The sequence below is a fragment of the Streptomyces sp. 130 genome (assembly GCF_007096885.1).
In the GTDB taxonomy this organism is placed as follows: Bacteria; Actinomycetota; Actinomycetes; order Streptomycetales; family Streptomycetaceae; genus Streptomyces.
In genome coordinates, this window is sequence record NZ_VJNO01000022.1 from 1 (window position 1) to 56,782 (window position 56,782).

Consider the following 56,782-nt stretch of genomic DNA (forward strand, 5'->3'; position numbering starts at 1 on the left):
GGGGCGCCGGCCCCCCCCCATGGGGGGTGGCCGCCCCGGTCGCGGCAACCCCCCCGGGGGGGGGGGCGCCCCCCGCCCGCGCCCCCCCCCCCCCCTCGGGGTACGTGCGGGTGCCGGCGCGGGGCGCCGTCAGCCGTTCTTGATGCGGTTCGTGAGCTCGGTGACCTGGTTGTAGATGGACCGCCGCTCCGCCATCAGCGCCCGGATCTTGCGGTCCGCGTGCATCACCGTCGTATGGTCCCGGCCGCCGAACTGCGCGCCGATCTTCGGCAGGGACAGATCGGTCAGCTCGCGGCACAGGTACATGGCGATCTGCCGGGCCGTCACCAGTACCCGGCTGCGCGACGATCCGCAGAGGTCTTCCACCGTCAGGCCGAAGTAGTCCGCGGTCGCCGCCATGATCGCGGTCGCGGTGATCTCGGGGGCCGTGTCCTCGCCGCCCGGGATCAGGTCCTTCAGCACGATCTCGGTGAGCCCCAGGTCCACGGGCTGCCGGTTGAGGCTCGCGAAGGCCGTCACCCGGATGAGAGCGCCCTCCAGCTCACGGATGTTGCGCGAGATGCGGGAGGCGATGAACTCCAGCACCTCCGGCGGGGCGTTGAGCTGCTCCTGCACCGCCTTCTTGCGCAGGATCGCGATCCGGGTCTCCAGCTCGGGAGGCTGTACGTCGGTGGTCAGGCCCCACTCGAAACGATTCCGCAACCGGTCCTCCAGAGTGACCAGTTGCTTGGGCGGCCGGTCGGAGGAGAGCACGATCTGCTTGTTGGCGTTGTGCAGCGTATTGAAGGTGTGGAAGAACTCCTCCTGCGTCGACTCCTTGCTCGCGAGGAACTGGATGTCGTCCACGAGCAGGATGTCGACGTCGCGGTACCGCTTGCGGAAGGTGTCGCCCTTCCCGTCGCGGATCGAGTTGATGAACTCGTTGGTGAACTCCTCGGAGCTCACGTACCGCACCCGGGTGCCCGGGTAGAGGCTCCGCGCGTAGTGCCCGATGGCGTGCAGCAGATGGGTCTTGCCGAGTCCCGACTCCCCGTAGACGAACAGGGGGTTGTACGCCTTCGCGGGCGCCTCGGCCACCGCCACGGCCGCGGCGTGCGCGAAGCGGTTCGAGGCCCCGATGACGAAGGTGTCGAAGAGGTACTTCGGGTTCAGCCGGGCGTGCGGCTCGCCGGGGCCGGGAGCCGGTGCGGGCTGGGCGCCCATGGGGCCGGGGGCTCCGCCGGGACGGCCGGTGCCGGGGCCGGGGCGGTGCTGCGGCTCCGGGAGTTCGGAGCGGGGGCGCTCGGTGCGCTGGGGCTCGTACCCCTGGCGCTCGGGCGGCTGCTGACGGTAGTCGTGCTGCGGGGAGCGGCCGCCCCCGTACGGCTCGCGCCACTGGTCGGCGGACGGCTCGCGGTCCTGGAACCCGCCGAGCCGGGGCTGCTGCCAGGACAGGTCCTCCTGGGTGCGCGGCCAGGCGCCGGGCTCCGGGCGCTGCTGCTGGTAGTCCGGGTAGGCGGGCCGCGCGGTGGGCATGCCGTCGTCCCCGGGCCGGCTCCCGTAGCCGTCGTACGCGTCGCCGTGCCGGCCGTCGTCGTGCTGCGGGCCCTGGTAGCGGTGGGGCGGCTGGGAGGACTGGTGCATGGGGGGCGCCGGCGGGCCCGACGGCTCGCCCGCCGAGTCGTCGACCGTGATCGCGATCCGGATGGGACGCCCGCACTCGCGGCTCAGCGTCTCGCTGATGAGGGGGGCGAGGCGGCCCTCGAGGACGCGCTTGCCCCATTCATTGGGGACGGCGAGCAGAGCGGTGTCGGCGACCAGGGCGAGCGGCTGGCAGCGCTCGATCCACTGCTTGTCCTTCGGCTCGATGCCCTGCTGCCCCTCCCCGAGGAGCTGCTCCAGCACTCGCGGCCACACTGCGGCAAGATCGGCAGGTACGTCAGCCACAGGGCACGCTCTCTCGCTGGTCCCACGAATGTGTGGTTCTCGGGACGGTATGGGTCGGGGTGGGTGAGGACCGGCAGGCGGGAAGAAAAAGAACCGGAGTTCAGCCACGGTAGTCAGCCCGACCCGCGACGTTCAAGTCGTTGTCCACAGCCTGTGCACAATGGGGGGTCCGACAGGGCCGGTTTGACCGGATGGCGTAGCCGCGCGTACCGTGACCAGGTCGAGTTGTCGATGGCTGCTGCCGCCTGCCTCCGATGGGCAAAGATCACGATCTGTGATTGTGAATGCGGTGCACTAGGGCGTTTACGCGAGTCTCTCGTGGGCGCACGGTGACAGCCAGGCGATGTCCCGCCAACACACGAGTCATTTCTGGAGCCCCCGAGTGAGCAAGCGCACCTTCCAGCCGAACAACCGTCGTCGCGCGAAGACCCACGGCTTCCGGCTGCGTATGCGCACCCGTGCCGGCCGCGCGATTCTCGCGTCCCGCCGCAGCAAGGGTCGCGCCAGCCTGTCCGCCTGATCGCGTACAGGTCGTCATGACGTGCTGCCTTCCGAGAATCGGCTGAGGCGGCGCGAGGACTTCGCGACCGCGGTACGACGAGGACGCCGGGCCGGCCGCCCGCTCCTCGTCGTCCATCTACGAAGCGGTGCAACCGACCCGCACGTGCCTGGGGAGAACGTTCCCCCGCCGCGTGCGGGTTTCGTTGTCAGCAAAGCCGTGGGTGGTGCGGTCGTCCGCACAGCGGTGAAGCGCAGGCTTCGCCACCTGGTCCGAGAACGGCTCGCCCTGCTGCCCCCCGGTAGCCTGGTTGTCGTACGAGCGTTGCCCGGAGCGGGCGACGCCGGCCATGAACAGCTGGCCCGAGACCTGGACGCCGCCTTGCAGCGGCTGCTGGGAGGGGGCGTGCGATGAAGTACCCGCTGCTGGCTCTCATCAAGCTGTACCAGTGGACGATCAGCCCACTTCTCGGGCCTGTCTGCCGTTACTACCCGTCGTGTTCCCACTATGGATATACGGCGATCGACCGGCACGGAGCGATCAAGGGAACCGCGCTGACAGCCTGGCGCATCCTGCGATGCAATCCGTGGTCATCCGGCGGCGTGGACTACGTACCACCACGCAAACGTCCGCGTTGGCACGAACTGCTGCGCAGCGCCATACGCGGCAGCAAGGGCGGGGACTCCGCCGCTGACGTGCCTCCCGGGGGTTCGGCCACCGACCTCCCGAGTTCGGCCGCAGAGACTTCGCCCAATGCTCAAGGAGCCTGATTAGTGGACACGATTGCCAGTCTGTTCAGCTTCATCACCTGGCCCGTCTCCTGGGTCATCGTCCAGTTCCACAAGTTGTACGGGGCGATCTTCGGCCCTGACACGGGATGGGCCTGGGGCCTGTCCATCGTGTCCCTCGTGGTGCTCATCCGTATCTGTCTGATCCCGCTGTTCGTCAAGCAGATCAAGTCGACGCGGAACATGCAGCTGCTCCAGCCGAAGATGAAGGCGATCCAGGAGCGCTACAAGAGCGACAAGCAGCGACAGTCCGAAGAGATGATGAAGCTGTACAAGGAGACGGGTACCAACCCGCTCTCCTCGTGCCTGCCCATCATCGCGCAGTCGCCGTTCTTCTTCGCGCTGTACCACGTACTCTCCGCGATCGCCTCGAACAAGAAGATCGGCGTCATCGACCAGTCGCTGCTGGACAGCGCCCGTCAGGCTCACATCTTCGGCGCCCCGCTGGCCGCCAAGTTCATGGACAGCGCTGAAAAGGTCGACGCCCTCGGCGCTTCGCTGACCGACGTCCGCATCGTCACCGCGGTCATGATCGTGCTGATGTCGGCTTCGCAGTTCTTCACCCAGCGCCAGCTGATGACGAAGAACGTCGACCTGACGGTCAAGACGCCGTACATGCAGCAGCAGAAGATGCTCATGTACATCTTCCCGGTGATCTTCGCCGTGATGGGTATCAACTTCCCCGTCGGTGTCCTCGTCTACTGGCTCACCACGAACGTCTGGACCATGGGTCAGCAGATGTACGTGATCAACCAGAACCCGACGCCGGGCAGCAAGGCCCAGGAGCAGTACCTCGGACGCCTGCTGAAGAGCGTCACAGCGCACGGCGAGGTCCGCGGCCGGACCCGGCGCAACACCGTCAAGCGGATCGTGGCCAAGGGCCCGGACCGCAATGACATCGAGCGGAAGTTCGTCGTCGGACTGGCCAAGCTGGGTCTCGCTCCTCAGGAGGACGGCACGGTGGCCAAGAGTGACACCGCCGTCGCCGAGGCGGAGGGCGGTGCCCCGCAGCGCCGTCAGCAGCCCAAGCGGCAGACGAAGGCGCAGCGCCAGACCGGTACGGCCCACCAGGGCGGAGCCAAGGAAGGCGACTCCGGCGAGTCGGCGTCCAAGACCTCCCTGCAGAAGAGCACCGCGCAGGACGACAAGTCGAAGCCGGCGGGCAAGGCCGCGTCCGGCTCCTCACGCCAAGCCAAGTCCGGACAGCGCAAGGGCCCGCAGCGGCCCAAGCACCCGTCCAAGAAGTAAGAAGGAGTCCATCCGTGACGGAAGGCACCACCTCCGCGGCCGTTGAGGGCACCGACACCCTGACTCGCCTTGAGCAGGAAGGGGAGATCGCAGCGGACTACCTTGAGGGTCTGCTCGACATCGCCGACCTCGACGGCGACATCGACATGGACGTCGAGGCGGACCGGGCTGCGGTCTCGATCATCAGCGACTCCGCGCGGGAGCTGCAGAAGCTGGTGGGGCGCGACGGTGAGGTCCTGGAGGCGCTTCAGGAGCTGACGCGGCTCGCCGTGCACCGGGAGACCGGTGACCGGAGCCGTCTGATGCTGGACATCGCCGGGTTCCGGGCCAAGAAGCGCACGGAGCTCGCCGAGCTGGGTGCCAAGGCTGCGGACGAGGTCAAGAGCACCGGTGAGCCGGTGAAGCTGGACCCGATGACGCCCTTCGAGCGCAAGGTCGTGCACGACGCGGTTGCCGCAGCGGGTCTGCGCAGCGAATCGGAGGGCGAGGAGCCGCAGCGCTTCGTCGTCGTCCTGCCGGCCTGACCGGCTCCTTACCTGTCGGCCCCGTCTGTTCGCAGACGGGGCCGATCTTTGTCAGCCTGATAGACAGCCACCCATGGCGCGGTAGTGCGGTACGGAAGGACGGTCCCCGTGACGGAGGAAGTAGCGCTTCCCCAGGCGCCCGACGAGGCCCGGGAAGTATTCGGTGAGTGCTTTCCCGAGGCTGTCCGGTACGCGGAACTGCTGGCGGACGCGGGGGTCACGCGCGGACTGATCGGGCCGCGCGAGGTTCCGCGTCTGTGGGAGAGGCACCTGCTGAACTGCGCGGTGCTCTCCGAGGTCGTTCCCGAGGGAGTCACGGTCTGCGACGTGGGTTCCGGGGCCGGGCTGCCGGGCATTCCCCTGGCGCTGGTGCGCCCGGACCTGAAGATCACCCTTCTGGAACCGCTGCTGCGTCGGACGAACTTCCTCCAGGAGGTCGTGGAACTGCTGGGGCTCGATCATGTGACGGTTGTCCGCGGCCGGGCCGAGGAGGTCCTCGGCTCCCTGCAGCCGGTGCATGTGGTGACCGCCAGGGCAGTGGCTCCGCTGGACCGGCTGGCAGGCTGGGGCGTGCCCCTGCTGCGCCCGTACGGCGAGATGCTCGCGCTCAAGGGGGACACCGCCGAGGAGGAGATCAACGGTGCTCGGGCTGCGCTCAGCAAGCTGGGCGTGACGGACACCGAGGTGCTGCACGTCGGCGAGGGCGTGGTGGACCCGACATCCACTGTGGTCCGGGTGGTGGTCGGCGAGAGTCCGGGAGGTGTGAGGTTCGCCGCAAAGCGAGCCAAGGCAGCGCGGACCAGCCGGACGCGACGTCGTCGCTGAGCCCTGCGCGGAGTGTCGTGTCCTCGTAGCTACGCTGCGGAGGCATCGTGTTTCACGTGAAACGTCGTTCTCTGCTGCATGGAATCATCGGCCGCGGTCATGAGGCAGCTGCCCCTCCCCATCGCAGGCCCGTTAGGGCTACGGAGTTGTCCACAGAAGTGGATTCATCCACAGAAGAGCGGGCCTCGCTGGTTCACGACCCCGAAACCATGACAGGCTCTGCTCATTGCGAGCCTGAAGTCGAGGAGAGTGAATCCTTGCGGTCCGACGCCAACATCGCGGGGCCGATGACCGATCCGGTCCCCGGCCCCCGAACCGAATCGGCGGGGAACGGTGTTTCACGTGAAACACCGCCGCCGATGGACGACACACCCATTGGTCGTGCGGCCCAGCTTGCGGTGGAGGCCCTTGGCCGAGCCGGCGAGGGGCTGCCGCGGCCCGAGCAGACCCGCGTCATGGTCGTCGCCAACCAGAAGGGTGGGGTGGGTAAGACCACCTCGACGGTCAACCTCGCCGCGTCACTGGCCCTCCACGGAGCACGGGTCTTGGTGGTGGACCTCGACCCGCAGGGCAATGCCTCGACGGCTCTGGGCATCGACCACCACGCTGAAGTTCCCTCGATCTATGACGTTCTGGTGGAGAGCAGGCCGCTCTCCGACGTGGTTCAGCCCGTCCCGGACGTCGAAGGTCTCTTCTGCGCCCCGGCGACCATCGATCTCGCCGGTGCGGAGATCGAGCTGGTGTCGCTGGTGGCGCGGGAGAGTCGACTCCAGCGCGCCATCCAGGCGTATGAGCAGCCGCTGGATTACATCCTGATCGACTGCCCGCCCTCGCTGGGCCTGCTGACGGTCAACGCGCTGGTGGCGGGTGCGGAGGTGCTGATCCCCATTCAGTGCGAGTACTACGCGCTGGAGGGCCTGGGCCAGCTCCTGCGGAATGTCGAGCTGGTACGGGGTCACTTGAACCCCGATCTCCATGTCTCGACCATCCTTCTCACCATGTACGACGGCCGGACCCGGCTGGCGTCGCAGGTCGCGGAGGAGGTTCGCAGCCACTTCGGCAAGGAGGTGCTGAGGACCAGCATCCCTCGGTCGGTCCGCATCTCCGAAGCACCGAGCTACGGGCAGACCGTGCTCACGTACGACCCCGGGTCCAGCGGGTCGCTGTCCTACCTCGAAGCAGCTCGCGAGATCGCGCTGCGAGGGGTTGGGGTGCACTACGAGGGACAGCACGCCCACATGGGCGGTTCGATCAGTCAGCAGAGCAATTCGGAGGGGATCCAGTGAGTGAGCGTCGTCGAGGGTTGGGGCGAGGGCTCGGTGCCCTGATCCCAGCCGCTCCGCAGGAAAAGCAGCTGTCACCCGCCGGCTCCGGTGCTTCCTCGCCCGTTCTGACCACGGAGCGGGGCGTGGCAGCCGCAAAGGTGGCCACACTAGGGGCCACTCCCGTCGTGCCTGAGCCGAGCTCGCCCGTGTCGGGGTCCGAAGCCACGGTCTCGGGCGATGTGGCCGGCGCGTACTTCGCCGAGGTGTTGCTCGACTCCATCACGCCGAACCCGCGTCAGCCGCGTGAGGTCTTTGACGAGGACGCGCTCGCCGAGCTGGTCACCTCCATCAAGGAGGTCGGTCTTCTCCAGCCGGTCGTAGTGCGCAAGATCGGGGCCGACCGCTTCGAGCTCATCATGGGCGAGCGCCGCTGGAGGGCGTGCCGTGAGGCCGGCCTGGAGCGCATCCCGGCCATCGTCCGGGCGACGGACGACGAGAAGCTTCTCCTGGACGCACTTCTGGAGAACCTTCACCGGGCTCAGCTGAACCCGCTGGAGGAGGCCGCCGCCTACGACCAGCTGCTCAAGGACTTCAAGTGCACGCATGACCAGCTGGCGGACCGGATCGGCCGTTCCCGGCCCCAGGTGTCCAACACGCTGCGTCTGCTGCGGCTGTCCCCTCCGGTGCAGCGCAGGGTCGCCGCCGGGGTGCTGTCGGCGGGCCACGCGCGCGCCCTGCTGTCGGTGGACGATTCCGAGGAGCAGGACAAGCTCGCCCATCGCATCGTGGCCGAAGGGCTCTCGGTTCGTGCGGTCGAGGAGATCGTGACCCTGATGGGCTCCAAACCCGCGAGCGCCAAGAAGGCGAAGGGCCCCCGGGCGGGTGCGCGGCTTTCCCCGGCTCTCTCCGATCTGGCGTCGCGGCTCTCCGACCGGTTCGAGACCCGGGTGAAGGTCGATCTCGGACAGAAGAAGGGCAAGATCGTCGTGGAGTTCGCCTCGATGGAGGACCTGGACCGCATCCTCGGCAGTCTCGCCCCGGGCGAGGGCAGGGTGCTGGACCGCGCTTCCTCCGAGGAGCCGGCCCAGGACGACGAGAGCTGACGCACGCCGAGCGACGAGGGCGGGCTGTTTCCGGTTCACGGATGACAGTCCGCCCTTTGCTCTGTCACGGTGTCGGCTTGATCCGGTGCTGGTTACGATGCGTTCTGGCAGGGCATTTCCGTCCATGACGCAGTGGGCGAGAGAAGTGAGGAACAGCCTTCATGGGGCGTCGGCTCGTACCGCTCACGCTGGACAATCTTCCCGACCTTCCCCGGCGCTGCCGCTCCTGTGTCTTCTGGGAGCTCGACCCGGTCAGCGGAGAGGCCGCCGTCAAGAGCGGGACATCCGACCGGGAGAAGGAGTCGTGGATCTCCGGGGTTCTCCTGGAGTGGGGCTCGTGCGGGCGGGTGGTCTACGTCGACGACGTGCCGGCCGGCTTTGTGCTCTACGCACCGCCCGCATACGTCCCGCGTGCCAACGCCTTCCCGACGAGCCCCGTCTCCCCCGATGCCGTTCAGCTGATGACCGGGCTGATCATGCCGGGGTACCGCGGGCAGGGGCTGGGACGGGTCATGGTGCAGACCGTTGCCAAGGACCTGATCCGCCGGGGCTTCAAGGCGATAGAAGCCTTCGGAGATGCCCGGTGGAAGGAGTCGGCCTGCGTGCTTCCCGCAGACCATCTCTTGGCGGTGGGCTTCAAGACGGTGCGCCCGCACCCGGTGCACCCTCGGTTGCGGCTGGAACTGCGTACGACGCTCTCCTGGAAGGAAGACGTCGAGATGGCCCTGGACCGGCTTCTGGGAGCAGTACAGAAGGAGCCTGCGCTGCGGCCGTTGTGAGGCGCGGCCGAAGTACGAAAACGGGCTCGTCCTAGGAAGGACGAGCCCGTTTCACGTGAAACAACCGAGGCAGGTTCTGCCTTACTCGGCGATGAAGTCCGCAAGGTCACGGAGGATCGCGGCCTTCGGCTTGGCGCCGACGATGGTCTTGGCGACCTCACCGCGCTGGTAGACGTTCAGCGTCGGGATGGACATGACGCCGTACTTGGCAGCGGTGGCCGGGTTCTCGTCAATGTTGAGCTTCACGACCTCGATCTCGCCGTGCTCGGCCGCGATGGCCTCCAGCGACGGGGCGATCTGGCGGCACGGGCCGCACCAGGCGGCCCAGAAGTCCACCAGCACGGGCTTGTCGCTCTTCAGGACGACCTCTTCGAAGGAGTCGTCGGTCACGTTCTGCAGGGCGCCGGCCACGGCGGCCTCCTAACTTGGCGGGGTGTGTGGGGATGTGAGTGAGGTCTGTGGTCAGACGGCGGCCGCGGGGGCGGCCTTCTCGTCGTCGGCGAGCGCGGCGAGGAAGCGCTCGGCATCGAGGGCGGCGGAGCAGCCGGTGCCGGCCGCGGTGATCGCCTGGCGGTAGGTGTGGTCGACAACGTCGCCGGCGCCGAAGACCCCGGACAGGTTGGTGCGCGTCGAGGGTGCCGCGACCTTCAGGTAGCCCTCGTCGTCGAGATCGAGCTGGCCCTTGAAGAGCTCCGTGCGCGGGTCGTGGCCGACGGCGATGAACAGGCCGGTCACGGGCAGCTCGGAGGTCTCGCCGGTCTTGGTGTTGCGCAGCGTCACGCCGGAAAGCTTCTGCTCGCCGTTGACTCCGGCGACCTCGCTGTCCCAGGCGAACTTGATCTTCGGGTCGGCGAAGGCGCGTTCCTGCATGGTCTTGGAGGCACGCAGGGTGTCACGGCGGTGGATGATGGTGACGGACTTGGCGAAGCGCGAGAGGAAGGTGGCCTCCTCCATCGCGGTGTCGCCTCCGCCGACCACGGCGATGTCCTGGTCCTTGAAGAAGAAGCCGTCGCAGGTCGCGCACCAGGAGACGCCACGGCCGGAGAGAGCGTCCTCGTTGGGGAGCCCGAGCTTGCGGTGCTGGGAGCCCGTGGTGACGATGACGGCCTTGGCGCGGTGGACGGTGCCTGCCGTGTCGGTGACGGTCTTGATGTCACCGGTGAGGTCGACGGAGACCACGTCGTCGGGCACCAGCTCGGCGCCGAAGCGCTCGGCCTGGGCGCGCATGTTGTCCATGAGCTCGGGGCCCATGATGCCGTCCTGGAAGCCCGGGAAGTTCTCCACGTCGGTGGTGTTCATGAGTGCGCCACCGGCGGTGACGGCCCCCTCGAAGACCAGCGGCTTCAGCGAGGCGCGCGCGGTGTACAGGGCGGCTGTGTAGCCGGCCGGGCCGGAGCCGATGATGATCACATTACGCACGTCGCTCACGGGTTTCTTCCTCGTCTCTGCAGACTGCCTACTGTCCACGCCTACTGGGGCCGGTTCAACGACTCTCACCCCACCCAACGGATCCTACGGGGGATGCATTCCCGACGTGCCGGGGCGGCTGGCGGCGTGATTCTCAGGGGCGCGCGTAGGCGTGCGTCATCAGCAACTTCCCCCTGGAGGGAGGCGTGGCTCCCACGCAGGCTGCGTCGACGACATACGCCTGCACGCTGGCCGGGTCCGTGGGATGGGGCAGGACGACGAGGAACGCGTCGGCGCCCTCGTAGCTTCCCCTTTCGATGGCGAGAGCCGGACTGTTCCGGCCGATGCCTTTTTCGACGCAGGCGGGCACGGTCACAGCCGGGGCCCGGAGTGGGGACTCGGGGGCCATGGAGTCCGAGGGATTCGCTTGGAGCGAGGGGCGGGCCTCGGGTGAGGACTGGGAGCCGACGGAGGGAGCCTCCTGGTCTCCCTTGGTGGGCTGCGAGCTCTCCGTTCCGGTGCTCGGGCCCAGCAGTGCGCGGACCCGGTCCTCCAGCGTGGCCGCGGAAAACTCCTGCGATCGGCTCTTCGGAGCTGTGGCAGTTGTGTCCCGGCTGAACCCGGAGGCGGAGGTGTCGCTGCTGTCCGTTCCCGAGACGTTCTGCAGCAGGAAGACGCTCATGCCGACCAGGGCAGCGGCACCCAGTGCGGAGGCGAGCAGGGTGGTTCGACGGCGCCTTCGACCGGGTTGCCGTCCGGGGCCGGTCTTCGCGCGCCCATGGCCGGCCGGACGATCCGGGGCGTGCGACCCGGACGGAGGGTCCCCACCCCCGGCTATGCGCGCGGGCTCTGTTTCACGTGAAACATCGGGGCCACGTGAAACATCGGGTTCACCTGAAACAACGGGCGCCGCATCCGGCTCCGTGCGATGCGTCCGCGCCTCAGTGGCGAGAGCGGCGTCGATGCGCTCGGCAATCTCCATGGGCATGGGCTCGGGGGCGGGCAGGTCGCCGAGCAGCCCGCGAATCTCTTCCAGCGAGGCGAGAACATCGCTGCAGAGCTCACAGGCGTCCAGATGGCCGCGGACCTCGGCCGCGCGGACTTCGGGGAGCAGGTCCTCGGTCAGGTCGGAGATTTCCGAGACTTCCGGATGCTGGGTCGTGCCGGCTGCTGATGTCATCGGTGTCCACCTCCGCCCTTCATCACTGTGGGATCGCTCGTACCCGCGTCTCGTGGCCCGGCCGCCGGTGGGACGGATGCCTTGTACGTCTGGTTCCCTCCCGTACCGGGGGTCTCGCCGGCGCGTCCGTCACTGCGGAGATGTGCCAGCAGCGGGGCCAAGCGGGCGCGGCCCCGCGCGCAGCGGCTCTTTACGGTGCCTGCGGGCACATCCAGAATGCGAGCGGTCTCCGCCACCGGATACCCCTGCATGTCCACAAGCACGAGTGCTGCCCGCTGCTCGGCGGGGAGGGTGGCCAGTGCGGCGAGGAGTTCTCGGTGGAGATCCTGGCGCTCCGCCGGGGCCTCTGCGGACTCATGCGGTTCCAGCAGCTGGTCGAGCCGTTCCGGATCGTCGACGGGCGAAGTCTTCCGGGCAGCGGCCTTGCGGACTCGGTCGAGGCAGGCATTGACCGTGATGCGGTGCAGCCAGGTGGTGACGGCGGACTGGCCTCGGAAGGTGTGTGCGGCGCGGAAGGCGGAGACCAGGGCGTCCTGCACGGCGTCGGCCGCTTCTTCGCGATCGCCCAGCGTCCGCAGGGCCACGGCCCACAGGCGGTCGCGATGGCGTCTGGCCAGCTCGCCGAAGGCGTCCGCGTCCCCTGCGACATGGCGGGCCAGGAGGTCCGCGTCGCTCGGTGGGTCGGCGGCATCGGCGCCGTAGCGCCCGTGGTCTCCCCCCTCAGCTGTCGCCATCCGTGCATTCAAACCGATCCACGCCGGGAAGTAAATGGCGAGGTCGGTTCGATTGTATGAATGATAAAAGGCGCGATTCGCTCCCGCTTCGGAGGTGCCCTGTCCGCCCTATATTGAGGGAAATGAGAAAGGGGACCTTGTGATGCAGAAGCATGTGAAGCGATACCTGGGAAAGGTGCTTCCGGCTGTTCTCACCGCACCCGTGCTGGTTGCGCTGCTTCCGGGGAGCGCGCAGGCGGCCACCTATTCGATGGACGGAAAGAATCCCATTTCCGCCGGGTGCGCCGGCGACGCCACCACCGTGAAGCGCGCCCGGATCGGCACCTCCAGCTGGACGCTCGGCGCCGTTGAGCTGCGGTACAGCGTCAAGTGCCACACCGCGTGGGCTCGGATCAGCCTCTCCGAGGACGTGTGGGGAAAGGCCCAGATCGTGCGGAACTCAGACGGTAAATCTTATAACTGCGCGAAGCTTTCCTACAGCTCGTCGCTCGGTGCTTATACCTGCTACACCGCGATGGTGTACGACAAGGACCCGCTCTCCTCGTACGCGGAAGGCTGGTCCCAGTACGACAACGTGAGTCTCCACTCGAAGACGCCTTCGTACTGACCGCCGAATCGGGTGGCGGGCAAGGAAATGGGGCTGGGCCGGATCTTCGGATTCGGCTCAGCCCCATTTCCGTTGGCCGAAGCCGTCAGCTGGTGACCTTGATGTCCGAGACCTTCCCTCGGAAGTTCCCCTCGCCGCTCGGCGGGAGCTTGGTGAGCCAGACGAGCAGGAACCGTGCTCGCACCGGCTTGGCGGGTTTCAGCGACACCTGGGTTCCGGATCCCTGGGCGACCGTGGCGAAGCCGGTGGGGCTGGCCGGCACTGTGGAGCCGTCGGCGGTCCGCAGCTCGACCGAGGTGGCGCCGCCGAGGAAGGACACGTCCACCTTGCCGACGCGCTGTGTCTTGCCGAGGTCGAGGACGACGCCGACGCCCTCCTTCAGCCTGCCGAAGTCGGCCGACGCGTACCAGTCCGTGTACCAGTACGAGCTCGGGTCGTCGTCGTAGACGTTTCCTATGCTCTGCGGCTTCTCGCTGCCGTCGGGGCCGAGCGGGTCGTAGTCCTGGGCGGTGACGATCGGGACGGGCTTGCTCTTCTCGACCGGCGGGGCGTCGTTGTTCTCCGGATTGGACTGAGTGGTGCCGGGGTCGCCGCCCGAGTTGTTGTCCCGGTCGATGAGCGTCTCGGCGAGCTGCCAGCTGCCCAGGCCCAGGGCGGCGATCAGCAGCGCGGACACGGCCCACTTCAGCGCCTTGCCGGTGCGGCTCTGCAGGGGCGCGGGGGGCACCGGCGCGACGGGCTGGGTGACGACGGCACCGGCCGCCGCCGGCCTTCCGTACGTGCCCTGCTGGTAGGTGGTCCGCTGGTACTCAGGCGGTGCGGTGAAGACGGGCTCGGGCGGGGGGATGCGGGGCATGGCCGCCACGGCTTTGGCGAGCTCGTCTGGCGTGGTGCACGGCTGCTCCTGGCGGGACGCCGTGGCGCCGTCGTTGGCGAGAGCCCGCATGGCGATCTCGGAGAGGCCCCGGTGGACTCCGGCCCGCACCTGGTCGGGCGGGAGCAGTCCCATGCCCTTGGGCAGGCCGGTGAGCCCGTACGCATCGCTCTCGTACGGCCAGCGCTGGGTCAGCGCGGCGTACAGCAGGGCCCCGATCGCCTCCGTGTCGGCGCGCTGGGGGCCGTCGGATGTGATGCCCCGCAGGGCGGCGTTCACCGCGAGGCCGCGGATGCGGTACTGGCCGGACGAGCTGCGCAGCACGGCCCCCGGGGTGAGCCTCAGGTGGGCCAGGCCCTCCCGGTGCGCGGCCGCCATGGCCTGGGAGACCTGGCTGACGAGCTGGTACGCGTCGTGGGCGTCCATCGGGCCGGCGCCCAGCAGGGCTGTGAGCTCGGTGGCGTCCGGAAGCCACTCGTGGACGACGTAGACGAGCTCGTCCTCCTCGACGGCATCGAGGACCTGCACGAAGCGCGGGTCGCCCAGCAACGCGGAGGACCGGGCGGCGGCCAGGACCGAGCGCGCCCGCGGGTGGTCGGCGGGCAGGAGGTGCACCCCCACCGCGCGCCGCAGCTTCTCGTCGACGGCACGCCAGCTGCTGAACCCGTCCAGACGGGTGACGCATTCCTCCAGCCGGTACCGTCCGGCCAGCTTGTGACCGCTGTGCAGATCCGGGGCGGCCGGGAAGGTCTTCGCTGCGGCCTTCTCGCCGTTCTCCTCCTGGGAGTCGGTGTCCGCCGCGTCCTGCGCTTCTGCCGTACCGTCGGTCGTGGCCTCGTCCGCCTTGGCGGTCAGCGGCTCGTTCCCGCTGTTGTCGGCCACGTCGACGGCAGCCGTGCTACGTTCCGCCACCGTCGTTCCTGCCTCCCCATCCGTTGCGCGATGCCAGCCGGCTCTGCTCTGCACAGTCACGCCAATTGTGCCCACACTCCGGCGCTATGCACGACACGCGGAGACCGGCGATGGTTGTGCGGGCCGGCCGGTCTCAGCGGCCGAGCCGTCCCCTGACCATGCCGACCATGCCGTTGATCTCCTCGATCCGCATTCTCCTCGCCGCGACGAAGAACACTCCCAGCAGCAGGGCACCGCCGCAGACCAGGGCGACGAGCGAGCCGAACGCGCCGTCCCCCAGCACGCGCAGGAGGCCGAAGCCCACGGCCCCGCCGAGCACGGTGGCGGGCAGTGCGGCGAGGCACAGCCTGGCGTAGGTGCGGACCACATGCGCTCCGTCGAGGTCGCCGCCCAAGCGGTTGCGCAGCCGGCGCCAGGCGATCCCGACGCCGACGGCGTAGGCCAGGCCGTACGAGGCGGCCATGCCGACCACGGCCCACTCGGCGGGCAGCACGACGTAGCAGAGGGCGGAAGCCGCCGCGTTGACCAGGGCGACGATGACGGTGTTGTAGAAGGGCGTACGGGTGTCCTCGTAAGCGTAGAACCCGCGCAGCACCACGTACTGCACGGAGTAGGGGATCAGGCCGAGGCCGAAGGCCATCAGGATGAAGCCCATGGAGCGAGCGGCCTCGGGGCCGCTGGACGAGTAGAGCAGGGTGCACATCGGCACACCCAGGGCGAGGAACGCGAAGGCGACCGGGACGATGGCCACGGCGGAGTTGCGGAGCCCCTGCGAGATGTCGTCGCGGACGGCGCCGGGGTCGTTGTCGTGGGCGGCCCGGGAGATCCGGGGCAGCAGGGCGGCCATGACCGAGACGGTGATGATCGCCTGGGGCATGCCCCAGATCAGCTGGGCGTTGGAGTAGGCGAGGAAGCCCGCGCCGTTCTGGCCGGACGCCTTGCCGGCCGAGGTCGCGAGCTGGGTGACGACCAGCACACCGGCCTGGTTGGCGAAGACGAACAGCACCGTCCACTTCGCGAGCTTTATCGTCTTGCCCAGCCCGTGGCCCCGCCAGTCGAACCGCGGACGGAAGCGGAAGCCGGCCTCGCGCAGATACGGGACCATGGCCAGCGCCTGCACGACCAGACCGAGCAGGGTGCCGATGCCGAGGAGCCGCACGCCCTCCGGCGGGATCGTGTCCACGCCCATGTGGGACTCGTGGGACGTGCCGTAGACCCAGATGAACATCCCGAAGGTGAAGATCATGACGATGTTGTTCAGGACCGGGGTCCACATCATCGCGCCGAACTTTCCGCGGGCGTTGAGGATCTGGCCCATCACGACGTGCACGCCCATGAAGAAGATCGTGGGCAGGCAGTAGCGGGCGAAGGTGACGGCGACGTTGTTGGCCGCCGGGTCGTCCGCGATCGTCGAGGACATCAGCCGGATCAGCAAGGGGGCCGCGAAGACCACCACGGCGACGATGAGGCCGAGGGCGACCATCACCAGGGTCAGCAGCCGGTTGGCGTATGCCTCGCCGCCGTCCTCGTCGTCCTTCATCGAGCGGACGAGCTGGGGGACGAAGACGGAGTTGAGGCCGCCGCCCACGGTGAGGATGTAGATCATCGTGGGCAGCGTGTAGGCGATGGTGAAGCTGTCGCCGAGCAGGGCCGCGCCCAGGGCCGCGGTGATCACCAGGCTGCGGACGAAGCCGGTGAGGCGCGAGACGAGCGTCCCGGCCGCCATGACCGCGCTGGACTTCAGCAGGCTGGAGGCGCGGCCACCGGACTTGGCCGGCGCCGGGGCGGGCTCGGGCCGGGCCGGCGCCGGAGGGGTGCCCGGGTGCGCGGGGCCCTCCTGGTCGCGGAAGAGGTGGGCGAAGGCATCGGGCTCGTCGCGGTTCGCGGCGGCCTGGGTGACGAGGTCGTCCACGCCCACGAACTGGGTCGTCGCGGCATTGTCGCCGTACGGGAGGTGGCGCGAGGGCCCGGCGGGCTCGGGCGGCGGCGTCTGGGCCCAGATACGGGGGTCGGGGGCGTACTGGGAAGCCGGGGGCTGCTGGTAGAGCGGCTGCGGCTGCTGGTAGGTGCCGGGGGGCGGCGGCGGATGCGCGGCGCGGTCGTACAGCGCCTCGTCCACCGGGTCCTGGGCAGCGAGGTCCTGAGCCCGGTACGGGTCGTAGTAGTACGCGGACTGCAGATACGGGTCCGGCGCCGGTTGCGGGTCAGGGGGTACCGGAGGGCCGCCGGAGTACCCGGCCCCGCCCGCACCCTGACCGCGGTCACCGTCGTACGGCGCGTTCATCGAAACCCCACCTCATCGTCCCCGGCCGACCGGCCACGACAGACATCGCTCAACGGTCCACCTTCTCACCCGTGCCCGACGGCTCCGCGCTTTCGGGACCGGTGTCCGGCGTCGGGTCACTCGGCTGCTCGGGTTCACTGCCGTCGTCGCCCGCCGCGCCGCCCGCGTTGGCGCGCTTGCGATGTGCATACATCCTGATGCCGGCCAGCACCAGCAGCAGGAGCCCGCCGGCGATGACCAGAAGCACCGTCGGGGTGATTTCGGAGACCTTGACGGTGAAGGCCATTTCCTCGCCGTACGGAGTCCCGTCCTCTGTGTAGAGCTGCGCGGTCATCTGGACCTGGCCGTTGATGTTGGCCGCCGCGTCGAACTTCACGGACTGGCTGTGCCCGGCCCCGATCTCGATGGGCTGCTCCGCGACGCTGCCGCCGTCGTTCAGCTTGAGCCGGGTCGCGTTGTCGGACTTCAGCCGCAGCACCAGGTGCTCGACATCCTGCAGCAGCCTGTTCTGCACGGTCACGGGAATCGTGGCGCTCCGGCCGGACAGGGTGATGTCCGACTTCGGGACGAGCTGGACCTCGCCGACGAGCCCTTGCAGGTAGGTGCGGACCGAGTCCCGGTATTGCTGGGCCCTCAGCGGCCTCCCCCGCCACGACGTCGACATGGACCGGTTGACGGCGTTGCCGAAGGGCGTCACCACCCGCTCGGGGTGGGTGAGGATGACCTGGAAGTTGTTGAGCGAGGACTGGATGGACTTGATGTCCTGGAACGCCTGCGTGGGCAGCTCCTGGCGGCGCAGCTTCTTCGGATACCGGGATGCCGGAGGTACGGCGGTGGTGGCCTTGGAGTCCGGCTTGGTCGCCGCCGCCTGAGCCAGGCCCTCGGACTTCGTCCAGCGGTCGTCGTCCAGTGCGTCGATGGCGCGTGCCATCGACTGTGCCTGAGCGGCCGTCGGCGTGCGCTGGGGCGCCACGACGACGGACCGGTCCTTGTCGGTGTCCTGCTCGGCGAGGGCGAGGGTCAGGGCGAGGAACTTCTGGACGGCGAGCGTGGAGCTCCCCGCGTTGCCCATGTCGCCCTGGAAGGCCGTCGAGAGCCTCGCGTCGGAGACGACCGCCGTGGTGCCGCCGCCGATCGGGCGGGCGGCGGAAGGCGTGTAGACCAGATTGCCGGTCTCGCCGAGGCTGTCGCTGCGGGCGATCACATGGTGGGCGCCGGCCGAGGTGGCGACGTCCACGATCGAGGGGTCCACCGCGCCGTCGACCGGCCAGGCGAAATCGGTGGACGGCTTGAGGTGAAGGATGGTCTCCACCGTCATTCCGGCGACCTCAGTGGCGGTCTGCAGATGGCTGAGGGTCCCGGAGACGTTCTTGCCGCGGTGGGCGATCGAGGCCAGGTCCGGGTCGCCGAAGGGCAGGGCCACCACCTTGCCCTCGGACACGGCCGCTTCCAGCGAGGTCAGCCACTTCTTGGCCACGTCCTGGTTCGTCCCGGCGACCGTGGTGTCACCGGACTTGACCCGGTAGGGCTTGGTCATCGCGTCGACGCTGGCCAGCAGATCCGGATCGATGACCCAGGTCACGGGCAGCCGGCTGCCCAAGGAGACCATCTGTTCGAGTCGGCCGCCCGGTGCGATCTCCGCGGCAAGGTCGTCATCGGCGAACACCGGGGTTTGCTGCTCGTCCGAGCCGGTCTCCGCCGTGAGGTGCGCGGACGCGATCAGCGGCCAGAGGTAGCTGATGCCGATCTTGGAATCGCGGTCGCCGTCCTGCCAGGGGAGGAAGGTCCGCTTGATGCCGAGCACCTGGTCGTACACGGTGTGCGAGGTGCGGCCCGACAGCGAGACGCCCAGCTGGTAGACCCCGTCGTCCCCGAGACCCAGCTTGCTGACGGGAACGGACAGCGTGAAGTCCTGGCTGATTCCCGAGCGCAGCTTGTCGATCTCGACCGTGTACTTGCCCCCGATCGGATAGGGGTCGGTACCGGGCAGGTATCCGGTGCGCCGAGCGGCCGCGTCGATGGAGGTCCTGCTGAAGAGGCGGGGGCCGACGCGCAGGTCGACCTGTGCGTCGGTGACCGTCTCCTTGCCCTTGTTGGTCAGCGTCCCGGAGATCCGCAGCGTGTCCCCCTTCTCCGGGGCACTCGGGGTGATCTCGTCCAGGGACACGGACACCGTGCTGGACCCCGTCGGGGCCTTGGCCGGAGCGTCGGCCCGGGCCTGCGGGGCGGAGGCACCGGCCAGCAGGGCGGCGACGAGCGGCGCCCCGGCGAGCGCGGTGGCTGTGCGCCGCAGCCACCGGCGGGCAGGAGAGGGATGCATCCCCTGGAAGTCTGCCGCCTCGGCCACGCGTACCCGTCCCTCGTCATCGTCAACTGCTGTGGATCGTCGTCCGTTGCTGCGTCCCCGCATGGTAACGAGGTGCGTCGGGACTAAGTGCCGGGGAGTGCGCTGCATGATCGGGAGAGTCTCGCAGGGCGGAGGAAATGGGTGCCGCCCGGACCGGCCCGGGCACGTACCCTTTTCTGTTGTGCCGAACGCCAACGAAGACAACCCCAGCGCTCTGACCCAGGTGCAGCACCGCGCAGTGAGTGAGCTGCTGCGCGTCGCCCCGGTCGCCGACGATCTCGCCCGCCGATTCCAGGATGCCGGATTCAGTCTTGCACTGGTCGGCGGCTCGGTCCGTGACGCACTTCTCGGCAGGCTCGGGAACGACCTGGACTTCACGACCGACGCCCGCCCCGAGGACGTGCTGAAGATCGTCAGGCCGTGGGCCGACTCCGTGTGGGAGGTCGGGATCGCCTTCGGCACGGTGGGGGCGCAGAAGGACGGCTACCAGATCGAGGTCACGACGTACCGGTCGGAGGCGTACGACAGGACCTCGCGCAAGCCGGAGGTGTCCTACGGCGACTCGATCGAGGACGACCTCGTGCGGCGCGATTTCACGGTCAACGCCATGGCCGTCGCTTTGCCCGAGAAGGACTTCATCGACCCCCATGACGGGCGGAAGGACCTGGCCGAGCGTGTCCTGCGTACGCCCGGGACGCCTGAGGAGTCGTTCTCCGACGATCCGCTGCGCATGCTGCGAGCGGCACGGTTCGCCGCACAGCTCGACTTCGAGGTGGCCCCCGAGGTCGTCACCGCCATGACGGAGATGGCGGGCCGGATCGAGATCGTCTCCGCCGAGCGCGTGCGCGAGGAACTGAACAAGCTCCTGCTCTCCGCGCACCCCCGGAAGGGACTGGCTCTCCTCGTCGAGACGGGGCTGGCCCAGCAGGTCCTGCCCGAGCTTCCGGCGCTGCGGCTGGAGAGTGACGAGCACCACCGGCACAAGGACGTGTACGAGCACTCCCTGACCGTTCTGGAGCAGGCGATCGACCTGGAGGAGGACGGTCCTGACCTCGTTCTGCGTCTCGCCGCTCTCCTCCATGACATCGGCAAGCCGAGAACCCGGCGCTTCGAGAAGGACGGGCGAGTCTCCTTCCACCACCACGAGGTGGTGGGCTCCAAGATGACCAAGAAGCGCATGACGGCCCTCAAGTACTCCAACGAGATGGTCAAGGACGTCTCGAAACTGGTGGAGCTGCACTTGCGCTTCCACGGCTACGGCGACGGTGAGTGGACCGACTCCGCGGTGCGCCGCTACGTACGTGATGCCGGCCCGTTGCTGGAGCGGCTGCACAAGCTGACCCGGTCGGACTGCACCACGCGGAACAGGCGCAAGGCCGCCGCTCTCTCGCGGACCTACGACGGCCTTGAGGAGCGCATCGCCCAGCTGAAGACTCAGGAGGAGTTGGACGCGATCCGGCCGGACCTGGACGGGAACGAGATCATGCGCATCCTGGGTGTGGGCCCGGGGCCGGTCATCGGCAAGGCATACGCGTTCCTGCTGGAACTGCGTTTGGAGAACGGCCCGCTGGAGCACGACGCGGCGGTCGCGGAACTGAAGAAGTGGTGGGAGGCGCAGAGCTGACGCTCTCGCTGCCGCTCGAAGCGTGGGGGGGGGGGGGGGGGTGGGGTGAAAGAGGACGGCCCCCCCCCCCCCCGGGCGGGGGGGGGGCGGCCCTGTGTGCTGCCGGAGGGGCGACGACTAGTCGTTGTTGTTGCCCGGGGCCGGCGTGGTCTTCTGGATCTGGAGCAGGAACTCCGCGTTCGACTGGGTCTTCTTCATCCGGTCGAGCAGGAGCTCGATGGCCTGCTGCTGGTCGAGCGCGTGCAGCACCCGGCGCAGCTTCCAGACGATCGCCAACTCCTCGCCGCCCAGGAGGATTTCCTCCTTGCGGGTGGAGGACGCGTCGACGTCCACCGCCGGGAAGATCCGCTTGTCGGAGAGCTTGCGGTCGAGCTTGAGCTCCATGTTGCCGGTGCCCTTGAACTCCTCGAAGATCACCTCGTCCATGCGCGAGCCGGTCTCGACCAGCGCGGTGGCCAGGATGGTCAGCGAGCCGCCGTCCTCGATGTTGCGCGCGGCACCGAAGAAGCGCTTCGGCGGGTAGAGCGCGGTCGAGTCGACACCACCGGACAGGATGCGGCCGGAGGCCGGGGCGGCGAGGTTGTACGCGCGGCCCAGGCGGGTGATCGAGTCGAGCAGGACGACCACGTCGTGGCCCAGCTCCACGAGGCGCTTGGCGCGCTCGATGGCCAGCTCGGCGACGGTGGTGTGGTCCTCGGCCGGGCGGTCGAAGGTCGAGGAGATGACCTCGCCCTTCACCGACCGCTGCATGTCGGTGACCTCTTCCGGACGCTCGTCCACCAGGACGACCATCAGGTGGCACTCGGGGCTGTTGACCGTGATCGCGTTGGCGATGGCCTGGAGGATCATGGTCTTGCCGGTCTTCGGCGGGGCCACGATCAGACCGCGCTGGCCCTTGCCGATGGGGGCGACCAGGTCGATGATCCGCGTCGTCAGGACGTTGGAGTCGGTCTCCAGGCGGAGCCGGTCCTGCGGGTAGAGCGGCGTCAGCTTCTGGAACTCGGGGCGGCCCCGGCCCGACTCGGGCGCCATGCCGTTGACCGAGTCGAGGCGGACCAGCGCGTTGAACTTCTCGCGGCGCTCGCCGTCCTTGGGCTGGCGCACCGCACCGGTGACGTGGTCGCCCTTGCGCAGGCCGTTCTTGCGGACCTGGGCGAGCGAGACGTACACGTCGTTCGGGCCGGGCAGGTAGCCGGAGGTCCGGATGAACGCGTAGTTGTCGAGGATGTCCAGGATGCCCGCGACGGGGATCAGGACGTCGTCGTCGGAGACGGGCGGGGCGTCGGCGAAGTCGTCGCGCCCGCGACGGCCGCGGCGGTCGCGGTAGCGCCCGCGTCGGCCGCGCCGGCCGCCCTCGTCGTCGAAGCCGTCGTCCTGCGGGCCGTTGTTGCCGCCCTGGTTCTGGCCGCCGCCCTGCCGGCGGTTGCCGCCCTGGTCGTCGCCCTTGCCGCGCCGGCCGTCGCGCTGGCGGTCGCGGCGCTGCTCGCCGCGGTCCCCGCGCTGGCGGTCGCCCCGGCGGCCCTCGGCGTTGTTGTCCGCGCCGGACTCGGCCTTGGAGTCGGCGGAGCGGTCCTCGGCGGGCGCCTCGTGCTTCTGCTCCTGCTTCGGCTCGTCCTGGGCGCGGTCCTTGGTCTGCGCCTTGGCGTCCGGCTTGCTCTCCGGGCTGCCCGCCTGCGCGGTGGCGCGGCGGCGACGGCGCTCGCCCGCGGGCTGGTCGTCGCTGGCCGGCTGGCCCGGGATGTCGATCTGCTGCTGGGCCGTGGCCTTGTCGGCGGGCGCGGCGGCCGGAGCCTCGTCGGTGCCGGTGCGCGCCTTGGAGGTGGCGCGGCGCTTCGGCTTGGTCTCCGTCGCCTCGGCGGGGGCCGCGGGGGCCTTGGCCTTGGGGGCGGAGGAGCCGCCGCCGGCCTGGGCCTCCTTGATGACCTCGATCAGCTGGCTCTTGCGCATCCGCGCGGTGCCCTTGATGCCGAGGCCGGACGCGACCTGCTGCAGCTCGGCCAGGACCATGCCCTCAAGGCCGGTGCCGGAGCGGCGGCGCCGTGCGGTGGTGCCAGTGGCAGCACCTTCGGCGGGCGCGGGGCTGTCGACGTTCTTGTCGGCAGTCACGCCCATCAGATCGGTGGTGTCGCTCACGAAGGGTCCTTCCCTGGAGCGGACGTCGGCCTTCTGGCTCGGCGACCGGTTGTGCTGTCCGGCTGCGGTCCTCGGTTGGTGTGGCCCGTGCCGGGGCGGTGGTCCGCCGGATGGAACGGCGGAGAGATGGGGTGTTCATGTGCCCGGCGCGAGCATCCCCCTGCTCGGCCCACTCCTGGACGAACGGAGGGGTGTCGTGCCGGTTCCGGAGCGTGCTCGCAACTGCTCAGGCAGGCTGCTCAGGCAGTTGGGGAGGCTCCCGGAAGAAATGGTGGTCCCGAAGGGGACACGGAGCAACGCGCCTCATGGACGTCGATTGCAGACTTGAGATTAACACTACCGGCTCCAACAAACATTCCCCCTCTCACTCACCGGCAATCACTTCTCGGCCAGTGGCCTCGCGGCTACGAGGCCAGCGGCAGGACGCACGCGCCCTGCGCGTCGAGAGCGAGCCGGTTGGCCGCCCATCCCTCGCCCGCCAGTCGGGCGACCTTGTCGGCCGCGCCGTCCCCGGCCAGGGCCAGCACCGTCGGTCCCGCGCCGGAGATGACCGCGGGCACGCCCTCGGCGCGCAGCCGGGCCACGAGTTCGACGCTCTCGGCCATGGCGGGCGCGCGGTAGTCCTGGTGCAGCCGGTCCTCGGTGGCCGTGAGCAGCAGCTCGGGGCGCCTGGTCAGGGCCTCGACCAGGAGGGCGGCACGGCCGGCGTTGAACGCGGCGTCGACGTGCGGGACGGTGCGCGGCAGGAGGCCGCGGGCGGTCTCGGTGAGCACCGGCTTGCCGGGGACGAAAACCACCGGAACGATGGAATCAGCGGGGTCCATCCTGATCGCGCGGGCCGAGCCGCCGTCCATCCAGGCGAGCGTGAAGCCGCCGAGCAGGCAGGCCGCGACGTTGTCGGGGTGGCCCTCGATCTCGGTGGCGAGCTCCAGCAGCGCGGCGTCGTCCAGTCGGGCGTCCCCGCCGGTCGTCACGGCACGGGCGGCGACGATTCCGGCGCAGATGGCGGCGGAGGAGGAGCCGAGGCCGCGTCCGTGCGGGATGCGGTTGGCGCAGACGATCTCCAGGCCGCGGGGCTGTCCGCCGAGCAGGTCGAAGGCGGTGCGCAGGGACCGGACGAGCAGGTGCTGCTCGTCGCGGGGCAGGGTGTCCGCGCCCTCACCGGCGATGTCGATGTGCAGTCCGGAGTCGGCGACGCGGACGACGACGTCGTCGTAGAGGCCGAGCGACAGGCCGAGGGCGTCGAAACCGGGGCCCAGGTTGGCGCTGGTCGCGGGGACGCGCACCCGGACGGCGGCGGCTCGGAAGGCGGGACCGGCCATCGCTGTGACGACTCTCCTTGTGAGGCGGCGGGGATTTCGGGGGCTGCGGGCGGGATTCTTCGGGGGAGCCGCAACGGCCCGGGCACCCCGGCAGAAGCGGCGGGGCGGGTTGGGTACAGCTTATCGAAGGAAGGTTCTGTGGCGACATAGGGCGCACAGGAGGCGCACGATGCGTGTCGCACGCCCGTGGTGCGCTCTTGTTGCCGAAAAGGGCCGGTAGGAGGCCCTTTCTGACGAGTCGTCGCGTGCTGCCCCGGGCCGTCGTGCGGACCGGCCCGGGGGACGCGTCACGCGGTTACGCCAGGCCCAGCTTCTCGGCGGCGGCTGCCGCGTCGACCGGGACGGTGACGGGCTGCGGGGCGCCCGCGACGGCCCAGTCGGGGTCCTTGAGGCCGTTCCCGGTCACCGTGCAGACGATGCGCTGGCCGGGGTCGACCTTGCCCTCCTCGGCGGCCTTGAGCAGACCGGCCACGGACGCGGCCGAAGCGGGCTCCACGAAGACGCCCTCCTGGGAGGCCAACAGGCGGTAGGCGGACAGGATCTGACGATCCGTCACCTCGTCGATGAAGCCGCCCGACTCGTCCCGCGCGGCCAGCGCGTAGTTCCAGGAGGCCGGGTTGCCGATCCGGATCGCGGTCGCGATGGTCGACGGGTCCTTGACGACCTCGCCGCGCACGATGGGCGCGGAACCGGACGCCTGGAAGCCCCACATGCGCGGCTTGTGCGTCGACATGCCGTCCCCGGCGTACTCGGTGTAGCCCTTCCAGTACGCGGTGATGTTGCCCGCGTTGCCGACCGGCAGGACGTGGATGTCCGGGGCGTCGCCGAGCGCGTCGACGATTTCGAACGCGGCGGTCTTCTGGCCCTCGATGCGGACCGGGTTGACCGAATTGACCAGGGCGACCGGATAGTTGTCCGAGAGCGAGCGGGCCAGCGTCAGGCAGTCGTCGAAGTTGCCGTCGACCTGGAGGATCTTGGCGCCGTGCACGAGCGCCTGGCCCATCTTGCCCAGCGCGATCTTGCCCTGCGGCACGAGGACCGCGCAGACCATGCCGGCCCGGACCGCGTAGGCGGCGGCCGAGGCGGAGGTGTTGCCGGTGGAGGCGCAGATGACGGCCTTCGCGCCCTCCTCCTTGGCCCGGGTGATGGCCATGGTCATGCCGCGGTCCTTGAAGGAACCGGTGGGGTTGGCGCCCTCGACCTTGAGGTGCACCTCGCAGCCCGTGCGCTCGGAGAGGACCTGAGCGGGGACGAGCGGCGTACCGCCCTCACGGAGCGTGACGACCGGCGTCGTGCTCGTGACCGGGAGACGGTCCCGGTACTCCTCGATGATGCCGCGCCACTGGTGGGTGCCCTTGGTGGTCATGGGTCCTTACTCCCCTTCAACACGCATGATGCTGGCGACACCGCGCACGGTGTCGAGCTTGCGCAGCGCCTCGACGGTCCCGGAGAGGGCGGCGTCGGACGCGCGGTGGGTGACGACGACGAGAGAGGCCTCGCCGTCGGTTTCCTGACTGTCCGGCCGGCTCTGCTGGCGGACCGTATCGATGGACACGCCCTGGTCGGCGAAGACGGTGGCGACCTGGGCGAGCACGCCCGGCTTGTCGGCCACGTCGAGGCTGATGTGGTACCGCGTGACGACGTCGCCCATCGGGCTCGCCGGCAGGCGCGTGTACGCGGACTCGCCGGGGCCGGGGGCCTCGTTGAGCTTGTTGCGGCAGACGGCCACGAGGTCGCCGAGGACCGCGGACGCGGTGGGCGCCCCGCCCGCGCCGGGGCCGTAGAACATCAGCTGCCCGGCCGCCTCGGCCTCCACGAACACCGCGTTGTACGCCTCGCGCACCGAGGCGAGCGGGTGGCTGAGCGGGATCATCGCGGGGTGCACGCGGGCCGTCACGGAGGCGCCGTCGGCGGCGCGCTCGCAGATGGCGAGGAGCTTGACGGTGCAGCCCATCCGGCGGGCGGACGCGATGTCGGCGGCGGTGACCTCGGTGATGCCCTCGCGGTGCACGTCGCCGATGCGGACGCGGGTGTGGAAGGCGATCCCGGCGAGGATCGCGGCCTTGGCGGCGGCGTCGAAGCCCTCGACGTCGGCGGTGGGGTCGGCCTCCGCGTAACCGAGGGCGGTGGCCTCGTCCAGCGCCTCGGAGTAGCCGGCGCCGCTGGTGTCCATCTTGTCGAGGATGAAGTTGGTGGTGCCGTTGACGATGCCGAGCACCCGGTTGACCTTGTCGCCGGCCAGGGACTCGCGCAGCGGCCGTACGAGCGGGATGGCACCGGCCACGGCGGCCTCGTAGTAGAGGTCCCGGCCGTGCTGCTCGGCGGCGGCGTGCAGGGCGGCGCCGTCCTCGGCGAGCAGGGCCTTGTTGGCGGAGACGACGCTCGCGCCGTGCTCGAAGGCGGTCCTGATCAGCGTCCGGGCGGGCTCGATGCCGCCGATGACCTCGATGACGACGTCGATGTCGCCGCGTTTGACCAGGGCGGTCGCGTCCGTGGTGATCAGGGCGGGGTCGATGCCCTCGCGCACCTTGGAGGGCCGGCGGACGGCGACACCGGCGAGCTCCACCGGCGCGCCGATGCGCGCGGCGAGGTCTTCGGCGTGCGTCGTCATGATGCGCGCCACCTCTGAGCCGACCACACCACAGCCCAGCAGCGCCACCTTCAGCGGACGCGTACGCATCATCCGACCTCGTTTCCTTTACACCTGTAGTACGGACCAGTCTCACTCACCGGACGGGTGTTCCCGCCACCCGTCCGGATCCTGAGATGTTTACGGGGATACCGTGGTACGCCCCCGGAAATAGGGCGTCAGCCGACGTCGAGACGCAGGAGATCTTCCTCCGTCTCGCGCCGGACGATCACCCGCGCCTCCCCGTCCCGCACGGCGACGACCGGCGGGCGCAGGGCGTGGTTGTAGTTGCTCGCCATGGAGCGGCAGTACGCGCCGGTGGCGGGCACGGCGATCAGGTCGCCGGGGGCCAGGTCGGACGGCAGGTAGGCGTCCTTGACCACGATGTCGCCGCTCTCGCAGTGCTTGCCGACGACCCGGACGAGCATCGGTTCGGCGTCCGAGGTCCGCGAGGCGAGCGCGACGCTGTACTCGGCGTCGTACAGCGCGGTGCGGATGTTGTCCGACATGCCGCCGTCGACGCTCACGTAGGTGCGCAGGCCCTCCAGCGGCTTGACCGTGCCGACCTCGTACAGCGTGAAGGCGGTCGGGCCGACGATGGCGCGGCCGGGCTCGACGGAGATGCGGGGGGTGGCGAGTCCGGCGGCCTCGCACTCGCGGGTCACGATGTCGCCGAGCGACTTGGCGATCTCGTGCGGCTCGCGCGGGTCGTCCTCGGAGGTGTACGCGATGCCGAGGCCGCCGCCGAGGTCGATCTCGGGCAGTTCGACGCCGTGCTCGTCGCGCACCTCGGCGAGCAGCTGCACGACGCGGCGGGCGGAGACCTCGAAGCCGGCCATGTCGAAGATCTGGGAGCCGATGTGGGAGTGGATGCCGACGAGTTCGAGCCCGTCCAGGGTGAGCGCCCGGCGCACGGCCTCGGCGGCCTGTCCGCCGGCGAGCGCGATGCCGAACTTCTGGTCCTCGTGGGCGGTGGCGATGAACTCGTGGGTGTGCGCCTCGACGCCGACGGTGACCCGGATCTGGACGCGCTGGCGCTTGCCGAGGCCCTGCGCGACGTGGGCGACGCGGACGATCTCCTGGAAGGAGTCGAGGACGATGCGGCCGACGCCCGCCGCGACGGCCCGCTCGATCTCCTCGACGGTCTTGTTGTTGCCGTGGAAGGCGATGCGCTCGGCGGGCATCCCGGCGTCGAGCGCGGTGGCCAGCTCGCCGCCCGAGCAGACGTCGAGGTTGAGCCCCTCCTCCTTGAGCCAGCGCACGACGGCCCGGGAGAGGAACGCCTTGCCGGCGTAGAAGACGTCGGCCCCGGGTCCGAAGGCGTCGGACCAGGCGCGGCAGCGGGCCCGGAAGTCCGCCTCGTCCAGGAAGTAGGCGGGGGTGCCGAACTCCTCGGCGAGGCGGGCGACCGTGAGCCCGCCGACGGTCAGGGCGCCGTGCTCGTCGCGGGTGACGGTGCGGGACCAGACCTTCTCGTCGAGGACGTTGAGGTCGTCGGCGGGGGCGAGGTAGTGGCCGTCGGACACGACGTCGGCGTGACGGGGTCCGGCGGGGTGGGCGGATCGGCTCATCGTGTGGTTCTGCTCTCTCGGGTGCTCAGAGGTGTTCGGGCGCGCTGACGCCGAGCAGGGACAGGCCGCCGGCCAGCACCGTCCCGGCGGCTTCGGCGAGGGCCGTCCGGGAGCGGTGGGCGGCCGAGGGTTTCTCGTCCCCGACGGGGAGCGGTGGGGCGGCGTCGTGGAAGTCGAAGAAGGCGGCGGCGACCGCTTCGAGGTGCCGGGCGAGCCGGTCGGGGGCGCGGTGCCGGGCGGCGGCGGCGAGGACGGCGGGGTACGCGTCGAGCAGCGTGAGCAGGGCGGTGGACGCCTTGGTGGCGTCGATGTCCTCGTCATGCCCCGCGACGGCGACCCCGAGCCGCGCCGCCTCCCGGACGACGGCACGGGCGCGGGCGTGGGCGTAGCGGACGCGGAAGAGGGCGTTGGCCTCGGTCTGCGCGATGAGCTCCGGCCCGAGGCCGGCCCGGTCGTGCCCGGCGGCGCGGAGAAGGCCCCAGCGGGCGGCGTCCGGGCCGCGCCGGGCGCGCCGGGCCCCCGCGGGGGCGCCGGCGGGGGCGGGGGGGATGGGGGGGGGGGCGGGGGCGGCGGCGCGCTTCGCGCTGGCGGCGACCTCCGCGTTGGCGGCGACCACCGCGTCGGCGGCGCGCTCCGGGGCGTCGGCGGCGGCGCGCTTCGCGTTGGCGGCGGCCTCCGCGTCGGCGGCGGCGTGCTCCGCGTTGGCGGCGGCGGGGGCGGCAGCGTGCTCCGCGTTGGCGGCGGCCTCCGCGTCGGCGGCGGTGCGCGGCTGGTCGCCGCTGACGGCGCCCGGCGCTGGCCGGTCCACGCCAGGCTCCTGCCCGCAGGCGCCGACGGCGCGAGCCGCCGCCCGGTCCGCGCCGGGCTGCTGCCCGCAGGCGCCGACGGCGTAGGGCGTCGGCCAGTCCGCGTGGGGCGTGGGCCGGTCCGCGTGGGGCGTCGCCCGGTCCGCGTGGGGTGGCTCTCCGTACGCGCCGAGGGCGACCCCGAGCAGCGTCCAGTCCGGGTCCGGTGCCCCCGCGCAGCTGACGCTTACGTCGGCGCCCTGGGCGGCCAGGAGGCGGCGGACGGCGTCGGCGGTGACGGCGGCCCGGACCTCGCGGGCGTGGACGAGCCGCGACCGCTGTCCGGCGAGGGCGTCCCCGTATCCGTACCGCTCCCCCTGCTCCCGCACCCGGTGGACGAGGTCGCGGTGGGCGGCGGCGCCGGTGGCGGCGTCGAGCGTGAAGTTGAGGAAGCCGGGTCCGGTGATCTCGACTCCGGCGACCCCGGGGGCTCCGGCGAGCCGGTCGCGCAGGATCTCGGCGACCTCGCGGGCGGCGAGGCCGGCGGGTCCGGCGAGCTGGAGCGCGACGGCGCTGGCGTAGTCGCCGCGCCCGCCGGGCCGGGTCCTCTCCACCCGTACGCGCGCGGGCACGGGCCCGCGCAGGGCGTCCTCGCGGACCGCGCGGCGCACGGCGTGCAGCACGGTCGTGGAGAGATCGACGGGGGTCACGGGACAAGCGTATGGGAGGGAGGGGGGCCCTCCGCGAACCGGTTTCGCCATGCGGTCAGCCGGCGGCGCTCTCCGCCCGCCCGGCACCCGGCCCGGCGGCCGGCACGGACGGCCGGCCGCGCTCGACGAGCCGGCGCACGAGCATCACCAGCTCCCCCGGCTCGAACGGCTTGGCGAGGAACGCGTCCACCCCGGCGGCGACCCCGTGGTCCACCTCGTACGGCGTGCAGGCGCTGACGATCGCGAGCGGCAGGTGCCCGGTGCGCGGGTCGGACCGCAGCCGGGTGGCGGTCTGGAGGCCGTCGAGCCGGGGCATGACGACATCGAGCGTGATCACGTCGGGGCGGACCCGGTGCACGAGATCAAGACACTCGACACCGTCGCCCGCGGTCACGACCTCGAAGCCCTCCAGCTCGAGATTGACCCTGATCAACTGCCGGATGACCTTGTTGTCGTCGACAACAAGCACGCGGCCGCATGCCCCAGACACCCTTCGAGAGTAGGGGCGGCGGAGGGGCTGCGTCCGGGTTTTGCCCACTTCCGCCCCCGGAGGAGGCTCCCGGGGATGGCCGGATGTGCGTACGAGGGGGCACGCGCCCTCGCGCGATGACGCGGAATACCTGTTCACGGGCACCCCGCGAGAGCTGGTAGTGTTTCACCCGTCGCAGAGCAGCACGGCGATACGCCCCCGTAGCTCAGGGGATAGAGCATCGGCCTCCGGAGCCGGGTGCGCAGGTTCGAATCCTGCCGGGGGCACTTCGCAGGAAGTGCCGAAAAGACCCCGCCATCAGCGGAAACGCTGAGGTCGGGGTCTTCGCGTATGTGCGGGCGGGTGCCGATGGAAAGCACAGAGGGCCGCACCCCGCTGCGCGCGGCCCTCTGTCCGTCAAGCGGGGCCGGGATCGAAGATCTCGTGCCCGCCGACCCGGCGCCGGACGATGTGCGGCTCACCCGCGCGGAACTCGTCCGCGTACTGCCGGGTGGCACGCCCGTCGGGCGCCCAGGTCATCTCCATGACGGGACGTGCACCGGCCGGGAGCGGTACTCCCTGGACCGGCTTGACCCGGAGGCCGGGCCGAAACCGCCCGCTGGCCGCGTCCGGCACGGACTTCTGCCTCCCAGGGGTCGGGGTCAGTTCTCCTCGGCGAGGTGCGCGAACATCTCGTCCACGTCCTCGTGCCGGATGGTGCGCCCGGCGGCGATGTCCTCGCTCGCCTCGCGCTCACCCGCCTGCCACCGCTCCGTCCAGAACCACGCCTGGTCCGTGCGGATCTGCCGTGGTCCGTGCACCCCGGCGACCCCGTCGTCAGCCCGGCAGCTTCAGCTCGGCGGCGACCGTCTTGCCCACCGGCACGCGGTCCAGCACCTCCCAGCGGGCGGCGAGCGCCGACACCAGGAGCAGCCCGCGCCCGTCCTCGGCGAGCGGGGCGGGGACGGCCAGGCCCCCGGCGGGCGGCCGGCGTTCGCTTCGGGCGTCGGAGACCTCGATGCGGAGGGTCCGGCCGGTGAGCCGCAGGGTCAGCTCGAAGTCGCGGCCGGGGACGCGGCCGTGGGTGACGGCGTTGGCGGCGAGTTCCGCGACGAGCACGGCGGCGGTGTCGGAGGCCGTGCTGCCGTGCGGCACGCCCCAGGCGTCGAGCTGGTGCAGGGCGAGGCGACGGGCGAGCCGGGCGCCGCGCGGGGTGGAGCTGAAGCGCTGGGTGAACGCGTCGGCGGCGGCCGGAGCTTGGGGGGCGACCGCGATGGGCAGTGGTGTCATGCCGACAATCTGGCGGTACGTCCATGGTGCGCACCAGTGATCACCTGCGTACTCAGGGTGAGCGTACGCGTTCACGGTGTCCGCATCAGCTCCCGGAGCCCGGCGACGCGGGGCGGGACCCCGTCGGCGGTGTCCGGGGCCGGTGCCTGTGTCTGCGGGCCCCGGCACGGGCGGCAGAGGCCGTCCGGCAGGGCGTCCGCCGGGCCGGGCCGGCCGCATTCGACGCACTCGACCCGGAGGCCGCTCGCGAGGCGGGGCGCGTCCGGGATGTGGGGCGGCATCTTGTCCGTGAGGCGGCGGCGCACCAGGCCGAGCGGGTGCGTGACGGGCTCCGGGAGTCCGGCCGTGAGGGCGGACGTCAGGTGCTCGGCGCTCGCACCGCGTGCGAACCAGGCGGCTGCCAGCGGTTCCAGGGCGGCGCAGTCGGCGGCGGAGAGCGCCAGGCGGGGGTCGCGGCGGCCGAGTCCGGCGAGGGCGCGGTAGGCGGCGGAGGGTGCGCCGGGAACTTCCGGCTCCGGCTTCGGCGGCGCGGGCGGCTCGGGGGCGGCGGCCCTCAAGGGCGCGGCCACCGGCGCGGGTTCCGGGGTGGCGGTCCCGCCGGAGAGCGCGGCCGTCCACCACTCGTTGTCGTGGGCGGTCCGGGACCAGTAGGTGTACGTCACCCACCGGCACGCGCCGTCCCCTTCGACCCGGCGCCGTACGCGGCGCAGGTGTCCGGCCACGGCGAGCGCGCGCAGGGCGGAGCCGATGGCCATCTGGCCGTACAGCGGGAGGTCCTTGGCCAGCGACTTGATGTCCATCGCGGCGCCCTCGGGGAGGCGGTCGATGTAGCCCGCGATGTACCGCTCGCGCTCGGGCAGGGAGGCGAAGTCGGCGGGGCGGGAAGGGCCTTGCCCCGGGGCGGCCTGCTTGCCGTAGCCGGACTTGGCGGTGCGGTGCGGGCGCGGCGCTTCGGGCGCGGGTAGGGCGGGACTAAAGTGCTGGGCAGCCATGAGATCGGGTCTTTCTGTGTGGTCGATCTTGGGTCAGACCCCGGCCGGTGCGCTAACACCGCGTCGGGGTCGTTTCGTTGGGGGCACCGTAAGCAGTCGCGACTTTCCGCTGCAACTCGCTCACTATTAGTCATACTTGCTGGCCGTGACGGGGTGGGGAGGGCGGGAGGTTTTCCCTTTCCCGCTTTTCCCCGCCGGATGAAGAACACCGCTCGGGTCTCGAATCTCGGAGCCCGAGGGCGTTCCCGCGGAAGGCGCTCGGGGCCCGAGCATCGAGCTTTGAGCTTCGATCCCCGAGTTCCGCGCTACAGGATTGCCAGCGCTCTGGCGATTCGGTCGCGCGCCTCCGCCCCGTGAACGGCGGTGCGTGCCAGCTCCCTGAACGCCCTCAGGTAGGTGCGGACTTCGCCGGGAGCGGTGATGTTGACCTCGGCCGTCAGGGTTTCAACGGCCACCTGGGCGTCATCGAACGCGTAGAACGCCTCCAGCGGCCAAACGACCCGCCGCGCCCCGAACGGGATGATTCCCAGGGACACGTTCGGTCGGGCCATGACCTCTTGCAGGTACCGGAGCTGTCCGGCCAACTCGGCTTCTCCGCACACCTGGTAGTACAAGACGGCTTCTTCGAGCAGCAGACCGAACCGGTGATTGCCCTCTCGGAGGACGCGGGAACGGTTGAGGCGCGCCTGCACGGCGTCGGCCACGTCGTCCGGGGTGCCCTGGAAGGTGGTGATGGACCGCAGGACCCCCGTGGCGTAGCCGGCGGTCTGGATCATCCCAGGCATCACGTTGGAGGCGTACACGCGGAAGTGCGACGTTCGCCCGTACAGAGGGACGGTCTTTTCGTGCACCCGCCGCATCCCGTCCCGGTGGATCTGCCGCCAGTGGGGGTACATGGACTCGGCGGTACGGGAAGTGGCGATGAGGTCCACAGCCCGCTCATCAGCCCCGCAGGCGTGACACCAGGCCCGGATATCAGCGTCCGAGGGAGCGGTCCTGGCCCGTGTGATGCGGGAGGCTTTCGACTTGTGCCACCCGCACCGCACGGCCAGGTCGTGCCCGGTGAGCCCGGCATCCCGTCGCATGGCGTCCAGTTGGGAGGCAACGTCCGCGCGAGCGGCCTGGGCGGTGGACAGCGGTGACGTGGGCATAACAGACTTCTCAGACGATGTACTTGTCGTGCGGGACGGCTCGTTCCCAGACGGCTTCGAAGGCGTCGGAGCACAGGCCGGCCATTGCTTGATCGTCGGTCTGATCGGTGTGGACCCAGCGCCCCTCACCGTCGAAGACATTGAACTGGACGAGCTTGCCGTCGAACAACCAGAAGTCGTTCCCGGGCAACGCGAGTCCGGATGCCAACCGGCGCGGAAGCCATCGGACTTCCTCGCCCGCCGCGATGTTCGTGAAGGTGAACGAGTGCTCGTAGCGGATGTACTCGCTGGGCGGTTCGCTCACGATCCGGGCCCGGCGTAGCCGCACGCCCTTGGCAGTGATTTCCTGCACGACATCGAGCCAGGGGCGCCACCAGGACTCGCGGTCGTTCGGGGCGAGCCGGTGTCCCCGCCGCCACGCCGCAAATCCTTCGTCCTCGTTGGAAACCGCGTACACATCGCGCATTTCGAGATGGACGGCGGACCGCTCGGTCGACCGGATCAGATCGGTGAAGTTACTCAGACTCTGCGCCATCAAGGGCCTTCCTCAGCAGCGGGATCATGCTCTTCGGCAGCCACACCACGCCCTCGTGGGCCGGAAGCGGACTGTCCGCGACAGTCCGGGCGGTCGTCTCGGCGTCGGCCATGACACCCTGGACCACGATCCCCTGCGTATCCTCGTCCACCCATACCGCCGGGCAGCCATGATCTCCGGACTCCGGGTCCTTGCCGATGAACCGTAGACGCATTGCCCCTCCTCGAGTCGAGCCGGGTTGCAGTTGGTTGCACGCAGCGTGGCCACGCTCGGTCTGAGCGTCAAGGCAGTTCAACGCACCGTGCAACCGCGTGCAACCTCGTGGACCACGCAGATCACGTCTCCCTACCGTCGAGGCCGGTTTCACAACTGCCCCCGAGGGACGCCATGCGACACAAGAGCACCCAAGAGTCGCCCATCGACCTTCCCGTGGGCTTCTACGCCTGGCTGCTGGATTGCGCCCCGGCCCCGGGTTGCACGACCTGCGGCGCCGAGCGGCGGAACCTCAAGGTCGCCAAGGAGACCGGGGACGTCTGGCAGGCCGCGCGGCACGCCACGAAGATCCGCGACCACGCCTCGGGGAGCCACTGATGCCGATGGACATGCAGACCTACGGGGACGGCCGCCGGGCCGCCGACGACGCGGCGAACGCCCTCAGGGCAGCCCTGGCCGGGCTGGGGCTGCCGGAACGGGTCTGGGCCAACGTACGGCCGATGGTCACCAACAGCGGCAAGCCGTACGTACACCTGGGCATGATGCGCGCCGACGCCGTGGCCGGGATCGCGGAAGCCATCGGCCGCCCCGCCAGGCAGTCGTAAAACGAAACCGCGTGCGGAGCCTCGCACGCAGGGGCGAGAAAACGGCTCGCGCCAGGCCCGCAGCGCGTACGCTGCGTCAGCGTACGCACACTCTTGGTGGACAGTACGTAAGCCCCGCACCGACCATGACACCCAGTCAGAAGCGGTACGACGGGGTGCGGCGCGAAAGGTGGCCATGATGGCCTACGGGAACACGGACGGCGGTACGGGATCTGCGGGCGGTACGGAGCCGGAGGCTTCGGACAGTCTGCGTACATTCGGCGCGGTCGTCCATGCCCTGCGCGAACACGTAGGCCTGAGCCGCGAGGAATTCGGCAAACGGGTCGGCTACTCGAAGCACACGATCGCCTCCATCGAGCAGGGCCGCCGGTGGCCGGAGTGCGGCTTCGTGGAGAGCGCGGAACCGGTCCTCGGCAACACGGGTGCCCTTCGCAAGGCCGCGCCCCACCTGACCCGGCAGGCCGGGCTGGCGAGCTGGTTCGTACAGTGGGCGCGCCTGGAGACGACGGCGATCAGCCTCTACACGTACGACTGCCGGGTGATTCCGGGCCTGTTGCAGACCGAGGCGTACGCACGAGCCGTCATCTCGAACGTTCCGCCGGTGCCAGGTCCGGAGGAGCTGGAGGAGCGGATCGCGGCCCGAATGGCCCGTCAAGAGCTGCTGTCCGTCAGCCGGAAGCCGCCTACCGCCTTTAGCTTCATCGTGGAGCAGTCGGTGCTGGAGCGGCATACAGGCGGGGACGATGTCACGCGTGAACTCCTCGACCACCTGATCGAGTTGATCGAGGGGAACTGGAACGTGGAGTTTCAGATCATGCCTACGCGACGGGTGACGCATGCGGGCACTGACGGCCCCATCGTGCTGGCGGAGACGCCCGAACACCGTTGGTTCGCCTACTCGGAGGGCCAAGAGAATGGGCGGCTGATTGCCGATCCAAAAGAGATCAGCGTGCTCCAGCAGCGGTATGCGAAACTGCGCTCACAGGCTCTGACTCCCGAGGACTCGCTGAGCCTGCTGAAGCGAATGCGAGGAGCGCTATGAGCACGTCCGGCCTGACCTGGTTCAAGAGCAGTTACAGCGGCTCTGCGGGAGACAACTGCGTCGAGGTGGCCATGGACTGGCACAAGTCGAGCTACAGCGGCTCGGAGGGCGACAGCTGCGTCGAGGTCGCCACCTGCCCCGCCGCCGTCCACGTCCGGGACTCCAAGGACCAGCACAGCCCCGAACTCGCCCTCTCCCCCACGACCTGGACCGAGTTCGTCGCGTACGCCGCCCAGGGCTGAGCCCCGCGCAGTGCCCCGCACCGGTGGTGCGGGGCACTGTCATGTGCTCACCCCACCGGCAGCCCCGGTGCCGGATACGCGTCCATCAGTTCCTTCACCTCCGCGCGCACCTTGCCGATCGTGTCTTCGTCGCCCGTGAGCACCCGGTCGATCCACTCCGCGATCCTGCCCATCTCCGAGACCGGGACGCCCCGGGACGTGAGCGCGGGCGTGCCGAGGCGGATGCCGGACGGGTCGAAGGGCTTGCGGGGGTCGTAGGGGACCGCGTTGTAGTTGGCGACGATGCCCGCGCGGTCCAGGGCCTTCGCCGCCGGCTTGCCGGGGATGTGCTTGCTGGTGAGGTCCACCAGGAGCAGGTGGTTGTCGGTGCCGCCGGAGACCAGGTCGAAGCCCCGGGCCGCCAGTTCCTCGCCCAGGGCGCGGGCGTTGGCCACCACCGCGTGGGCGTAGGCGCGGAATTCCGGGGTGGCCGCCTGCTTCAGGGCCACGCCGATGGCCGCCGTGGTCTGGTTGTGCGGGCCGCCCTGGAGGCCGGGGAAGACGGCGCGGTCCAGGGCGCGGGCGTGCTCGGCGCGGCTGAGGAGCATCGCGCCGCGCGGGCCGCGCAGGGTCTTGTGGGTGGTGGTGGAGACGACGTCCACGTGCGGCGCGGGCGAGGGGTGGGCGCCGCCCGCGACCAGGCCCGCGATGTGCGCGATGTCCGCCACCAGCACCGCGCCCACCTCGCGGGCGATCTCCGCGAAGCCGGCGAAGTCGATCGTGCGGGGCACGGCGGTGCCGCCGCAGAAGATGAGCTTCGGGCGCTCGGCGAGAGCCAGGTCGCGGACCTCGTCCAGATCGACGCGGCCGGTGTCGCGGCGGACGCCGTACTGGACGCCGTTGAACCAGGTGCCGGTGGCGGAGACGCCCCAGCCGTGCGTGAGGTGGCCGCCCATGGGCAGGGACATGCCGAGCACGGTGTCGCCGGGCTGGAGGAAGGCCAGGTAGACGGCGAGGTTGGCCGGTGAGCCGGAGTACGGCTGGACGTTGGCGTGGTCCATGGCGAAGAGGGCCCTGGCGCGCTCGGCGGTCAGCGTCTCGATCTGGTCGATGACCTGCTGGCCCTCGTAGTAGCGCTTGCCGGGGTAGCCCTCGGAGTACTTGTTCTGAAGCACGGTGCCGGACGCTTCGAGCACGGCGGCGGAGACGTAGTTCTCGCTCGGGATCAGGCGCAGGGTGTCCGCCTGGAGCTGCTCCTCGGCGGCCACGAGGGCGGCGAGTTCGGGGTCGGCGCCCGCCAGGGCGGGGTGGCGGGGCTGTGCGGGTACGGACGCGGTCACGGGTTCCTCCCGGGTCGGTCGCATCGCTGCGGCGTGGACCCGGATGCCCAGGCGGACGGCTCTCCGGCATGACGCCCCCGGGCATGCCCGGGGTGTGCCGCTCCCTCGTGGTCGATTCCACTGAGCACCCCGTGCGGAGGTGCGCGCCAGTCGCGGCCTTTCGCACCTTACCGGGCGCCCGTGCGGGTGCGCGACGGCGATTCGGGCGAACCGGCCCGACCGCGGCGGCGCTTGGCCGAGTCTTGGCTTATACATGCCCCCTGCATGAATCGTTCCTCGCCAGAGTGACGCCATACATGTGCACTTCATTCGGCACATGCTCCGCACGCGAGACCCATATCGCAGGGGGTTGTTGTTTTGATATTCAGCCGCGCCGGACGACGCTCCGCGCTGAGCACGGCGGTCACACTGCCGCTGCTCGCCGGGGCGCTCGCCCTCGGGATACCCGCCGCCAGTGCCGACTCCGCGCACGGGGGCCGGGAGGCGTTGCAGGGCACCAAGCCGTCCTGGGCCACCGCCACGGCCGACCGGGGGGCCGCGTCCGACAGCACGAAGGTGGCCGTCCGGGTGCACCTGGCGGGCCGGGACGCGAAGGGCCTCGCCGCCTACGCCGCCGCCGTGTCGGACCCGGGCTCGTCCTCGTACGGGAAGTTCCTGACCCCCGCCCAGGCCAAGGCCCGGTTCGGGGCGACCCGGGAGCAGATCGACCGGGTCAGCCAGTGGCTGGAGGCCGGCGGGCTGACGGTCACCGGCGCGAACGAGCACTACGTCTCGGCCACCGGTGACGTCGCGGCGGCCGAGAAGGCCTTCTCCACCCAGCTGCGCAACTACCGCAAGGGCGGACGCACCTACCGGGCCCCGTCCACCACCGCCTCGGTCCCCGCCGAGCTGGGCGACGCCGTGCTCGCCGTGTCCGGGCTGGACAACGCCCCGCACACCTCGCGCCACGACGACGTGCTGCCGCCGCCGGACGCGGTGTTCCGCAACTCCGGGCCGCTGTCCACGTACTTCGGGTCGAAGACGGCCTCCTCGCTGCCGAGCGCGTACGGTTCCAAGGCGCCGTACGCCATCAAGGGCTACACCGGCAAGCAGCTGCGCGCCGCGTACGGGGCCGGGAACTACACCGGCAAGGGCGTGACCGTCGCCATCACCGACGCGTACGCCTCGCCGACCATCGCGAAGGACGCCGCCGAATACGCCGAGCGCAACGGTGACGCGCCCTACAAGCGCGGCCAGTTGAGCCAGGTGCTGCCCGACGGCTACACGAAGACCGAGGAGTGCGGCGCGTCCGGGTGGTACGGCGAGGAGACCCTGGACGTCGAGGCCGTGCACGCGGTCGCGCCCGCCGCCGACATCGTGTACGTGGGCGGCGCCTCCTGCTACGACAACGATCTGCTGGACTCGCTGAACAAGGTCGTCGACCACCACCTCGCCGACATCGTCTCCAACTCCTGGGGCGACGTCGAGGCCAACCAGACCCCGGACCTGGCGCTCGCCTACGACCAGGTGTTCATGATGGGCGCGGTCGAGGGCATCGGCTTCTACTTCTCCTCCGGCGACGCGGGCGACAACGTCGCGTCGACCGGCACCAAGCAGATCGACGTCCCGGCCAACTCGGCCTGGGTGACCTCGGTCGGCGGCACCGCGCTCGCGGTCGGCAAGCGCGACACGTACCTCTGGGAGACCGGCTGGGGCACGCTCAACGCCCCGCTGGCGGCGGACGGGCGCAGCTGGGAAGGGTTCCCCGGCGCGTACACCTCGGGCGCGGGCGGCGGCACCAGCTCCACCGTGGAGCAGCCGTTCTACCAGCGCGGGATCGTGCCCGACTCGCTGGCGCGGGCGAACGGGAAGACCCGGATGCGCACCGCCCCGGACATCGCGGCGGTCGCCGACCCGAACACCGGCTTCCTGGTCGGCCAGACCCAGACCCTGCCCGACGGTTCACTCGGCTACGACGAATACCGCATCGGCGGGACCTCGCTGGCGGCCCCGGTCATCGCCGGCATCCAGGCCCTGGCGCAGCAGGCCCAGCACGGCCGGCCGATCGGTTTCGCCAACCCGGCGATCTACGCCCGGTACGGCTCGAAGGCGTACCACGACGTGACCGACCACCCGCTGGGCGCGCACCGTGACCTGGCGGTCGTCCGGGTGGACTACGTCAACGGCGTCGACGCGGCGGACGGTCTGCGGACCACCGTGCGCAGCCTGGGCAAGGACGCCTCGCTGTCGGCCGTGCGCGGCTACGACGACGTGACGGGCGTCGGCACCCCGGCCGCCGGTTATGTGAGCTCCTACCGCCGGCGCTGACCGCCCGGCGCCGGACCGAGGCGTGGGGCCGGGCCGCCACCGATCGCGGTGGCCCGCCCCACGCCGTCCCGGCTCAGGCGGAGGCGCGGGTGCGGGACGGACGCTCGCGCGGAAGCGCCGTCGCGGGGCGCTCAGGCGGAGGCGCGGGTGCGGAACGCTCACGCGCAAGCACCGTCGCGGGACGCCCACGCGGAGGCACATGCGCGGACCGCCCACGCGCAAGCACGCGTGCACGACGCCCACGCGCAAGCACGCGTGCACGACGCCCACGCGCAAGCGCGGGTGCGGGGCGCCCACGCGGAGGCACATGCGCGGGACGCTCACGCGCAAGCGCCGTCGCGGAACGCTCACGCGCAAGCGCCGTCGCGGGACGCTCGCGCGGGAGCGTGGTCCCGGGGCGCTCAGGCGGAGGCGCGTTTGCGGGGTGCCGTGCTCTTGGAGCCGCTCTGCTTCTTCGCCGTCGTCTTCTTCGCGGCCGTCTTCTTCGCGGTGCTCTTGGCGGCCGTCTTCTTGGCCGCCTGCTTGTCCGTACCGCTCGATGTGGACTTCTTGCCGCCGCCCGCCTTCGGGGAGGAAGCGGACGACTTCTTGGCGGCGCCGCCGGACGACGTCTTCCCGCCGGTGCCGGACGCCTTGCGGTCTGCGAGGTGCGTGACGTCCGCCACGGAGTCCTCGTCCCCCTCGCCCCGGGCCTCCTTCGCGGCCTTGACGCTGCTCTCCAGCGCGGCGAGCAGGTCGATGACCTTGCCGCCCCCCTTCGCGCCCTTGTCGGCCGGCTCCGGCGTCTCGCCCGACGCCTTCGCGGCGACCAGCTCCTCGACCGCTTCCCGGTAGTCGTCGTGCAGCGAGTCCATGTCGACCTCGCCGAGGGTGTCCATCAGGGCGTCCGCGAGGTCCAGCTCCGCGTCGCGCACCGTCACGTCGGACTCCGGGGCGACGCCCTCGGGGGCGCGGATCTCGTCCGGCCAGAGCAGTCCGTGCATGGCGATGACGTCGTCCACGACCCGGAGCATGCCCAGCCGCTCGCGCCCGCGCAGCGCGTACTTCGCGAGGGCCACCTTGCGGCTGCGCTTCAGGGCCTCGCGCAGCAGGGTGTACGGCTTCGCCGCCGGGACGCCGTTGGCCGAGAGGTAGTAGGCCGCGTCCATCTGGAGCGGGTCGATCGCGTCGGCCGGGACGAAGGCCACGATCTCGATCGTCTTCGCGGTCGGCAGCGGCAGCCGGCTCAGGTCCTCCTCGGTGATCGGGATCATGGAGCCGTCGGCGTCCTCGTACGCCTTGCCGATCTCGGCGGAGGTCACCTCCTCCCCGTCCAGCTCGCACACCTTGCGGTAGCGGATGCGCCCGCCGTCCTCGACGTGGATCTGCCGGAACGAGATCGAGTGGTTCTCGGTGGCGTTGACCAGCTTGATCGGGATGCTGACCAGCCCGAAGGAGATGGCGCCGTTCCAGATGGATCTCACCGGTTCACCCCTTGAATCCTCATATACGAAGAAAGAGACGTTTCGCGTGTGATTCTTATCGTATGACGCCGATCACCGAGGTGGAGGGGCGACGGCTGTCCCTGAGCAATCTGGACAAGGTGCTGTATCCGGCCACCGGCACCACGAAGGGCGAGGTGCTGCACTACTACGCGGCCACGGCGTCCGAGGTGCTGCTCGCGCATCTGCGGGACCGGCCGGTGTCCTTCCTGCGCTATCCGGACGGGCCGGAGGGCCAGCTCTTCTTCACCAAGAACCCGCCGCCCGGTACTCCGTCCTGGGTACACCGGACCCCGGTGCCGCACCGTGAGAGCGAGCCGTCCGAGCAGGTGGTCGTCCAGGACCTCGCCTCGCTGATGTGGGCCGCCAACCTGGTGGTGGAGTTCCACACCCCGCAGTGGCGGGCCGAGACGCCCGCGGTGGCCGACCGGCTGGTCCTCGACCTGGACCCGGGGGCGCCCGCCACCGTCGTGGAGTGCTGCCGGGTCGCGCTGTGGCTGCGGGAGCGGCTGGCCGAGGACGGCCTCACGGCGTACGGGAAGACCTCGGGCTCCAAGGGCCTGCACCTGCTGGTCCCGATCGTCCCCACGGACTCGGCGGCGGTGTCGGCGTACGCGAAGGGCCTCGCCGTCCGGGCGGAGCGGGAGCTCGCCGACCTGGTGGTGCACCGGATGCGGAAGGCGCTGCGGCCGGGCAAGGTCTTCGTCGACTTCAGCCAGAACGCCGCCGCGAAGACCACCGCCACGCCCTACACCCTGCGCGCCCGCGCCGAGCCGGCCGTCTCGGCGCCGGTCACCTGGGCGGAGATCGAGGGCTGCCGCTCCCCCGGGGACCTGGTGTTCCTGGCGGACGCCATGGCGGCGCGGCTGGACCGGCACGGCGACCTGCTCGCCCCGCTGTGCGACCCGGAAGAGGGACGGCCGCTCCCGGACTGACCTACGGACACGCGTCCCGCCCATACCGTACGCACGCCGACCTTGTCATGTCTCGGGGCAAATGCGCGCCGGAGGCGGTCGGATCTTCCGGGCCGTGGTGCACACTCTGCGCAGACACTGCGTGTGTGACGTCGGCGGGGAGGCGATGGCGTGTTCGCGGGGATCGAAGAGGTCGACTGGGCCTCGATGAAACATGCCTACGGACCGGCGGACGACGTGCCGGCGCTGTTACGGGGCCTGGCCTCCGCCGATCCGGCGGAGCGCGAGCGCGCCCTGGACGGGATGTACGGCGCGGTGCACCACCAGGGCGACGTCTATCCGTGCACGCTCGCCTGCATCCCCTTCCTCTTCGAGCTGGTGGCCGATCCCTGGGTGCCGGACCGGGGCGACCTGATCGAGTTGCTGACCAGCATCGGCGGCATCGACCTCGGCTCGGACGACGAGGAGGAGATCGGCGAGGACGAGGCGGAGGGCGCGGCCAACTACGCGATGGCCGCGGCGGCCGTCTCCGCCGGTGCCGGGGTCTTCCTCGCGCTGCTGGCCGACGAGGACCCGGGCGTACGGCTGAGCGCCCCGCTCGCGCTGGCCGCCCTGCACGACGACCCGGCCAGGGTGCTGGCCCTGCTGCGGGCGCGGCTGGCGGCGGAGCGGGACGAGGAGGTGCGGCTCGCCCTGGTCGAGGCGGCGGGGCGGCTCGCCCTGCGCCACCGGCCGCTGGCCGGCCCGGTCGCCGGCTGGCTCGGCCGGCTGGCCGCGGAGGCCGGCCCGCCCGGGCTGCGGCTCGCCGCCCTGGCCCAGCTGGCACGCTGCGCCCCGTACTCGCTGCCGGGCGATGTGGTGCCCGTGGTGACGGGCCTGCTGGGGCAGCTGCGCACCTCGCCGCCCGCCGGCCCCGGCGGCGCCCAGGCCCGGACGGCACCCGAGGCGGTCCCGGCGGCCCCGTGGGGGCAGGTGCTGTCCGCCGAGGAGACGGCGGGGCGGGCCGTGCCCTGGACGGCCGACCTGCTGCGCACGCTGCACGCCGGTCTCGACGACCGGGTCGCCGAGCGGGCGGCGCTCCTGGCCGACCAGCTGAGGAGCCCCGACCCCTGGGCGCGCGTCGACGCCGTCCGGATGAGCGACCGGCTGATCGGCGGCTGGCGCGGGTCCTACGCGGAGCTGGTGCGGCTGGTGGGCGAGCAGCTGACCGCGTCCGAGCCGAGGCTCGCCGAGGCCGCGTCGCACCTGCTGGAGGGGCTGTTCGGGCTGGCCGCCCCGGCGGCGGACGCGCTGGCGGAGCGGGTGGCGGCGGACCCCGGGGCCTGGGTGCGGACCTGGCCGGACGGGCGGGCCCGGCTGGGAAGCGCGGTGACGGCCCTGGCCCGGCTGGGCGACCCGCGCGCCCTGCCGGCCCTGACGGCGGCCCTCGCCCAGCCCCTGGTGCCCTACGAGGTGGGGCCCGGGGTCGCCCGGCTGGGCGAGGCGGCCCGGCCGCTGGTCGGCGCGCTGCGGCGGCGGCTGGGCGAGGCGGTGCTCGACGCGCGGGCGTACGACCGGGTGGGCCCGCTGCTGAAGGCGCTCACCGCGCTCCGGGCGGGCGAGGCGGCCCCGGAGGTGCTGCGGGTGCTGCGCGGGGCCCAGGAGCCCGGGAGCGAGCTGCTGCGGACGGCGGCGCTGCGGGCGCTCGCCGCCTTCGGGCCCGCGGCGCGCTGCGCCGTACCGGAGCTGCGGGCCCTGCTGCGGCGGACCGGCACGGTGGAGGCGGCCGAGGCGGCGGGCGCGCTGTGGGCGGTGGAGGGGGACGCCGACGCGGTCCTGCCCGCGCTGCTCGCGGGACTCGCCGCCTGGGACGTGGACGCGCGGCACGCCGCGGTGGGCGTGGCGGAGCGGCTGGGCGGACGGGCGGCGGCGGGCGCGCCCCGGCTGCGGGGCCTGCTGCGGGACGGCAACCTGTGGTTGCGGGTGGACGCGGCGATCGCTCTGTGGGAGGTTTCCGGTCGTGCCGAGGAGTCCGTCCCGGTTCTGCTCGCCGCCTGGGAGCAGAACCACCGGGTCCGGGTCCGGGTGGCGGACTGCCTGGCGCGGATGCGGGCCGCCGGTGCCGGGCCGGACGCGGCACGCGTGCTGCTCGCCGAGCTCACCTCCGTACGCCGTCACAACGCGCCGGAAGGCGCCTGCGGCAGCCACGACACGTACACCGACGAAAAGCTGCTGGCGCTGTGCCGCCGGGCGCTTCCGGGGAACACGGGGAAGGAAACGACATGATCATTTTCGGCACGCGGGGCTATCTGTACCAGCTGGCCATCCTGACGCTGGTCTGCGGCTGGTGCGGCAACCCGGCGGCGCACACGCTGCGCAAGCGGGTCACGAAGTTCACGCTGTTCTTCGTGCCGCTGTTCCCGTTCTCGACCTCGTACGCCACGCAGTGCACGTTCTGCGGCGGCGAGCAGCGGATACCCAAGGAACAGGCCGAGCAGCTGCTGGCCCAGCAGGCGGCGGCGCAGGGCGGCAATCCGTTCGGCCAGGCGCCGCAGGGTTACGCGCCGGGCGCCTCGGGGTCCGCGGGCCCGGGGCAGAACCCGTACCAGAACTGATCCGGCCCCGGGCGGGGGCGGGGTGCCGTGAGCCCCGGTCCACGGCACCTCCACATCGCGACATAACCGACATAACACCCGCGTCTTGCTACGTTGCGGGGCATGACCGCATCGACGGCGGACGCACCCCCGCCCGAGCTGCGCCTGCCCAGGCGGCGCGGCGTGGAACTCTCGCTCCTCATCGGGGCCGTCCTGATCTCCGTCTACGGCTACGCCGCGGTCGGGCTCGCGCACGACGACGCCGTCCCGCCCGACGTCGCGGGCTACGGCGGCGGCCTCGGCCTGCTGGCGCTGCTCGCGCACCTCGCGGTCCGCCTGCGCGCCCCGTACGCCGATCCGCTGCTGCTGCCCATCGCCGTCCTGCTCAACGGGATCGGCCTGGTGCTGATCTACCGGCTGGACCTGGAGACCCCGGGCGACCGGGCGGCGACGACCCAGCTGATCTGGTCCACGATCGGCGTCGCTTTCTTCATCGCGGTCGTGGTCTTCCTGCGCGACCACCGCGTCCTCCAGCGCTACGCGTACGTGTCGATGGCCGCCGCGCTGGTCCTGATGATCGTGCCGATCTTCTTCCCGGCGGTGAACGGCGCGAAGATCTGGATCAGGGTCGGCGGCTTCTCCTTCCAGCCCGGCGAGTTCGCCAAGATCCTGCTCGCCGTGTTCTTCGCCGCCTACCTCGCGGCGAACAGCAACGCCCTCGCGTACACCGGCCGCAGGGTGTGGAAGTTCCAGCTGCCCACCGGGCGGGTGCTCGGCCCGATCGTGGCGATCTGGCTGCTCAGCGTCGGCGTCCTGGTCCTGGAGCGCGATCTGGGCACCTCGCTGCTCTTCTTCGGCCTCTTCGTGATCCTGCTGTACGTGGCGACCGGGCGCCGGGGCTGGATCGCGGTGGGGCTGCTGCTCGCGGCGGTCGGCGCGTTCGTCGTCGGCTCCTTCGAACCGCACGTGCACAGCAGGGTGCAGGACTGGCTCGATCCGTTCGCCTCGATCGACGCCGGACGCGGGCCGGGCCAGCTCGCCCAGTCGCTGTTCGCCTTCGCGGCCGGCGGGATGCTCGGCACGGGGCTGGGGCTCGGGCACTCCGTGCTCATCGGGTTCGCCGCGAAGTCCGACTTCATCCTGGCGACGGCGGGCGAGGAGCTGGGATACGCCGGGCTGACCGCGCTCTTCCTGCTGTACGCGCTGCTGGTGGCGCGCGGCTTCCGGGCGGGCCTCTCGCTGCGCGACGCGTTCGGGCGGCTCCTCTCGATCGGCCTCGCCTCGATCCTGGCGCTCCAGGTCTTCGTGATCGCGGGCGGGGTGACGGGGCTGATCCCGCTGACCGGGATGGCGATGCCGTTCTTGGCGCAGGGCGGTTCGTCCGTGGTCACCAACTGGATCATCGTCGCGCTGCTGATCCGGGTCAGCGACCTCGCCCGCAGGCCGGCGCCGGACGAGGCGGAGGCGGGGGTCGTGGCATCGGTCCCGGCGGCGCTCCCCGGGGCGGAGGACGAGCGGTGATCCGCTACATCCGGCACGCCGCCGCGTTCTGCCTGCTGCTGCTGGTGGCGCTGCTGGCCAACGCCGCCCGGGTCCAGGTCTTCGAGGCCGACGCGCTGGACGACAACCCGGCCAACCGGCGCAACACCATCGCCCGTTACGGCCAGCCGCGCGGCAACATCCTGGTCGACGGGCGGCCCGTGACCGGCTCGACGGACACCGGCGAACAGCTCGCGTACGAACGCACCTACCGCTACGGGCCGCTGTACGCGCCGGTGACCGGGTACGCCTCGCAGACGTACGGCACCACCCTCATCGAGAACGCCGAGGACCCCGTCCTCGCCGGCACCGATCCGCTGCTCGCCCCGCTCCCCCTGTGGGGCGAGGTCACCCGGACCCAGCAGCCGGGCGGGGACGTCGTGACCACGGTCCGGGACGCGATGCAGCGCGCCGCCTACGAGGGCCTCGGCGGCCGGCGGGGGGCGGTCGCGGCCGTCGAACCGGCCACCGGGCGCATCCTGGCGCTGGTCTCGACGCCTTCGTACGACCCCGGGCGGCTGTCCGGGACCGGCTCCGCCGTCACGGACGCCTGGCGGGAGCTGAACGACGCGGAGAGCCGGCCCATGCTCAACCGGGCGATCCGGCAGACCTATCCGCCCGGCTCCACCTTCAAGATCGTGACGGCGGCGGCGGCGCTGGACGCGGAGGTCGTCACCGATCCGGACGCGGAGACCGACACCCCGTCCCCGTACGTGCTGCCGGGCACCTCGACCGTGCTGCCCAACGAGTCGCGCGGCTGCGAGAAGGCGTCCCTCTCCGACGCGATCCGGGTCTCCTGCAACACCGTCATGGCGCACCTCGGCGTGGAGGTCGGGCTCGACGGGATGGTGGCGGCGGCCGAGCGGTTCGGCTTCAACGACACCGGCCTGCGCATCCCGTCCGGGGTGGCGAAGAGCAACTTCGACACGGAGATGAGCGACGACCAGCTGGCGCAGTCCTCGATCGGCCAGTTCGACACCACCGCGACCCCGCTCCAGATGGCGATGGTCGCGGCGGCCGTCGCCAACGGCGGGGAGCTGATGTACCCGCACCTGGTGGAGCGGACGACCAAGCACGACGGGGCCACGGTGCACACCACCGGGTCCAGGTCGTACCACCGGGCGATGAATCCGACGACGGCGATGCGACTGCGGCAGATGATGGTCGACGTCGTCCGGGACGGCACGGGCACCAACGCGGCGATCGACGGGGCGACGGTCGGCGGCAAGACCGGCACCGCCCAGCACGGCGTCGACAACTCCGACCTGCCGTACGCCTGGTTCATCTCCTGGGCGCAGGCCGACGGCGCGGCCCGCCCGGCCGTCGCGGTCGCCGTGGTCGTCGAGGACGCCGAGGCCGACCGCGCCGACATCAGCGGCGGCGGCAGCGCGGCCCCGATCGCCCGTGCCGTGATGGAGGCGGCCCTGCGAGACTGACCGGGTGACGGCTTCAGGAGACCTGCGCGAGGTGCTGGCCGCGATCGGCCGCGAGGACCCCCGACTGTGCGCCTTCCTCGACCTCTGGCCCGGGGCCCCGCCTCCGTGCCCTGTGCAGGGGGCGGGCGCGTGGTTCGCACAGGTACGCGAACCACGCGGGTGAGTACGTGTACTCAGGGCGGCCCGGCCCCGGCGAGGCAGCCTGGACTTCGACAGCCGCCCCCCCCCTGAAGGAGTGTCACGATGCGTACGACCCGTCGTCCCCGCCCGCCGCGGACCACCGCCGCCCTCGCCGCCGGCGGCGTGGTGTTCGCGCTGCTCGCGTCCGCCTGCTCCACGGCGGACGCGGTCTGCTCCGGCGGTGAGTATCCGGTGCTGTACGTCGGCAGCACGGGCAGCGCGTGCGTGAAGGACGGCGAGGAGCCGCCCGAGGGATACGTCCGCTACCCCGAGGGCAAGGTCCCCGAGCATGTGGACGACAAGTGGTGGACGTACTGGAACGAGCACACCCTCGACGAGAACGGCAGGATCATCGAGGTCTCGGAGTGACGGCCGGGCGGCCGGTCAGCCGGCCGCCCCGGTGCCGATCGGCTCGCGCATCTCCTCGCGGACCTGGGCCGCCTGGCGCGCCGCCTCGGCGAGGTCGACCTCGTCGGGGTCCTGGAGCGCGGTCTCCTCGGTGACGACGGCGACGAAGGAGGCGGTGTTGTCGTCGCCCCAGGCGCACATGGGCAGCGTGCTGGTGACGCCGCCGTCCTCGGAGCGGACGACCTCGCAGGCGACGGTGATCCCGTAGCCCGCGGGCGTGAACTCCCGCGCGGGCACCGCCACGGTCATCCCCTCGCCCTCGGCGGCCCCCTCGAGGATCGCGTCGCGGGACAGCTCGGGCTTCTTGATGCGGCCCCACATCCCGGAGACGATCAGCGTCCCGCCGTCCTTCGACGCGTACTGGGTCACCACGGCCCTGGGGTCGCGGATGGTCGGGTCGTACGTGTCCTCGATGTCCTTGCCGTCCGTCGCCGAGGTGTCCTCCTGGAGGGTGTACTCGCCCTCCAGGAGCGTCTTCGGCACGGTGAGCTTGTACTCGGCCGCCGGGAATCCGCTGGACACCGGCAGCTTGTGGCCGGCCTCGTCGCCCAGCCGCACGACGCCGAAGACGATGCCGCCCGCGACCAGGAGCGCGCCGGCGACGACCGCCGCGATCACCCCGGGCCGGGCCGACGACGGCCGGGGCCCGCCGGGCGGAGCCCCCCACGGCTGGGGCGCGGACCCCTGCGGGGCGCCCCAGGGCTGCTGCTGGGCGTACGGATTCGGCTGGGGCGGCGGCGGGCCGTAGGGGCCCTGGGGCGCACCGTAAGGGCCCTGCGGCGGCGGGGGCATGCTCATGCCGCACAAGCTACGGCATGGGCGCGCGACGCCTTCCGGGGCCTGCCCGGCCCGGGGTCCGGGGCGCGCTCGTGCGATGCTCGGGCCATGAACGGCCGCCCCCTCTCCGTGGAATGCCCGCCGCCCGGCTCACTGCACGCCGTGCCCGGCCTGGCCGCGCTGCTCACCGGCTACCACCTGTGCACCGAGGCGGAGAAGGGCGTGCCCGTGGCGGACGCGTCCGGGCTGCCCGACCGCTACCGGCTGGAGACCGAGGCCCCGGACCGCGCGTTCGCGGACGCCGTCGTGCTCGTCGCCCGGGACGGCGGCGCGGCGGTGGGGTGCGTCGTGGTCACGGGCCCGGCCGGCGGGGCCGCGGAGATCAAGCGGCTCTGGACGGACCCCGCCGCGCGCGGCCGGGGCGTCGCCTCCGCGCTGCTCGGCGCCGCGTTCGAGCGGGCCGGCCGCATGGGCGCCCGCACCGTGCGGCTCTCCGTCTGGCGGTGGCGCACCGGGGCCGTCGCGCTCTACGAACGCCTCGGCTTCAGCGCCGTGCCGTCGTGGGACGACCGCGCGGACCTCGTCTGCATGGAGCGGCCCGCGCAGGGTCACCGCCCCGCCGCCTCCTCGATCGCTGCGGAGGGGTAGGGCGTTCGCCGGCTCTCCGTCAGGAGGCGGCGGTGGAAGCCGTCCAGGGCCAGGGCGGCCGGGGCGTGGCGGTCGAGCAGGGCGGCGGCCTCGGGGGGTACGCCGGCGGGGCGGGTGCCCGTGAGCCAGGCCCGGAGGAACGCGGCGTCGTACACCTCGTCGGACAGGTGGTGGCGCAGCAGGTGGCCGGCGACGTAGTGGCGGTCGTACGCGAGGTGGGCGGCCAGGAACGCGGACTCCTCGGCGGAGAGTGCGAACGCGGAGCTGAGGGCCAGGCCGAAGTCGGCGAAGCGGACCGACCGGCCGTCCGTCAGGACGTTGCGGAAGTGGGCGTCGAAGTGCACGAACCCCTGGGCGCTCATGAAGTCCGCGCCGCGCGCCAGGGCCGCGTCGATCCGGGCGTACGGCGGGGCCGTGCCGCCCCGCCCGGCGGCGGCGCGGCGCCCGGCCAGCCAGGACCCCAGGGTGTGCGGGACGTGTTCCAGGAAGAGGACCAGGCTCGCGGTGGACCGGCCGATGGCCTCCAGCCTGGCGCGTACGGCGGGGTGGCCCTCCCAGTGGGCCACGGCGCCCTCGATGCCGCCGAACTCGTCGACGTACCCCTGCGGCGGGGTGTCGGGCAGGACCCGCCAGTGGTACATCAGCGGGAAGTCCGGGTGGGCGCCGGTGAGCACCCAGTGCGTGGTGAGGAGGTGGGCGGCCAGTTCCCGCCAGGCGCCGAATCCGGCCGAGCCGATCCCGTACTGGTAGAACACCGGCAGCCCGAAGAGGTTGGCGGTGGACCGGACGTGTTCCGGGCGCAGTTCGAGGGCGGTGAGGGGCACCCGCTTCACGAAGACTCGGGTGCCGTCGACGTCCAGCTCCGCCGCCCGGCCGCCCAGGCCGGCGCCCAGCGGGGTGGCCGCGGCGACCTCCCGGCCGAGGCGGCGGTCGCTCAGCAGGGCGAGCCGGGTGGCGACCGCCCGGTGGACGGCCGCGCGGCCGTCGTGCTCCTCAGTCCCCTGCCCCGTCCGCATCCGCCCCGCCCTGCGCGATCGCCTCGGCCACCTCCGCCACCCTCGCCCGTTCCTCCGCTTCGAAGCGGTCCTTGTCGAGCTGTTCGGCGATCTCCTCGTCCTGGGCCATGAGCAGGTCGAGGCTGGAGTCGCCGAGTTCGAGGACGCCCATGTCGACGTACGCCTTCTGCAGCCGTTCGCCCCACAGGCCGATGTCCTTGACGCACGGGACGATGCGGCTGAACAGCAGCTTACGGAAGAGCTGGAGGAATTCGGAGTGCTCGCTGAGCTCCTTCGCCTCCTGCCTGCCGACGCCGAAGTTCTCCAGGACCTCGACCCCGCTGAGCCGGTCGCGCATCAGGTAGCAGCCCTCGATGACGAACTCCTCGCGCTCGCGCCGTTCCGCGTCGCCGAGCTGCTTGTAGTAGTCGCGCAGCGCCATCCGCCCGAAGGCGACGTGGCGGGCCTCGTCCTGCATGACGTAGGCGAGTATCTGCTTGGGCAGCGGCTTGGTGGTGGTGTCCCGGATCATGCCGAACGCGGCCAGCGCCAGGCCCTCGATGAGGACCTGCATGCCGAGGTAGGGCATGTCCCAGCGGGAGTCGCGCAGGGTGTCGCCGAGCAGGCTCTGCAGGCTGTCGTTGACCGGGTAGAGCATCCCGACCTTCTCGTGCAGGAACCGGCCGTAGATCTCCGCGTGCCGGGCCTCGTCCATGGCCTGGGTCGCGGAGTAGAACTTGGCGTCCAGGTCGGGGACGGCCTCCACGATGCGCGCGGCGCAGATCATCGCGCCCTGCTCGCCGTGCAGGAACTGGCTGAACTGCCAGGAGGTGTAGTGCTTGCGCAGCTCGCCCCGGTCCTTCTCGGTCATCTTCGCCCAGTACGGGGTGCCGTACAGGGTCAGGGCCTCGTCGGGGGTGCCGAGCGGGTCGGCGGGGTCGACCTCCAGGCTCCAGTCGATGCGCTTGTTGCCGTCCCACTGCTTGTCCTTGCCCTTCTGGTACAGGGCGAGAAGGCGCTCGCGGCCGTCGTCGTAGTCCCAGCTGAAGCGGGCGGCGCCGGTGGCCGGCACGGTCCACAGCGGTTCCTCGGGGGCGGTGGTGTAGAGGTCGTGGGTCGACACGTACGGCTCCTTCGCCTCGCGACTGCCGGGAAGTCGGCGGGCTCCCCGCTCAGTTGGCAGGTTCACACGTTGGTAGACGCGCGGTCAACAAGTCGTGCGGAAGGGATTGACGGGCTTGCTGACAGGCAGTCTCATAGTGGGTGACCGTCGGTAACCCATGGGTGAGGTGCCTCCGCGATGACGACCGTGACCACAAGCGACCTGCAGGCGCTCCGCGACGCACTCGGCCCGCTGCGCGGCCGTGAGCAGATCGCCGAACGGCTCCTGGAGGCGTCCGCCAAGCACTCCTTCGACCCCGACAAGGAGCTCGACTGGGACGCGCCGCCCGTGGACGGCAAGTGGTTCTGGCCGCCCGAGCTGGTCTCGCTCTACGACACCCCGCTGTGGAAGCGCATGTCGCACGACCAGCGGCAGGAACTGGCCCGGCACGAGGCCGCCTCGCTCGCCTCGCTCGGCATCTGGTTCGAGATCATCCTCATGCAGCTGCTCGTACGGCACGTCTACGACAAGCCCCCGACCAGCAACCACGTCCGCTACGCGCTCACCGAGATCGCCGACGAGTGCCGGCACTCGATGATGTTCGGCCGCATGATCACCTGGGGCGGCGGGCCCACGTACACCGTGCCGCGCCGGTACCACAACATGGCGCGCGTCCTGAAGAGCGTGTCCACGACGCCCGGTTCGTTCGCCGGGACGCTCCTGGGCGAGGAGATCCTCGACTGGATGCAGCGGCTGACCTTCCCGGACGAGCGCGTCCAGCCCCTGGTGCGCGGCGTGACCCGCATCCACGTCATCGAGGAGGCGCGGCACGTCCGCTACGCCCGCGAGGAGCTGCGCCGCCAGATGGTGACCGCGCCCCGCTGGGAACGCGAACTGGCCCGCGTCAGCTGCGGACAGGCGGCCCGCGTCTTCTCCGTCTGCTTCGTCAATCCGCAGGTGTACGAGAACGTGGGGCTGGACCGCCACGAGGCGGTCGCCCAGGTGAGGGCCAGCGGACACCGCACGGAGGTCATGCAGACGGGCGCCAAGCGGCTGACCGACTTCTTCGAGGACATCGGTGTCCTGAACGGGGTCGGGCGCAGGCTCTGGAAGAGCTCGGGCCTGCTGGCGTGACGACGGGTGCGCTTAGTCTGGGGGCCATGACCCCAGCTGCCGCCGCGCCGCCCGGCCGCGCGTACCGAAGACTCAGTGTCGAGGAGCGCCGCACCCAGCTGCTCGGTGCGGCGCTCACGCTCTTCGCGCACCGGTCCCCCGACGAGGTCTCGCTGGACGAGGTCGCGACGGTGGCCGGGGTGTCGCGCCCGCTGGTGTACCGCTACTTCCCGGGCGGGCGTCAGCAGTTGTACGAGGCGGCGCTCCGCTCGGCCGCCGAGCAGCTGAAGCTGTGCTTCGCCGAGCCCGCCGAGGGGCCCCCGACCGAGCGGGTGACCCGCGTCCTCGACCGCTATCTGACCTTCGTGGACGAGCACGACGCCGGTTTCAGCGCCCTGCTCCGGGGCGGCAGCGTCGCCGAGACCTCCCGGACGAACACCATCGTGGACGAGGTGCGCCGCGCGGCGGCCGAGCAGATCCTGCTGCACCTGGGCCACGACGAGCACAGCGAACCCGCGCCCCGGATGAGCATGATGGTGCGCACCTGGATCGCGGCGGTCGAGGCCGCCTCGCTGATCTGGCTGGACGAGGGCAAACGGCCGGACGCCGCCGAGCTGCGGGACTGGCTGGTCGACCAGTTCATCGGCCTGCTGGCCGTCACCTCGTCCTCGGACCCGCAGACCGCGGCGGCCGTGGCCGCGCTGCTCCCGCTGGAGTCCGTGGAGGGCCCGGCCGGGCGGCTGGTGGACCGGCTGGCCCCGCTGACCGGCGTGGCCGCGCATCTGCTGCCGCCGGACTGATCAGTCAGACTCGACGGGTGAGAAGCGAGAACACCGCCTTCGTCGGCGGCCCGCTGGACGGCCGGGTCCTGCCCGTCCTCACCGGAGCGACGGGCCACCCGCCCAAGTGGTACGAGGTCCCGGTCCCGGACGCGGCCGGCGGACCGCCCGCGGTCTACGCGTACCGCAGGGCCCCGGCCGGTCGCACGAAGCGGCTCGGCATCCAGCGGGGGTGGATCTACGAGTACGCCCCCGAGGGGCGCGAGCGGCCGAGGTGGCCGTGGTCGAAGCCGGGCGGCAAGCCGCCGGAACCGCCCCGTTAGCCGCTGCCGTCCCGCTGCCGTCGTCGCCCGGCGGCAGGCGGCGGGACGGCAGGCCCTAGGATCGATCATCTGGTCCCTGGGGACGGACGGGGACGGTCACAAGGGGGGATGTGCCATGGAGGCGCCGCGTCAGGACGAGCCACGGGACTTCGGTCCGTACACCGTGCTGGCCCGCTTGCGCGAGACGGCCGCCGCGGTGCAGTACCTCGCGCGCGCCGAGGCCCCCGGCGGGCTGGTCGTGGTCACCGCCGCCCGGCCGGAGCTCGCCGCCTCGCCGGCCTTCCGCCACCGTTTCGACGCGGAGGCGCGCCTCGCCGGCCGGCTCGCCGGGGACTGGGTCGACGAGCCGCTGGAGACCCGCGCGGACGGCTCCGACGCGCCCTGGACCGCCGCGGTGTACGTCCCCGCGCTGACCCTGGCCGAGGCCATAGAGGCCGCCGGCCCGCTCCCCGGGCGTGCCGTGCGGGTCCTGGGCGCCGGCCTCGCCGAGGCCCTGTCCCGGGTCCACGCCACCGGCACCGTGCTGCACGGCCTCGCGCCCGGGACCGTGCTGCTCGCCGAGGACGGCCCCCGGCTCACCGCCTTCGGCCCGCTGGGCGCGGCGGCCGAGGCGTCGGCGGGCCCGGGCGGCCGGCTCTCCGTACGGCTCGGCTATCTGACCCCGGAACAGCTGGCGGGCGAGGAGGCGGGTCCGGCCTCGGACCTCTTCGTGCTCGGCCTGCTGCTCGCCTACGCGGCGACCGGGACGACCCCGCTGGCCGACGGCCCGCCGGCCGAGGCCGCCGACCGCATCGCGCAGGCCGCCCCGGAACTCGCCGGAGTACCCGACGAGTTGCGCGACCTGATCGCCCGCTGCCTGGCGAAGGACCCGGCCGACCGCCCCACGGCCGGTGCGGTGGCCGCCGAACTCGCCCCGGAGGGCGCGGCAGCCCTGGCCAGGGACGGCTGGCTCCCGGAGGGGCCGGCGGCGGCGGTGGCCGGACAGGGCGTCCGGGCCGGGCAGCTGGCCGCCGCGCCCGAGAGCTCCGCGCCCCTCGGGAACGCGTCTGCGGAGAACCCCGTGCCCGAGCAGTATCCGGTGTCCGACGAGGACCCCTCGGGCGCCCGGGGCGGCCATGCCCCGAAGTCGTACGGGGACGTCTGGGACGCCGTCGCACCCGCGCCCCGGCCGGCGCCCGGGCCCGGCATACAGGACGCCGTGCCGCCCGGGCACCAGCCGACGCCGGTGCCCGAGTGGCGGGAGCCGGTCGCCGGGGGCAGCACGGTCCCGGACGCGTCCGCCGCCCTCCCGGACACCCGCACCACACAGCTCGGGGTGATCGGGCAGCCGGGGCCGCAGGCTGCCCGGCCGGACCGGTCCGGCTACGGGTACCCGCAGCCGCAGCCCGAGCCCGCCCCCGTACCGCTGCCGCCCGCGCCCGTCCCGGACACCGCTCCGCCCGCCGAGCCCCGGCGGTCCGGGCCGAGCCGGCGCGGTCTGCTGTTCGGGGCGGTGGGCGGCGTGGCCGGGCTGCTGGTCGGCGGCGGGACGCTGTACGCGCTGACCTCGGGCGACGAGGACGAGCCCGGCCCGGACCCGAAGCCGGCGCCGACGTCCGCGCGGCCGAGCGTCGCGGGGCTTCCCCCGCAGCCCCGGTGGGTCTACCACCACCCGGCGAACGAACCGGCCCCGCTCACCGCCGCCGTGTGGAAGGACCGCCTGCTGGTGCTCTCGGACGAGAGCCAGGTCAGCGCCGTCGACCTGCGCACCGGACGCCGGCTCTGGGCGAACCCGGCCGGGGCCGGGGGCCGGGCCGCGCTGCCCGTCGACGACGAGCACTGCTTCGTGGCGCGCCGGGACGAGTTCGTGTGGATCTCCACGAAGGACGGGAAGGTCGCCCACCGGCTCGCCTGCGCCGACGGTTTCAAGGACGCGCCGGGCCTCGAGGTCGGCACCCTGGTCGGCGCGGACGCGACGAGCATCTGGTTCACCGCCGCGCACGAGGTCACCGTGAAGGCGCCCAAGCCCAAGAAGGGCAAGAAGCGCGGCAAGGACAAGCAGGTCGTCAAGTCGTACCTGTTCGCGTACGACATCGCGGAGCGCAAGGAACTGTGGCGGTCCGCGCTGCCCACCGGGCGCGGCGACATCGCGCCCGCTTACCAACTGATCGCGGTGCGCGAGGACTCCGTCGTCGTGCGGCAGCGGCCCGCCTCCCGCACACCGGCGCAGGTGAAGGCCGCCAAGAACAAGTCGCGGTTCACGGGCTACGACCGAGCGACCGGCAAGCCCGGCT

At 71.5% G+C, this 56,782-nt stretch carries 54 protein-coding genes and 1 tRNA gene (1 of these 55 cut by a window edge); 28 read left to right on the plus strand and 27 right to left on the minus strand.

Annotated elements, in window-relative coordinates:
• Positions 1–129: 129 nt before the first annotated feature.
• Positions 130–1,926: a chromosomal replication initiator protein DnaA gene (gene dnaA / locus FKN01_RS19455; protein ID WP_143622321.1), complete on the minus strand. Its 1,797-nt coding sequence runs from the start codon at positions 1,924–1,926 to the stop codon at positions 130–132.
• Between the two features lie 382 nt (positions 1,927–2,308).
• Here dnaA and rpmH point away from each other — a divergent pair, with 382 nt between their 5' ends.
• The 9 genes from rpmH (at position 2,309) to FKN01_RS19500 (ending at position 8,957) form a co-directional block, all read left to right on the plus strand.
• Positions 2,309–2,446: a 50S ribosomal protein L34 gene (rpmH, locus tag FKN01_RS19460; RefSeq protein WP_006348049.1), complete on the plus strand. Its 138-nt coding sequence runs from the start codon at positions 2,309–2,311 to the stop codon at positions 2,444–2,446.
• Between the two features lie 21 nt (positions 2,447–2,467).
• Entirely contained in the window at positions 2,468–2,839 is a 372-nt protein-coding gene (gene rnpA, locus FKN01_RS19465; RefSeq protein WP_143622322.1) for a ribonuclease P protein component, read from the plus strand.
• Positions 2,836–3,195 (plus strand): membrane protein insertion efficiency factor YidD, encoded by a 360-nt coding sequence (gene yidD / locus FKN01_RS19470; protein ID WP_143622324.1) that lies wholly within the window; start codon positions 2,836–2,838, stop codon positions 3,193–3,195. The genes rnpA and yidD overlap by 4 nt, the downstream gene beginning before the upstream one ends.
• A 3-nt stretch (positions 3,196–3,198) precedes the next feature.
• Positions 3,199–4,461: a membrane protein insertase YidC gene (yidC, locus tag FKN01_RS19475; protein WP_143622326.1), complete on the plus strand. Its 1,263-nt coding sequence runs from the start codon at positions 3,199–3,201 to the stop codon at positions 4,459–4,461.
• A gap of 14 nt (positions 4,462–4,475) precedes the next feature.
• Entirely contained in the window at positions 4,476–4,985 is a 510-nt protein-coding gene (locus tag FKN01_RS19480; protein ID WP_143622328.1) for a R3H domain-containing nucleic acid-binding protein, read from the plus strand.
• A gap of 108 nt (positions 4,986–5,093) precedes the next feature.
• Complete coding sequence (rsmG, locus tag FKN01_RS19485; RefSeq protein ID WP_143622330.1) at positions 5,094–5,810, plus strand: 16S rRNA (guanine(527)-N(7))-methyltransferase RsmG; 717 nt, start codon at positions 5,094–5,096, stop codon at positions 5,808–5,810.
• Positions 5,811–6,019: 209 nt separating this feature from the next.
• Positions 6,020–7,096, plus strand: a complete 1,077-nt coding sequence (locus tag FKN01_RS19490) for a ParA family protein (protein ID WP_143622484.1) — start codon at positions 6,020–6,022, stop codon at positions 7,094–7,096.
• Entirely contained in the window at positions 7,093–8,178 is a 1,086-nt protein-coding gene (locus tag FKN01_RS19495; RefSeq protein WP_185992906.1) for a ParB/RepB/Spo0J family partition protein, read from the plus strand. Before FKN01_RS19490 ends, FKN01_RS19495 begins: the two co-directional genes overlap by 4 nt.
• A gap of 161 nt (positions 8,179–8,339) precedes the next feature.
• The gene (locus tag FKN01_RS19500) at positions 8,340–8,957 is read left to right on the plus strand and encodes a GNAT family N-acetyltransferase (RefSeq protein ID WP_143622334.1); all 618 of its coding nucleotides are present in this window, start codon (positions 8,340–8,342) and stop codon (positions 8,955–8,957) included.
• 81 nt (positions 8,958–9,038) lie between these two features.
• Here the strand turns inward: FKN01_RS19500 and trxA are convergent, their stop codons facing one another.
• From trxA to sigM, 4 genes are all read right to left on the minus strand, one after another.
• Complete coding sequence (trxA, locus tag FKN01_RS19505) at positions 9,039–9,368, minus strand: thioredoxin (protein WP_143622336.1); 330 nt, start codon at positions 9,366–9,368, stop codon at positions 9,039–9,041.
• Positions 9,369–9,419: 51 nt separating this feature from the next.
• Positions 9,420–10,385: a thioredoxin-disulfide reductase gene (trxB, locus tag FKN01_RS19510; RefSeq protein WP_143622338.1), complete on the minus strand. Its 966-nt coding sequence runs from the start codon at positions 10,383–10,385 to the stop codon at positions 9,420–9,422.
• A gap of 133 nt (positions 10,386–10,518) precedes the next feature.
• Positions 10,519–11,544 (minus strand): hypothetical protein, encoded by a 1,026-nt coding sequence (locus tag FKN01_RS19515; RefSeq protein WP_143622340.1) that lies wholly within the window; start codon positions 11,542–11,544, stop codon positions 10,519–10,521.
• Positions 11,541–12,278, minus strand: coding sequence for an RNA polymerase sigma factor SigM (gene sigM / locus FKN01_RS19520; protein WP_143622342.1), 738 nt, complete (start codon positions 12,276–12,278; stop codon positions 11,541–11,543). The genes FKN01_RS19515 and sigM overlap by 4 nt, the downstream gene beginning before the upstream one ends.
• Before the next feature lie 142 nt (positions 12,279–12,420).
• On the opposite strand from sigM, the gene FKN01_RS19525 reads away from it, so the two are divergent.
• The gene (locus FKN01_RS19525; RefSeq protein ID WP_185992907.1) at positions 12,421–12,885 is read left to right on the plus strand and encodes a DUF2690 domain-containing protein; all 465 of its coding nucleotides are present in this window, start codon (positions 12,421–12,423) and stop codon (positions 12,883–12,885) included.
• Positions 12,886–12,970: 85 nt separating this feature from the next.
• Here FKN01_RS19525 and FKN01_RS19530 read toward each other — a convergent pair whose 3' ends face one another.
• The 3 genes from FKN01_RS19530 to FKN01_RS19540 all read right to left on the minus strand — a co-directional run bounded on the left by FKN01_RS19530 (position 12,971) and on the right by FKN01_RS19540 (position 19,302).
• On the minus strand, positions 12,971–14,671 hold the full coding sequence (locus FKN01_RS19530) for a protein kinase family protein (protein WP_143622344.1): 1,701 nt from the start codon (positions 14,669–14,671) through the stop codon (positions 12,971–12,973).
• A 133-nt stretch (positions 14,672–14,804) separates the two neighbouring features.
• On the minus strand, positions 14,805–16,955 hold the full coding sequence (gene murJ, locus FKN01_RS19535) for a murein biosynthesis integral membrane protein MurJ (RefSeq protein WP_143622346.1): 2,151 nt from the start codon (positions 16,953–16,955) through the stop codon (positions 14,805–14,807).
• Between the two features lie 49 nt (positions 16,956–17,004).
• Complete coding sequence (locus tag FKN01_RS19540) at positions 17,005–19,302, minus strand: DUF6049 family protein (RefSeq protein ID WP_143622348.1); 2,298 nt, start codon at positions 19,300–19,302, stop codon at positions 17,005–17,007.
• 181 nt (positions 19,303–19,483) lie between these two features.
• Here FKN01_RS19540 and FKN01_RS19545 point away from each other — a divergent pair, with 181 nt between their 5' ends.
• Positions 19,484–20,926 (plus strand): CCA tRNA nucleotidyltransferase, encoded by a 1,443-nt coding sequence (locus FKN01_RS19545; RefSeq protein WP_143622350.1) that lies wholly within the window; start codon positions 19,484–19,486, stop codon positions 20,924–20,926.
• Positions 20,927–21,043: 117 nt separating this feature from the next.
• On the opposite strand, the gene rho is transcribed toward FKN01_RS19545, so the two are convergent.
• The 7 genes from rho to FKN01_RS19580 all read right to left on the minus strand — a co-directional run bounded on the left by rho (position 21,044) and on the right by FKN01_RS19580 (position 30,545).
• Positions 21,044–23,059, minus strand: a complete 2,016-nt coding sequence (gene rho, locus FKN01_RS19550; protein WP_143622352.1) for a transcription termination factor Rho — start codon at positions 23,057–23,059, stop codon at positions 21,044–21,046.
• A 404-nt stretch (positions 23,060–23,463) separates the two neighbouring features.
• On the minus strand, positions 23,464–24,381 hold the full coding sequence (gene thrB, locus FKN01_RS19555) for a homoserine kinase (protein ID WP_143622353.1): 918 nt from the start codon (positions 24,379–24,381) through the stop codon (positions 23,464–23,466).
• A gap of 295 nt (positions 24,382–24,676) precedes the next feature.
• On the minus strand, positions 24,677–25,747 hold the full coding sequence (gene thrC, locus FKN01_RS19560; protein ID WP_143622355.1) for a threonine synthase: 1,071 nt from the start codon (positions 25,745–25,747) through the stop codon (positions 24,677–24,679).
• 6 nt (positions 25,748–25,753) lie between these two features.
• Complete coding sequence (locus tag FKN01_RS19565; protein ID WP_185992908.1) at positions 25,754–27,064, minus strand: homoserine dehydrogenase; 1,311 nt, start codon at positions 27,062–27,064, stop codon at positions 25,754–25,756.
• A gap of 125 nt (positions 27,065–27,189) precedes the next feature.
• Positions 27,190–28,581, minus strand: coding sequence for a diaminopimelate decarboxylase (lysA, locus tag FKN01_RS19570; RefSeq protein WP_143622357.1), 1,392 nt, complete (start codon positions 28,579–28,581; stop codon positions 27,190–27,192).
• A gap of 25 nt (positions 28,582–28,606) precedes the next feature.
• Positions 28,607–30,076, minus strand: coding sequence for an ArgS-related anticodon-binding protein NrtL (gene nrtL, locus FKN01_RS19575; RefSeq protein WP_143622359.1), 1,470 nt, complete (start codon positions 30,074–30,076; stop codon positions 28,607–28,609).
• Positions 30,077–30,131: 55 nt separating this feature from the next.
• Positions 30,132–30,545 carry a response regulator gene (locus FKN01_RS19580; RefSeq protein WP_143622361.1) on the minus strand — a complete coding sequence of 138 codons (414 nt, stop codon included), beginning with the start codon at positions 30,543–30,545 and terminating at the stop codon, positions 30,132–30,134.
• Between the two features lie 215 nt (positions 30,546–30,760).
• Between FKN01_RS19580 and FKN01_RS19585 the strand changes: the two genes are divergently transcribed.
• A tRNA-Arg gene (locus FKN01_RS19585) sits at positions 30,761–30,832 on the plus strand.
• Positions 30,833–30,962: 130 nt separating this feature from the next.
• Here the strand turns inward: FKN01_RS19585 and FKN01_RS33285 are convergent.
• The 7 genes from FKN01_RS33285 to FKN01_RS19620 form a co-directional block, all read right to left on the minus strand.
• The gene (locus tag FKN01_RS33285; RefSeq protein ID WP_260696949.1) at positions 30,963–31,085 is read right to left on the minus strand and encodes a hypothetical protein; all 123 of its coding nucleotides are present in this window, start codon (positions 31,083–31,085) and stop codon (positions 30,963–30,965) included.
• Positions 31,086–31,207: 122 nt separating this feature from the next.
• The gene (locus FKN01_RS19595) at positions 31,208–31,366 is read right to left on the minus strand and encodes a hypothetical protein (RefSeq protein ID WP_185992909.1); all 159 of its coding nucleotides are present in this window, start codon (positions 31,364–31,366) and stop codon (positions 31,208–31,210) included.
• Between the two features lie 16 nt (positions 31,367–31,382).
• Positions 31,383–31,835, minus strand: a complete 453-nt coding sequence (locus FKN01_RS19600) for an ATP-binding protein (RefSeq protein ID WP_143622365.1) — start codon at positions 31,833–31,835, stop codon at positions 31,383–31,385.
• Between the two features lie 71 nt (positions 31,836–31,906).
• The gene (locus tag FKN01_RS19605; protein ID WP_143622367.1) at positions 31,907–32,827 is read right to left on the minus strand and encodes a MarR family transcriptional regulator; all 921 of its coding nucleotides are present in this window, start codon (positions 32,825–32,827) and stop codon (positions 31,907–31,909) included.
• Positions 32,828–33,132: 305 nt separating this feature from the next.
• Positions 33,133–33,978, minus strand: a complete 846-nt coding sequence (locus FKN01_RS19610; RefSeq protein ID WP_143622369.1) for a helix-turn-helix transcriptional regulator — start codon at positions 33,976–33,978, stop codon at positions 33,133–33,135.
• Positions 33,979–33,988: 10 nt separating this feature from the next.
• Positions 33,989–34,513 (minus strand): DUF6879 family protein, encoded by a 525-nt coding sequence (locus FKN01_RS19615; protein ID WP_143622371.1) that lies wholly within the window; start codon positions 34,511–34,513, stop codon positions 33,989–33,991.
• Positions 34,494–34,727 carry a hypothetical protein gene (locus FKN01_RS19620; protein ID WP_143622373.1) on the minus strand — a complete coding sequence of 78 codons (234 nt, stop codon included), beginning with the start codon at positions 34,725–34,727 and terminating at the stop codon, positions 34,494–34,496. Before FKN01_RS19620 ends, FKN01_RS19615 begins: the two co-directional genes overlap by 20 nt.
• 173 nt (positions 34,728–34,900) lie before the next feature.
• Between FKN01_RS19620 and FKN01_RS19625 the strand changes: the two genes are divergently transcribed.
• From FKN01_RS19625 to FKN01_RS19640, 4 genes are all read left to right on the plus strand, one after another.
• Positions 34,901–35,104: a hypothetical protein gene (locus FKN01_RS19625; RefSeq protein ID WP_143622375.1), complete on the plus strand. Its 204-nt coding sequence runs from the start codon at positions 34,901–34,903 to the stop codon at positions 35,102–35,104.
• On the plus strand, positions 35,104–35,331 hold the full coding sequence (locus tag FKN01_RS19630; protein WP_260696950.1) for a hypothetical protein: 228 nt from the start codon (positions 35,104–35,106) through the stop codon (positions 35,329–35,331). Before FKN01_RS19625 ends, FKN01_RS19630 begins: the two co-directional genes overlap by 1 nt.
• A 178-nt stretch (positions 35,332–35,509) precedes the next feature.
• Positions 35,510–36,373 (plus strand): helix-turn-helix transcriptional regulator, encoded by an 864-nt coding sequence (locus FKN01_RS19635; RefSeq protein WP_143622377.1) that lies wholly within the window; start codon positions 35,510–35,512, stop codon positions 36,371–36,373.
• Complete coding sequence (locus FKN01_RS19640; RefSeq protein ID WP_143622379.1) at positions 36,370–36,615, plus strand: DUF397 domain-containing protein; 246 nt, start codon at positions 36,370–36,372, stop codon at positions 36,613–36,615. The genes FKN01_RS19635 and FKN01_RS19640 overlap by 4 nt, the downstream gene beginning before the upstream one ends.
• A gap of 47 nt (positions 36,616–36,662) precedes the next feature.
• On the opposite strand, the gene glyA is transcribed toward FKN01_RS19640, so the two are convergent.
• On the minus strand, positions 36,663–37,934 hold the full coding sequence (gene glyA, locus FKN01_RS19645) for a serine hydroxymethyltransferase (protein ID WP_143622381.1): 1,272 nt from the start codon (positions 37,932–37,934) through the stop codon (positions 36,663–36,665).
• 357 nt (positions 37,935–38,291) lie between these two features.
• Between glyA and FKN01_RS19650 the strand changes: the two genes are divergently transcribed.
• A complete protein-coding gene (locus FKN01_RS19650; RefSeq protein WP_143622384.1) occupies positions 38,292–40,241 on the plus strand; it encodes a protease pro-enzyme activation domain-containing protein in 1,950 nt (649 codons plus the stop codon).
• Between the two features lie 401 nt (positions 40,242–40,642).
• Here the strand turns inward: FKN01_RS19650 and FKN01_RS19655 are convergent, their stop codons facing one another.
• Complete coding sequence (locus tag FKN01_RS19655; RefSeq protein WP_143622386.1) at positions 40,643–41,704, minus strand: Ku protein; 1,062 nt, start codon at positions 41,702–41,704, stop codon at positions 40,643–40,645.
• A 62-nt stretch (positions 41,705–41,766) separates the two neighbouring features.
• Between FKN01_RS19655 and ligD the strand changes: the two genes are divergently transcribed.
• The 6 genes from ligD (at position 41,767) to FKN01_RS19685 (ending at position 48,733) form a co-directional block, all read left to right on the plus strand.
• On the plus strand, positions 41,767–42,657 hold the full coding sequence (ligD, locus tag FKN01_RS19660) for a non-homologous end-joining DNA ligase (RefSeq protein ID WP_143622387.1): 891 nt from the start codon (positions 41,767–41,769) through the stop codon (positions 42,655–42,657).
• A gap of 150 nt (positions 42,658–42,807) precedes the next feature.
• Positions 42,808–44,901 carry a PBS lyase gene (locus tag FKN01_RS19665; protein ID WP_143622389.1) on the plus strand — a complete coding sequence of 698 codons (2,094 nt, stop codon included), beginning with the start codon at positions 42,808–42,810 and terminating at the stop codon, positions 44,899–44,901.
• Positions 44,898–45,230, plus strand: a complete 333-nt coding sequence (locus FKN01_RS19670) for a zinc-ribbon domain-containing protein (RefSeq protein ID WP_143622391.1) — start codon at positions 44,898–44,900, stop codon at positions 45,228–45,230. The genes FKN01_RS19665 and FKN01_RS19670 overlap by 4 nt, the downstream gene beginning before the upstream one ends.
• Positions 45,231–45,332: 102 nt before the next feature.
• Entirely contained in the window at positions 45,333–46,730 is a 1,398-nt protein-coding gene (locus FKN01_RS19675) for an FtsW/RodA/SpoVE family cell cycle protein (protein ID WP_143622393.1), read from the plus strand.
• On the plus strand, positions 46,727–48,184 hold the full coding sequence (locus tag FKN01_RS19680; RefSeq protein ID WP_143622394.1) for a penicillin-binding transpeptidase domain-containing protein: 1,458 nt from the start codon (positions 46,727–46,729) through the stop codon (positions 48,182–48,184). The genes FKN01_RS19675 and FKN01_RS19680 overlap by 4 nt, the downstream gene beginning before the upstream one ends.
• A 243-nt stretch (positions 48,185–48,427) precedes the next feature.
• Entirely contained in the window at positions 48,428–48,733 is a 306-nt protein-coding gene (locus FKN01_RS19685; protein WP_143622396.1) for an SCO0607 family lipoprotein, read from the plus strand.
• A 15-nt stretch (positions 48,734–48,748) separates the two neighbouring features.
• On the opposite strand, the gene FKN01_RS19690 is transcribed toward FKN01_RS19685, so the two are convergent.
• Positions 48,749–49,570, minus strand: coding sequence for a hypothetical protein (locus FKN01_RS19690; RefSeq protein ID WP_185992910.1), 822 nt, complete (start codon positions 49,568–49,570; stop codon positions 48,749–48,751).
• An 87-nt stretch (positions 49,571–49,657) separates the two neighbouring features.
• Here FKN01_RS19690 and FKN01_RS19695 point away from each other — a divergent pair, with 87 nt between their 5' ends.
• Positions 49,658–50,197: an N-acetyltransferase gene (locus tag FKN01_RS19695; protein WP_143622398.1), complete on the plus strand. Its 540-nt coding sequence runs from the start codon at positions 49,658–49,660 to the stop codon at positions 50,195–50,197.
• Here FKN01_RS19695 and FKN01_RS19700 read toward each other — a convergent pair.
• Both FKN01_RS19700 and FKN01_RS19705 read right to left on the minus strand, forming a co-directional pair.
• Entirely contained in the window at positions 50,158–51,213 is a 1,056-nt protein-coding gene (locus FKN01_RS19700) for a protein kinase (RefSeq protein ID WP_143622400.1), read from the minus strand. The genes FKN01_RS19695 and FKN01_RS19700 overlap by 40 nt on opposite strands.
• Positions 51,191–52,315: a ferritin-like domain-containing protein gene (locus tag FKN01_RS19705; RefSeq protein ID WP_143622402.1), complete on the minus strand. Its 1,125-nt coding sequence runs from the start codon at positions 52,313–52,315 to the stop codon at positions 51,191–51,193. The genes FKN01_RS19700 and FKN01_RS19705 overlap by 23 nt, the downstream gene beginning before the upstream one ends.
• Positions 52,316–52,492: 177 nt before the next feature.
• On the opposite strand from FKN01_RS19705, the gene FKN01_RS19710 reads away from it, so the two are divergent.
• From FKN01_RS19710 to FKN01_RS19725, 4 genes are all read left to right on the plus strand, one after another.
• Positions 52,493–53,428 (plus strand): diiron oxygenase, encoded by a 936-nt coding sequence (locus FKN01_RS19710; protein WP_143622404.1) that lies wholly within the window; start codon positions 52,493–52,495, stop codon positions 53,426–53,428.
• 26 nt (positions 53,429–53,454) lie between these two features.
• Positions 53,455–54,207: a TetR/AcrR family transcriptional regulator gene (locus tag FKN01_RS19715; RefSeq protein WP_143622406.1), complete on the plus strand. Its 753-nt coding sequence runs from the start codon at positions 53,455–53,457 to the stop codon at positions 54,205–54,207.
• 17 nt (positions 54,208–54,224) lie between these two features.
• Positions 54,225–54,509 carry a hypothetical protein gene (locus FKN01_RS19720; protein WP_143622408.1) on the plus strand — a complete coding sequence of 95 codons (285 nt, stop codon included), beginning with the start codon at positions 54,225–54,227 and terminating at the stop codon, positions 54,507–54,509.
• A gap of 115 nt (positions 54,510–54,624) precedes the next feature.
• Positions 54,625–56,782 carry the 5' portion of a PQQ-binding-like beta-propeller repeat protein gene (locus tag FKN01_RS19725; protein WP_143622410.1) on the plus strand. Its footprint extends 506 nt past the window's final position, so 2,158 of the gene's 2,664 nt are visible here — the first part of the coding sequence; its start codon is at positions 54,625–54,627; the stop codon falls past the right edge of the window.

Coding starts and splice junctions, on each gene's coding strand:
- yidD (WP_143622324.1), top strand. CDS start 2,836: ATGAAGTACCCGCTGCTGGCTCTCATCAAGCTGTACCAGTGGACGATC.
- FKN01_RS19490 (WP_143622484.1), top strand. CDS start 6,020: ATGACAGGCTCTGCTCATTGCGAGCCTGAAGTCGAGGAGAGTGAATCC.
- FKN01_RS19500 (WP_143622334.1), top strand. CDS start 8,340: ATGGGGCGTCGGCTCGTACCGCTCACGCTGGACAATCTTCCCGACCTT.
- FKN01_RS19515 (WP_143622340.1), bottom strand. CDS start 11,544: ATGACATCAGCAGCCGGCACGACCCAGCATCCGGAAGTCTCGGAAATC.
- sigM (WP_143622342.1), bottom strand. CDS start 12,278: ATGGCGACAGCTGAGGGGGGAGACCACGGGCGCTACGGCGCCGATGCC.
- FKN01_RS19525 (WP_185992907.1), top strand. CDS start 12,421: ATGCAGAAGCATGTGAAGCGATACCTGGGAAAGGTGCTTCCGGCTGTT.
- murJ (WP_143622346.1), bottom strand. CDS start 16,955: ATGAACGCGCCGTACGACGGTGACCGCGGTCAGGGTGCGGGCGGGGCC.
- thrB (WP_143622353.1), bottom strand. CDS start 24,381: ATGGCCGGTCCCGCCTTCCGAGCCGCCGCCGTCCGGGTGCGCGTCCCC.
- thrC (WP_143622355.1), bottom strand. CDS start 25,747: ATGACCACCAAGGGCACCCACCAGTGGCGCGGCATCATCGAGGAGTAC.
- FKN01_RS19565 (WP_185992908.1), bottom strand. CDS start 27,064: ATGATGCGTACGCGTCCGCTGAAGGTGGCGCTGCTGGGCTGTGGTGTG.
- lysA (WP_143622357.1), bottom strand. CDS start 28,581: ATGAGCCGATCCGCCCACCCCGCCGGACCCCGTCACGCCGACGTCGTG.
- FKN01_RS33285 (WP_260696949.1), bottom strand. CDS start 31,085: ATGACCTGGGCGCCCGACGGGCGTGCCACCCGGCAGTACGCGGACGAG.
- FKN01_RS19600 (WP_143622365.1), bottom strand. CDS start 31,835: ATGACACCACTGCCCATCGCGGTCGCCCCCCAAGCTCCGGCCGCCGCC.
- FKN01_RS19605 (WP_143622367.1), bottom strand. CDS start 32,827: ATGGCTGCCCAGCACTTTAGTCCCGCCCTACCCGCGCCCGAAGCGCCG.
- FKN01_RS19610 (WP_143622369.1), bottom strand. CDS start 33,978: ATGCCCACGTCACCGCTGTCCACCGCCCAGGCCGCTCGCGCGGACGTT.
- FKN01_RS19615 (WP_143622371.1), bottom strand. CDS start 34,513: ATGGCGCAGAGTCTGAGTAACTTCACCGATCTGATCCGGTCGACCGAG.
- FKN01_RS19620 (WP_143622373.1), bottom strand. CDS start 34,727: ATGCGTCTACGGTTCATCGGCAAGGACCCGGAGTCCGGAGATCATGGC.
- FKN01_RS19625 (WP_143622375.1), top strand. CDS start 34,901: ATGCGACACAAGAGCACCCAAGAGTCGCCCATCGACCTTCCCGTGGGC.
- FKN01_RS19630 (WP_260696950.1), top strand. CDS start 35,104: ATGCCGATGGACATGCAGACCTACGGGGACGGCCGCCGGGCCGCCGAC.
- FKN01_RS19635 (WP_143622377.1), top strand. CDS start 35,510: ATGGCCTACGGGAACACGGACGGCGGTACGGGATCTGCGGGCGGTACG.
- FKN01_RS19640 (WP_143622379.1), top strand. CDS start 36,370: ATGAGCACGTCCGGCCTGACCTGGTTCAAGAGCAGTTACAGCGGCTCT.
- ligD (WP_143622387.1), top strand. CDS start 41,767: ATGACGCCGATCACCGAGGTGGAGGGGCGACGGCTGTCCCTGAGCAAT.
- FKN01_RS19670 (WP_143622391.1), top strand. CDS start 44,898: ATGATCATTTTCGGCACGCGGGGCTATCTGTACCAGCTGGCCATCCTG.
- FKN01_RS19675 (WP_143622393.1), top strand. CDS start 45,333: ATGACCGCATCGACGGCGGACGCACCCCCGCCCGAGCTGCGCCTGCCC.
- FKN01_RS19685 (WP_143622396.1), top strand. CDS start 48,428: ATGCGTACGACCCGTCGTCCCCGCCCGCCGCGGACCACCGCCGCCCTC.
- FKN01_RS19690 (WP_185992910.1), bottom strand. CDS start 49,570: ATGAGCATGCCCCCGCCGCCGCAGGGCCCTTACGGTGCGCCCCAGGGC.
- FKN01_RS19695 (WP_143622398.1), top strand. CDS start 49,658: ATGAACGGCCGCCCCCTCTCCGTGGAATGCCCGCCGCCCGGCTCACTG.
- FKN01_RS19700 (WP_143622400.1), bottom strand. CDS start 51,213: ATGCGGACGGGGCAGGGGACTGAGGAGCACGACGGCCGCGCGGCCGTC.
- FKN01_RS19710 (WP_143622404.1), top strand. CDS start 52,493: ATGACGACCGTGACCACAAGCGACCTGCAGGCGCTCCGCGACGCACTC.
- FKN01_RS19715 (WP_143622406.1), top strand. CDS start 53,455: ATGACCCCAGCTGCCGCCGCGCCGCCCGGCCGCGCGTACCGAAGACTC.